This window comes from Psychrobacter urativorans, from assembly GCF_001298525.1.
GTDB classification, from domain to species: domain Bacteria; phylum Pseudomonadota; class Gammaproteobacteria; order Pseudomonadales; family Moraxellaceae; genus Psychrobacter; species Psychrobacter urativorans_A.
In genome coordinates this window covers 230,686-288,356 of record NZ_CP012678.1, presented here as the reverse complement: position 1 = coordinate 288,356, position 57,671 = coordinate 230,686, and the positions used below count along the sequence as shown (strand labels likewise).

Genomic DNA, 57,671 nt, shown 5'->3' with positions numbered 1-57,671 from the left:
CCTACCTACTGGCAGATAACGTGACTATTGCCGATATTGCCATCATGCCGTTTGTTCGCCAATTTGCCCATGTAGATCGTACGGTTTTCTATAGCCTACCTTACCCAAAACTACAGCTGTGGCTACAGCAGTGGTTAGCGCATCCACTTTTTCTACAAGCGATGACCAAGTTTCAGCCATGGCAAGAGGGTGATGAGATGGTGATTTTTCCTACAATTAAAACAATATGATTAAGTGATTTCGAATGCCTAGTGAAGACCTAATAAGCTTAGCGTAATGGTTTTTAAACGATAAATTCAGCGGCTATTTAGAATGCACTAAACTGTTCGATATAATTCTAGTGTTTACTGACTTTTCCGATTTTATTTTATACTCACAATAACGCCAACGAGTAATTTGTAGACTGGTTCAATAAATACCCTTGTAAAGATGGATTCAAATATGCAAAGTAAGCTATCACTTGTAATAATAATCATTTAAAATAAGCGCTATTTCTGCACATCCTTATTAAACATAAACAGCAAGTATTACTTGATACCTATCACACCAGCAGTCACTGACTGTTCGCTACACCAACGTAAGGCTAATCATAATGACCCCTGTAATTAGAGTCGCCATCGCCGGTTACGGCAACCTCGGTCGAGGCGCCCAAGCCGCCATCAAGCAAAGTCCAGACATGCAATTAGTCGGTGTATTCAGCCGCCGAGACCCCGCTTCTGTCATCCTAATTGACCAAAGCGTGCCCGTGTACGCTATGGACGATATTGCACAATACGTCGATGACATCGACGTGCTGATTTTATGTGGCGGCTCAAAGTCTGATTTACCCGAGCAAGGTCCAGCGTTCGCCGGCTTATTCAATATCGTCGACAGCTTCGATACTCACGCTAAAATTCCTGAGTACTTCGACGCTCTTGATGCGCCCGCTAAAAAAGCTAACAAAGTCGCCATGTTGTCCGTCGGTTGGGATCCTGGGCTTTTTTCTATCAATCGCTTATACGGCGAAGCCATTTTACCAGTGGGCGAAACCTACACCTTTTGGGGCAAGGGTTTAAGCCAAGGGCATTCAGATGCGATACGTCGCGTGGCTGGTGTTAAGTCAGGCGTGCAATATACCCTTCCTTCAGAATCTGCCATGGCACGGGTACGCAACGGTGAGCAGCCCATACTCAGCACCCGCGAGAAGCACACCCGCGAATGCTATATCGTGTTAGCAGACGGTGCCGATGCCGATACAGTACGGAATACTATCGTGACCATGCCGGATTATTTTGCCGACTACGACACGGCGGTGCATTTTATCGATCAACAAACTTTTGAGTCTGAGCATGGCAAAATGCCGCACGGTGGCTTTGTCATTCGTAGTGGCGTCAGCGGTATAGACAATGAGAACAATAACCAAGTGTTAGAATTTTCATTATCGCTTGGCAGTAACCCTGAGTTTACCGCCAGCGTGCTCGTGGCTTATGCCCGCGCTACCTATAAAATGAATCAAGCCGGTGAAGCTGGTGCGAAAACTGTGCTCGACGTGGCGCCTAGTTTATTGTCACCTAAGACACCGGCGCAGCTGCGTAAAGAGCTGCTGTAAGCGCTAGCGCTGAGCTAAAAAATATTAAACAAAAAAGCACCGAGCCTGAATAGCTTGGTGCTTTTTTTATGGCCTAATCTTTGGTGTGTAGTGGCATCATTTACTTAGACAGCTGCTAAGACTACTTAGAACCTCGACCTTTTGCAGGACGCCTGCCATTGGCAGCAGGTTTACCCTTGCCGCCAGATTTCTTGCCATCACTAAAAGGACGCCACTCTTTACCTTTAGAACCCGCTGGTTTTCTAGCACCATCTTTGGAATGTTTAGCACTGCCCTTTGCTGCACCCGTTGTTTTTGAAGACGCTTTTGCTTTTGATGAATCATCAGTACGAGGCTTTTTGCGGGGCGCATTACGAGATTTCTTAGCCGAAGAATTGTCTTCTGAAGAAGAATCTTCTATCGATTTAAGTAAAACAGACAACTCTTTTTCTGTTAAATCTCGCCAATCGCCAACGGGTATACCTTTCAGATTCACATTCATAATTCGCGTACGCTCAAGCTTCACGACTTCATAGCCAAAATGCTCACACATACGACGAATTTGGCGATTTAAACCCTGTACTAGCGTGATGTTAAACACGTTAGGCGACACCTTAGTGACGGGGCATTTTTTCGTCATCTTCCCTAAAATAGGCACGCCACCAGCCAAACCCTCAATAAAACTATCCGTTATCGGCTTATTCACCGTCACCACATAATCTTTCTCGTGGTTATTACCAGCACGTAACACTTTATTGACCAAATCGCCATTACTGGTCAAAAATATCAAACCCTGAGAGTCTTTATCCAAACGCCCAATCGGGAAAATACGTACGCTATGTCTAACAAAATCAACAATGTTGTTTTTCTCGGAGCTTTCCGTTGTACTCACAATGCCGACTGGCTTATTTAAGACAATAAAAACAAAGTCATCCGCTTCTTTTGGCTCAATGAGCTGCCCGTTGACTTTTACCGTATCTCCAGCAACCACTTGCGCACCCATCGCAGCACGCTTACCATTGAGGTATACATTACCTTGTTCAATAAAGCGGTCAGCATCTCTTCGAGAGCAAATACCGCTTTCGCTGATGTATTTATTTAAACGAGTCGAGGAAGTGTTAAACATAAAGTGCCGTTTTTACCTAATAAAAAGCCTTTCTTGCTAAGAAAAAAGCTTAAATTGAATGGATTATTAACAACGAGATGGCTGACATTATATAGGAAATTCAGTACCCATTTCAGGCGATATAGGCAAAAATCTAGAAATGTATCTAAAATCGTATCAATCAAGATGGCGTCAAAAGCGCTTCGTCATGATGTCAAAGGTAAACCGCCCCGAGTATCTCGGAGATTGGTTTACTTGAGTCAGGCTGTCTGATTAAAACCTCCCACCTTAGTTTCTATGGTATGGTCCGCCTAGCTCATTTTAAAAAATGCCTGAACAATGGTATGCTTATGTAAAAAGCAAATAGTATGACTAAATGTAACCATAAAAACTAAGGAAAGATAAAAAATGAAAATTGTAATTTTAGAATCTCTAGGAATCAGTAATGAAGAATTAAATATAATAACAAAATCTTTGACTGATAACGGTCATGAGTTAGTGGCATATGATGATGGAAAATTAGATGATGAGACGATTAAGCTCAGAATTAAAGATGCAGAAATTTTAGTGCTCGCTAATACGCCATTAAGTAGCGACGTGATCGATGCTGCAGAAAAGTTAAAGTACATTTCAATTGCCTTCACGGGTTATAACCATATCGATTTAGAAAAATGTAAAGAAAAAGGCATTAAAGTCTCAAATGCCGCCGGTTATAGCACCAACTCTGTAGCCGAACTTACCTTTGGGCTAATAACGGCACTGCTACGCAACATTGTACCGTTAGATGCGATAACTAGAGAAGGTGGTACTAAGAATGGCTACCGCCAGATTGATTTAAATGGTAAAACCTTAGGGATTCTAGGTACTGGCGATATCGGCAGCGCAGTCGCCAAATTAGGTTTGGCTTATGGCTGTAAAGTCATTGCATACAATAGAAGCGTCAATCAAGAACTGGTAGATAAAGGGGTGGAATATAAGTCGCTAGATGACGTCTTAAAGGCGAGTGACATTGTCACCCTTCATATACCACTAACCGCTGAAACCAAAAACCTGATTGATAAAGATAAGCTGGCATTGATGAAAACCAGTTCATTCTTAATCAATACCGCCATTGGACCGATTGTTGATCATGATGCTTTGGCAGCAGCACTGCACAATGGCACTATCGCTGGCGCCGGTTTAGACAGAGTAGAGATGGAACCGCCTGTTCCTACAGACTACCCTATCTTAACTGCTCCAAATACGGTTCTTGTTCCGCATGTTGGATATGCAACAGAGGAAGCCATGGTCAGAAGAGCCGAAATTACCTTTAACAATATTGTTAAATGGGAAAAAGGCGCACAAGAAAACATTGTTATTCAATAAATATAGTGATTTAAAACCGTGTAAATAAAAAACAAACCTATCTTCACGGTAGGTTTGTTTTTTTTGGAAGAAATGGGAAGAAAACAGAATTTCATGTCTACTGGTTAGATTTTATATTGCTTAATTATCAGCGCTATTTACCCAAGCAAATTCTTCCATAATGCGCCGCCATTGATCGTCTAATTCCGCTTTTAGTAACAATGGCTCACCGGTAACTGGATGGTTGAGCGCTAAACTCTCGGCATGCAGTAGCATGCGCTGACAGCCATATTGAGCACGAAAAAACCGATTGTGCCGTCCGTCGCCGTGACTGGTATCACCCACTATATGATGGAATACATGTCTCATGTGCCGACGCAGCTGATGCTTGCGTCCGGTCTCAGGTGTTAAACGCATAAGACTATAGCGGCTAGTCTCATGCTTTTTTGACACCGTAAATGGCAGCTCAACTTGTGCCAAACTCTCCCAATGGGTTACCGCCTCTTGAGGGGGTTTGTCCAAGTCAGCAAGCTTATCGGCAATGGCATCGGGCTGAAAGCTCAACGCATAATCCACAGTGCCCTGTTCTGGCATAAAGCCCCGCACCACAGCTAAATATTGCTTGGTAACTTCGTGCGCAGTAAAAGCTTCGGTAAGGCTACGCGCTACGGCTGGACTCTTGGCAAATAACAACACGCCTGAGGTAGGCTTATCCAGCCTATGCACCGGAAAGACATGGCAACCTACCGCATCACGGGTGAGTTGCATAGCAAAGCGCGTTTCGCCTTTATCCAGCCAACTGCGATGCACCAATAGACCAGCCTCTTTATTAATCGCCACCAAAAATTCATCTTCATAGATGATATCTATTTTATTATCGGTTTGGTTAGTGGTATCGTTTTCGATATTCATGTGTTCAGTGCCCATACTTTAGATACTGTAATTATATATCTTTTTTATCGCACCTGACCAAGTCACATATAAAGGTTTTCCAATAATTAATTCATGAACCATTTTTTCATTGTTTAAGAGCCATCTAATTAATCTTTGGTCTCACGATATAAAGTGTTTTGCGCCTCTTCCCTAAAATCCTCATAGGTAATATCTGCCTCAGGTATAGCGTCACTATTCGGTTGTGTTGTCGTAGCTTTATTGGCTGACGTTTGCTGCGCTGTTACCGTATTACTTTCAGGAGATGTTTGGGGAGCATCAGCAGTCGTTATGGCTGTTGGTTGGGGTATAGATGCAGGCGTTGCTGGTACATTCACTTTTGCACTTGGTGTTATCGTTTCAGAACTATCAAGCACTGAATTATCGGTTAAGGCAGTTAATAGCCCTGTTTTATTGAGCAGAAAAACCATACTGGCGCTTAATAATAATCCGCAAACCACGCCAATGATAAGGAGCTTAACACTACTGACTTGCCGACCTCTTACGGCACCTGATGTTTTGGATTTTTCTATATTTTTTGTCAGTTGATGATGAACACTGACATCGGAATGAGTAGTTTCATCAATATGTTCAATAGCGATATCAGCATTCTGACTGTTATTTATGCTATCAGCATTATTAGCTGATTTACTCTCCTCATTATCAAGTCTTTCATCAGTATTTAGATGTTCTTTAATATCGTCATGTTCATACTGAGGCACAGCTAAGTGCGGTTCATTGTCATTGCTGTCACTAAAATCAGCAAAAAGCCCTAATTCTGCCTCACTTAATGGCTCGTATAACGACTCCTTACTAAAACCATCATCAACGTCAGTTTCGCTAACTTCGCTATCAAGTTGCTGCACCCGACTTAAAAAGCGTTCATAAATATCGCTAGTACGCTTAGACTTGCTAAGTTTCGTATCGCTATCGGCACGTGCATCACTATCATTATTGGCGTTATTATAGTTATCTGAATCAGTCATAGTGTATTACGCCAATGTCGTCATGAATATTAAGTGACCGCTATCATTACATTACGTTAAGATGTTTTGCTAAAATGTAACGCTGCTAGACATGCACAATATAAAGGGCAAGCACGCTACCTTCAAGCAAAATTTGGATTTTTATCACTAATTTTATTTTTTATAAGTAAACTATAAGCAAAAATGATGCCATTTATAAAGATAATATTGCAAAATATGATTAAACATGAGGTTTAAGGATATTGCCCTATGGATTTAAAGCAACTCAACGCCTTTATTGCCATTGCTAACCTACAGAGCTTTAGTGCGGCAGCAAAAACAACTGGCTTGTCACAGCCTAGTTTAAGTCGGCTATTGAAACAGTTAGAAACCGACATGGGTGTCCTATTGATTGATCGCTATAACAGACCACTACAGTTGACCGAAGCGGGTCGTTTTTTTTATGATAAGATCAGTGCTGTATTGACAGAGCTAGATACCATTACCAGTATGACCCAGCGCTTATCTGCGCCCAGTACCACGTTAAATATAGGTTTTGTGCCGTCCGTACTATATGGGCTACTACCCGAAATTATTGCTACGTTAAAGCAGCAACGCTCACATTTAAGCACGGATATTGATGTCAATTTAAAAGATATCAGCTCTTATCAACAAATTGAAGCATTAAAAAGTGGCGAAATTGATATCGGTTTTAGCCGTTTTTCACATAAAGACCCGTGGATTCAGCAAATACTATTGCGCCACGAGCGTTATGTGGTTGCACTGCCAAAAGCGCACCCCCTTGCCGACAATCCTGAACAACGCTTGATTGATTTGGCTAATAATCGCTTAATTTTATACCATCAAACGCACCTGCCAGGGCAAATAGCCAATAGCAGTGCTTCTTCAAAAACGGATGGTAAAGCCATTACCGCCAATACAGAGACGGAACCATTACTGCATCTTTTTGCACAGTACGGTATTACGCCATTTATGACCACGAAAGTAAGTGATTTGCAAGTCGCGCTTGGGTTGGTGGCGGCTGGTGAAGGGATTACCTTAGTACCAGCCAGCCTACAGACGGTACGCACTGAGCAGATTAGCTATCAGCGTCTGGTGCATGAAAACGTGACCTCGCCTATTTATCTGCATACGCTAAAAGACTTTGTTCATCCAAGAATTCCCGATTTATTGAGTGCCACTTATCAAGTGTATGAGCGGCGCGGGATTACTTACCGTCGTCAACATTTTGTTTAATTATTTAATACTGTCGACGACTTATTATTAAGCGCATTGTTAATCTATAAATAGCTTATAAAGTACGGCTAAAAAATATAGCGTATACCTAACTATCTCTTAGCGACATCCGTAAAAATCATCATTATCTTGCATTAAGCGAGGTGTGATACAGTCCCCGCCACGATTTATGTCTTTTATACTTTGCTGTAATGATTACTGGCAAATTGCAATGGGCAAGCACTCACAGGATGGTGACGGCTTGCCGCTTGAACACTTTTGAGGTACTCATGACTGCACAACAACTTAACAACCCTGATGATAGTACAGCTATCGACTTAACCGAACCTAATTCTAGCGTTGCACAAAAAGGCTTTAGCTGGCGAATTTTTGGTCCCGGCATTTTAATGGCAACTGCGGCAATTGGTGGCTCGCATCTGATTTCATCCACGCAAGCAGGTGCACTATACGGCTGGCAATTGGCGATTATGATTATTTTAGCCAATGTCTTTAAATATCCATTTTTTCGTTTTGGTACTGATTATGTTTACGACACGGGCGAGAGCTTAATTGCCGGTTATGCCAAGCGCTCAAAAGCTTATCTTTGGGTTTATTTTATTCTATCCATTTTATCGGCGGTGATTAGTACGGGTGCCGTGACATTACTTGCTGCCGTAATATTAGGCTTTATGCTGCCAGCTTCTTTGGGATTATCAAGTATTGCCTTAGCTGTCATCATCGTTGCTGTATGTTGGTTTTTCCTGATTGCTGGTCACTATAAGTTGCTTGATGGTGTGACTAAGTGGATTATGATTGCGCTTGTATCTGCAACCGTGGTGGCGGTGATGATTGCGGCTGGCAAACCGACGGTGATGGTTGCTGACTTTGTCCTGGCATCTCCTTGGAATTTAGCGACTTTAGGCTTTATTGTTGCTTTGATGGGTTGGATGCCAGCACCACTTGAGTTCGCTGCCATAACGTCGATGTGGACATCTGCAAAAAGAAAAGCGGACAATACGACGCATCGTCAGGGGTTACTGGATTTTAATGTCGGCTTCTTAGTCTCTGCTGTTCTAGCCTTGTTCTTTTTAGCGTTAGGTGTCTTCGTACAATACGGCTCTGGTCAAGAGATTCAAACCGCCGGTGTTGCTTATATTGATCAGCTGATCAATATGTATACCGCCACTATCGGTGAATGGTCAAGACTACTGGTCGCCTTTGTCGCCTTCATGTGTATGTTTGGGACGACGATTACCTGTGCGGATGGTTACGGACGTGCCAACGCCGAATGCTGGCGCTTGCTAAAAGGCGAAGACGAGATTAACAAAAAGCAAATCGCTTTTTGGACCACTTATGCTATCGGTGGCGGTCTGGTGATTATTAGCTTCTTTGCTGGACAATTAGGCGCAATGCTAAAGTTCGCGATGATATCGGCATTTATATCCGCGCCTATCTTTGGTTGGTTAAACTACTCGCTCGTGAAAAACCATAAAAAACTATCAGCCGGCATGAATGCCTATTCGATAGCAAGTCTGGTGTTTTTAGGTGGCTTTACCCTGTTATTCTTAGCCAACCTTGCAGGTATCCTTGGTTAAGGATAACTGTTAGCTCGTATAGATAATCATATAATCGATAGATTAAAAGCCCTTTTAGTTAAACTAAGAGGGCTTTTTTATTGATAATTATAAAGACCAATAGCTAAAATTGTAACCAAATGTTAAATAATAGATAGCAAACTATCATCCGGTTTTACCAAAATGAATAACAAGATGACTAAATCAACGATTAATGGATAGTATTATTTATTAATCGAATATATGTAATTTAATTACATTGTTTTATTACTATATTTTAATAATACAGAATAAGCACCTCTTCAAAAGCAGAGTAATTACCTATACTCTAAGGGCATACAGGCAAGGTTAATGATAACTATCGCCTGACACTACTTTGATAAGACCAACCCTTTACGCAAGGATTCTCGCATGACCCTATCAGCTGGCGCTCGCTTTCGCAGTGCAATGAAACAAAAAAACGATAACAACCAACCACTACAGATCGCAGGCGCAATTAACGCTTATACCGCTATGATGGCAACGCAAGTCGGTCACCAAGCGCTATATCTCTCTGGCGCTGGCGTGGCAAATGCCTCGTTTGGTCTGCCAGACCTTGGCATGACCAGCCTTGATAATGTTTTAGAAGATGCGCGCCGTATTACCGATGCCGTTGATACCCCATTATTGGTTGATATCGATACTGGCTTTGGTGGCGCATTTAACATTGCCCAAACCATTCGTAAAATGGAAAAAGCCGGTGTTGCTGCAGTGCATATCGAAGACCAAGTGGCGCAAAAGCGCTGTGGTCACCGCCCGAATAAAGAAATCGTTAGTATCTCAGAAATGGTTGATCGCTTAAAAGCAGCACTTGATGCCAAAGTTGATAATGACTTTGTGGTGATGGCGCGTACTGACGCTTTATCTGTTGAAGGTCTTGATGCAGCTGTTGAGCGTGCGGTTGCCTTTCAAGAAGCGGGCGCTGATATGATTTTTGCTGAAGCGTTGACTGATATTGAGATGTATCGCAAATTCACTGACGTGCTTGATATTCCAGTCCTTGCCAACATGACTGAGTTTGGTCAGACCGATCTTTATACCACCGAACAATTACATGGTGTTGGCGTCGATATGGTGCTTTACCCACTATCGGCATTTCGTGCGATGAATAAAGCGGCATTAAATGTTTATCAGCATCTGTTGTCTGACGGCACGCAAGAAAAAGTCGTCGATACCATGCAAACCCGTATGGAGCTCTATGATTTCTTAAACTATCATGAGTTTGAGCAAACGCTAGACAAATTGTTTGCAGATAATAAGTAGTTTTAGCAGTTAGCCGTTATGTAAAGTGCAAGGCGCTGGATTTTGTATCAATGAGTATGCCAGCGCAGTATGCAAGAGTTATAACCCCTTTATCTTTGATTCAACACTAGCTACCAACAAAAAGGAATTTATCATGGCAGCACAAAACCAATCAGCAAAAGTATTGTCAGGCGCAGGTCTACGCGGTCAAGTCGCTGGCAAGACCGCTCTATCTACCGTGGGTAAATCAGGCTCTGGTCTGACTTACCGTGGTTATGATGTGTCAGAGCTTGCAGAAAAATGTATCTTTGAAGAAGTCGCTTATATGTTGCTATACGGCAACTTACCAACCCAAAGCGAGCTTGATGCTTATCAAACTAAATTAAAAGGCTTACGTGGTTTACCTCAAGCATTGAAAGATGTCCTTGAGCGTATCCCTGCCAGCGCCCATCCAATGGATGTTTTGCGTACTGGTTGTTCTATGCTCGGTAATCTTGAAACCGAACTCGACTTTGCTGAAGAAAATGACCAAGCAGACCGCATGTTAGCGGTCTTCCCTTCAATCATTAACTATTGGTATCGCTTTACCCATGACAATGTACGTATCGAAACCGAAACTGATGATGACACCATTGGCGGTCACTTCTTACATCTGCTAAAAGGTGAAAAGCCAAACGAGCTGCATACTAAGGTTATGAACGTATCACTGATTCTTTATGCTGAGCACGAATTTAACGCCTCAACTTTTACTGCTCGTGTTTGTGCCTCTACCTTGTCTGATATCCATTCTTGCATTACGGGTGCGATTGGTTCATTACGTGGTCATTTACATGGCGGCGCGAACGAAGCAGCGATGGATATGATTGAGAACTTTACCTCACCAGATGAAGCCGAAAAAGAGATGATGGCAATGCTGGCTCGTAAAGATAAGATCATGGGCTTTGGTCATGCTATCTATAGTGAATCTGACCCACGTAACGTCGTTATCAAAGGCTGGGCTGAAAAGCTAGGTAAAGATGTGGGTGATGAAGTGTTATACCCAGTATCGGTACGCTGTGAAGAAGTGATGTGGCGCGAGAAAAAACTATTCTGTAATGCAGACTTTTTCCATGCCTCAGCTTATCACTTCATGGGTATTCCAACGAAGTTGTTCACGCCAATTTTTGTCTGCTCACGTCTGACAGGTTGGGCGGCTCACGTATTCGAGCAACGTGCTAACAACCGTATTATTCGCCCAAGTGCGGAATATACCGGTGAAGAATTGCGTTCAGTACCAGAGATAAGTGCGCGTTAGTATCTCTATTCGTTACCCAGTATAAGCGTTTATGCTAGGTAACGGGTTTGGCTGCTAAATATATTCATTTAGCAGCCAAATCTTTGTTTTTTCTTCATAACCTCATTTTCTTTTTAACTATGTTTTTTTAGCAAAACCTACTTCTGATTCTAATACGACTGATGATGTTTTTGCTAAGAGAAAGCCTCTTTTTTTGAATGCCAACCAGCCAATAGCCAAAGGTGACTCATGGACAACGCCCTAGTACAGCCAATGAATGAACAATTCAAAAAGCCACTGCCCGATACCGACCTGTATTACTTTGATACCCGCGAAGCGATTGAGAATATCGAAGCGGGCGCGTATGACAAACTACCGTTCTGCTCAAAAGTATTATGTGAGAACCTGGTACGCCGTTGCCCACCAGAAGACTTAACCGCGGCATTAGAGCAGCATATCTATGGTAAGCAAGATTTAGATTTTCCTTGGTACCCTGCCCGCGTCGTTTGTCATGATATTTTAGGTCAAACCGCGTTTGTTGACTTGGCAGGTTTACGTGATGCCATCGCTGAGCAAGGTGGTGACCCATCAAAAGTAAACCCTATCGTGCCAACGCAATTAATCGTTGACCATTCACTAGCCGTTGAACATGCCGGCTTTGAAGAAAACGCTTTTGAGAAAAATCGTGCTATCGAAGAGCGCCGTAACGATGACCGCTTTCACTTTATCAACTGGTGTCAGTATGCCTTTGATAACGTTAACGTCGTACCGCCTGGTAACGGCATCATGCACCAAATTAACTTAGAGAAGATGTCACCGGTTGTGCAAGTAGTAAAAAACAAAGCCGGTGAACAAGTCGCTTTTGCTGATACCTTAGTCGGTACGGATAGTCATACGCCAATGGTTGATGCGTTAGGTGTCATCTCTATCGGTGTTGGTGGCTTAGAAGCTGAAAGCGTGATGTTGGGTAACCCATCATATATGCGCCTGCCTGATTACGTTGGTGTTAAGCTAACAGGCAAGTTGCAAAAAGGCATTACCGGCACCGATTTAGTGCTCGCTATGACCGAGTTCTTACGTGATGCTGGTGTGGTTTCAACTTATATTGAATTCTTCGGTGAAGGTGCACGCAATCTGAGTGTTGGTGACCGTGCTTCCATCTCTAATATGACTCCTGAATATGGCGCAACCGCAGCGATGTTCTATATCGATGAGCAAACCATCGACTATTTACGCCTAACTGGTCGTAGTGAAGCGCAAATCAAACTGGTTGAACAGTATGCTAAGCAGACCGGTCTATGGGCTGATGGTATGGAAAATGCGGTTTATGACCGTGTACTTGATTTTGATTTATCCGCTGTCGTACGCAATATGGCGGGCCCTTCACGTCCACATGCCCGCGTTTCAACCACGGATTTGGTTGCCAAAGGTATTGCTCACGCTCCTGAAGAAAAATTACCTGAGCCAGAAGATGGCTTGATGCCAGATGGTGCGGTTATTATCGCCGCAATTACCAGCTGTACCAACACCTCTAACCCACGCAATATGGTTGCAGCGGGCTTGGTTGCTCGTAACGCCAATGAAAAAGGCTTATTACGTAAGCCTTGGGTAAAATCATCATTAGCACCAGGCTCTAAAACAGTCAAAATGTACCTAGAGGAAGCAGGCTTAATGTCTGAGCTACAAGAAATTGGCTTTGACGTGGTTGGCTTTGCTTGTACGACTTGTAACGGTATGAGTGGCGCATTAGACCCTGATATCGAAAAAGAAATTATCGATAATGACTTGTTCACCACAGCTGTATTGTCAGGTAACCGTAACTTTGATGGTCGTATCCATCCGTATGCCAAGCAAGCATTCTTAGCGTCACCGCCATTGGTGATTGCCTATGCTATCGCCGGTAACATCCGCTTTGATATTGAAAAAGACTCGTTGGGTAAAGACCAAAACGGCAATGATGTTTATCTAAAAGACATCTGGTTTGATGATGACGAAGTTGATGCTATCGTTGCCAAAGCGGTGAAGCCTGAACAATTTAACGCTGTTTATATTCCAATGTTTGATGAAGCCAAAAAAGACACGGGTAAAGCGTTAAGCCCACTCTATGGCTGGCGTGAACAGACTACTTATATTCGCCGTCCGCCGTATTGGGAAGGCAAAATGGCAGCGATGAATAAGCTAAAAGGTATGCGCCCGTTAGCGGTGTTAGGTGACAATATCACTACTGACCATTTATCGCCATCAAATGCTATCTTGGGTGACTCAGCTGCTGGCGAGTACCTTGATACTATGGGTTTACCTAGCGAAGATTATAATTCTTACGCCACCCATCGCGGCGACCACTTAACCGCGCAACGTGCTACCTTTGCCAATCCTAAGCTATTGAATGAGATGGTACGTGACGAGAAAGGTGAAGTCGTCCAAGGCTCATTGGCTAGAGTCGAGCCAGAAGGTCGAGTTATGCGTATGTGGGAAGCAATCGAAACCTATATGAACCGTGAGCAGCCGCTTATTATTATTGCCGGTGACGGCTATGGTCAAGGCTCAAGCCGCGACTGGGCTGCCAAAGGTGTTCGTTTAGCAGGCGTTGAAGTCGTCGTTGCAGAAGATTTTGAGCGTATCCATCGTCAAAACTTGGTCGGTATGGGCGCACTACCTTTGCAATTTAAAGAAGGCATTACGCGCAATACGCTTAATATCGATGGTACTGAAATATTCGATATTGAAGGCGAAGTGTCGGCTGGTGGTGAGATGACATTGGTCATTAACCGCACAGATGGTACTGTCGATAAAGCCTCAGTGAAATGTCGTTTAGATACCGCTGATGAGGTCAAAATGTATAACGCGGGCGGTATGCTACAGCGTTTTGCGAAAGAGTTTATCGATGGCACGTTAGATATTACGTAAGTGTTTTAAGCTAAACAGATCGAATTATCTGATATCATGTTTGACGCATAAACACTATTAATAAAGGTGTTTATGCGTTTTTTTTAACTAAGTATAATTACACTGTAAGGATATGATAAGTGATAGATATTTTGAAGATTTAGTGAATAGAGATGAAAATACTTGGTTAGAATTCAAATCATATTGGTATTGGGATGCTAGTAATAATAAAAAAGAAGAAGGTTGGAACGAATTACTAAAAGACTTATCGGCAATGTTTAACACTAGAAGCTATGATGATCAAGTAAATGGCAGAAAATATATAATATTCGGATATGATGAGAAAACAAGAAATCATAATAACTATCGTGAAGATAGACATGGTAATGACATAACTGATCTTATAGATATAAATCAGTTAAAAGATAATTTAGTTAAAAAACTAAAAAGTAGGTTTTTATGTTATCCATTATTTAAAGGCAGCTCTGATTTATATGATATAGAAAGTATTTTAGAAATTAAAGCCATTAATTATAAAGATACTACAAACCTAGTTTTAATTATTCATGATGCTCCCTACTTATTACAGTCAAAATCAAATACAGGGAAAGGTACTAGGAGTGGAGATATTTGGCTTAGAAAATTAAAATCAGATAAAACTCCTGAAAATGATATAGCAGATCACGCTCAAGTAAGTGAATTACTAGAAATTATAAGAGATATTAAACTTAAATCATATCCAGAGAAAGAAACCACGATACTAAAAGTCGTTGAGGCTTTTAGAGATAAAAATCTCCCAGGCGCAGATATAATAAGCAAAGCTAATGAGAGAAGCTATACAACGGGTATTTGTTATGAAATTTATAGTGTAGAAAGTGAGTTTTCAAATCCAATATATTTTCTCTACTTCACTAAATACACCTCCCAAAATAAAACATTTGATCATATAAAAAACCTAGACTTAATAAACAAAAACGAAAAAGTATTCATATTACTTGATACAGTTAATAAAAAAGGAGGAAAAATAGATATAGATAGAATAAGTTATATATTTAAAGAGTTTTATAAAAAATCCGAATCTTACTACATAGAGAACTTTTCGCTAATCAAGCTCTATGAAGAGTTGTTTAATAATGATGTTTTTTATAAAGGTCAGACACTAAATAAAAACTTTATCAAACCTTATACAGAAGAAAGCTCTGATAAGACGGCAGATTTACTAATAAACGAGTGGTATACAAGCAATAATCATCCTTTGCTTGTTCTAAAAGGAAGCGGTGGTTGTGGGAAAACAACAGTTGTTAAGAATTTTATTAAGAGTCTATATAGCTCTCAAAGTAATATAAATGTCTTATATATAAATTCACATGAAATTATCAATGATATTATGAAGATGGATAAAATTGAAGATATTTTTGATTTTTATTCTATTTTAGCAACAAAAAATAACTTAAGAAAAAAGTTTAACAAAAAATTATTGGCTTTATCTAGTGATAATGGGAATCTTGTTGTTGTTCTTGATGGTATTGATGAAGTAATTGCAAAAAAAGGAAGCGACTTCGATCTTAATGCATTGATTGAATCAATATTTAACGATTATTCAGGAAATTTAAATAAAACAAAGGTCATTATTACTTGTAGGGACTTTTTTTGGGATGAGTCTCAGAACATTGGAAATTTAAAAACTCTTAGACTTAAGCCTTTTGATCAAAAACTAGCTGAAAAATATTTTGCTAAAGTATTTAACAATGAGAGTAAAAAAATCCGTCAATCAATGGCAATAGCGTCTGATTTTAAAATCAATGACGGTAAAGATGAACCAGAATCATATATACCTTACATACTAGATATGATAAAAGAAAATATAGTTATTGATGACAATAGTTTAAATCTAGAACTTAAAACTGAAGTTCTTCAATATAGTTCCAATGTTCATGATTATTTAGTTGCTAAATCATGTGAACGTGAAATCATAAAACTAGATAATCTTGAAATTGATGAACAGATAAAAATATTTAACAGAATAGCTATAGAATATGACGGAATATTAAATGAGAGGCATTTAGAAAATATATTAGATAGTATGCATGCAACAAAAAATCTCAATAAATTCAAAGACCACCCCCTGCTCGTGCATGATAACGGTAACTTATCCTTTAGATATGATTTTTTTGCAACTTATTTTAAATGTTTATACCTTTACAGTTTTTTTGCTAATGAGGAATTTGATAGTATTGATAGCACTAAGTCCAATCTTCTAATTCGTCAAATTAGTTTTGGGAATGAGTTTACCTTAATGCTGAAAACCCGGCTGGGAACTAGCTTCTCGGAAAAGCTAAAAGAAATCATACTTTTTTTAGTAAATAACGGCTATCAAATAAATCATATACAAGATGGTAATCGATTAATGCTACTTAGCTCTGCTTTATTTATTCTATTACTTGATATGCGTAATGAATTAGATAAAAATGAGAGAACTAATTTGATGAGAGAGATATATGAAAAGGACGGATATATAGAAAACCTCAGTATTGTTGATTTACATTCCGATTCTAAAAACATAATTTTTGATTTTAAAGGAATGAAGTTCAATAACTGTTTATTTAATAATTATGATAGATTTTCAGAATGTACGTTTGATGAACATACTATTTTTAAAAACACTGTGTTCAAGCCTAAATTATCACATAAAGGCTTGAACACTAATATTTCGAATTTTAATATAGATTTTTCGACTTGTAATACTGTTGGTCTTGACGATCTTCTTGAAAAGAAAATCGCATTAAAAGATATGAAGAAAGATGAAACCCGAAGAAATGTTAAAAGGATCATTAGCTATTTTTGGAATAATGGTTACTTTACAGACAAGCTTGAACGAGAAGCCAAGAATAGGTTTAAAAATATTTATCAAACCTTCGAGAACTTATGCGATATCGGTGTGATTTTAGCTAAGAAACAATCAACATCACAAAAAAGACAAGATACGTTATATTATATATCTGATGATTATTTAGACTTAAGAAAAATATTTGAAGAGAATAACTCTTGTTATGAGCTTGAATCAATAATTAAAAAACTAGAGAGTTACTAGCCTTTTTAAATTATAACGTTAAATTTTTAATAAATTATATTTTAAAGGACTTCCATAATGACACAAAATAAACCAAAATTTGCCCCACAAATTTCCGTCCCTGCCACCTATATGCGCGGCGGCACCTCAAAAGGTACTTTCTTTAAACTCTCCGACCTACCAGAACGCTGCCAAGTTGCTGGCGAGTCGCGAGATAATTTTCTGCTACGTGTCATCGGTAGCCCTGACCCTTATGGTAAGCAAATCGATGGCTTAGGTAATGGTAGCTCTAGCACCTCTAAGACAGTAATTCTTTCTCAATCTGATAAAGTAAATCACGATGTGAATTACCTATTTGGGCAAGTAAATACTGCCAAACCAATGATTGATTGGGCGGGTAACTGCGGTAATTTAACTGCTGCGGTTGGGGCTTGTGCGATTAACATGGGACTAATCGACGCTGATAAGGTCGCCAATAGTGCGGAAAGTGGTATCTGCGAAGTGCGTATCTGGCAAGAGAATATCGGCAAAACCATTATCGCCCATGTGCCTGTCTATCTAAATGCACAAGGCAAAGTACAAGTCCAAGAAACGGGAGATTTTGAATTAGATGGCGTGACTTTTCCAGCGGCTGAGGTGAAGATTGAATTTATTGATCCCGTTGATTCATCAAGTGATATGTTCCCGACAAACAATCTAGTCGATGATTTCGATGTCTCTGGCTGCGGCTTGGCTAGCGATAGTGTAAAAGCAACTTTTATCACTGCTGGTATCCCAACTATCTTTATGAAAGCAGAAGATTTAGGCTTTACCGGAACTGAATTGCAGGGTGATATCAACAGCGATAGCGCGCTGCTTACTAAGCTTGAGAATATCCGTGCCAAAGGCGGTGTGGCGATGGGCTTATTTAAAGACGTCAGTGAAGCACAAAGCAGTCAGCATATTCCTAAAATCGCTTGGGTTGCCCCTGCGCAAAGTTATAACGCTTCTAGTGGCAAAGCAGTTAATGCGGCAGACATTGATTTAGTGGTACGCGCCATGAGTATGGGTCAATTACATCATGCCATGATGGGTACAGCAGCGGTGGCGATTGCTGCAGCAGCGACCACGCAAGGAACGTTAGTTAACCAAGCAGCGGGTGCAGGCGAATTAGGTGAAGTTCGTTTTGGTCACCCATCAGGTACGTTACTCGTGGGCGGTAAAACCGAACAAGTCGATGGTCGCTGGCAAGCCAAAAAGGTGTCGATGAGCCGCTCAGCACGTCGTATCATGGTTGGTGAAGTGTTTGTGCCAACGGATGTGTTTTAAACGTTTATTATTTGTTCGATTTCTTTAATACTTATACTCTGAATAGCTTTTTGCTTGCGTTTGTTTTACTCTAATAAAATGCCAACTTCTCCTACTCTTAATAAATCACCACTAGACAAAAAGCCGCCGCTCAAAAAAACGGAGCGGCGGGCTTTGCTGTGGGATATCCTCAAAAAGCTTGCCGTCTTTGCTCAGCCTTACCGCTTAATAATCATTGCTACTTTGATATTAACAGTACTAGGTTCCTTTACCGCTCAGGTCAATGCCTTTGTACTGCGCTATGCCGTAGATACTTTGACCGAAATCGCCACCCTTTCTGAACCTTGGGAAGCTGGCGTGCGCATGCTCACTATTATCAGTGTGGTATTGCTGACTAAAGAGATATTGTCGATATTCATCTCGTTTGGACAGCGCTTTTATGGCGAAAAGATTCGTATCAATCTCTCGCGTGATTTATCGCAAAAAATCATTGAGCGTATCTTAACCTACCGTATGGCGTTTTATACCAGTAGTGAAAACGACAGTGGCAAGCTGCAAACTCGTATTGATTATGGCGTCAGCAGCCTAACCAGCTTGGTACAAAACTTCTTTATCGATATGCTACCGCTGTTCGCTAGCGCCATTGTCTCACTCATTATTATGTTTTCGACCAACGTTTGGATAGGGATGGTCGGTCTTATTATTATCCCTATATATTTCTTTATCAGTCAAAAACAAGCCAAGCGCCTACAAGGCTTTCGTCGCCAAATGCGTGGTTTTAGAGAGGCGAAAAGCGGGCTTGTTATCTCTTTGATTAACTCCATCAGTGTCGTAAAATCCTTTGTACGTGAGTCTATCGAGGCTGAGAAGCATTTAACCATTCAAAAAGACATGACTAATAACCAGCTACGTATTCGTAGTATTGGTTTTATTTATGATGCAGTGAAGACCTTTATCGAACAAATCGGTGTGGTAGCGATTATTCTATTGACTTCTTATTTCGTGCTAAAGGGTCAGATGACCATTGGTATGATTTTATTTCACGTGATGCTATTTCAAAACGTCGCCGCTCCTATCCGTCAATTACACCGTATATACGATCAAATTAACAACGCACTCACCTATGCCGAAGGGTTTTTTGAGATTTTAGAGGATGACGAACAAGTTGAAAATATCACTGGTATAAGTAGCAAAAATCTAAAAGGTCATATTGAGCTTAAAAATGTCGATTTTACCTATCCTAATGGCACTCAAGCGCTAAAAGACGTCAGCTTTACCATCAAACCCAATCGCATTACGGCGCTGGTTGGCTTAAGTGGTGCTGGCAAGAGTACGATTATTAACTTGTTGGTGAGATTTTATGAGCCTGACGCTGGCACGATATGCTTAGACAGTCAGAATTTAGCCGACTATGATACCCATGAGCTACGTCAAAATATTGGTCTGGTATTACAAAGCAATCATATTTTTTCAGGGACGATTAGTGAAAATATCCGCTATGGTGACATGACAGCCAGTGATGATGATATTGTCATTGCTGCAAAAAAAGCCTCTATTCATGAGCAAGTCATGTCACTAACAAAAGGCTATGAAAGTAGCGCGAAATCCCTATCAGGCGGACAGCAGCAACGTATTGCATTGGCAAGGATGTTTTTAAAGGATCCGCCGATTGTGTTTTTGGATGAACCAACGGCAAGCCTAGATGCGATTGCCAGTCAGCAGGTTAAGAAAAGCCTAGATTTGATTAAAAAAGACCGTACCGTGATTATGGTATCGCACAATATTGCCCAAATTATCGATGCTGATGATTTAGTGGTGATAGAAAATGGTCGGGTGGTCGAAACAGGGACTCACGAAGCGCTATATGAGCAGCGTGGTAAATACTTTGAGATATTCAGTGCGATGTCGGATAGTTTAAATTTGGATAAAATCAGTCAAACCTTACACGGTTAAGCAACCATTAACCCGTTATAATAGCTATCTATAATATCCTTACATGCGGATACCTTTTCCTCATTTCCCCTTTAACCTATATCCACTAAGTTGCCAGAAGCTATTTTCCTATGAGTCCTGATATTTCTATAAAAACCTTTGATGAGCTGACCTCAGTTGATCTGTATCATATTTTAAAAGCACGCTCGCAGGTGTTTGTGGTCGAGCAACATTGTGCTTATCAAGACATTGATGAGGCGGATTTTGACTGCCTACATCTTGTCGCGCATCACAATGAAAAGCTGATTGGCTATTGCCGCATTATTGCACCCGAATTTAATCATGCTAAAGCGTCAGGGTCCATGCCGGCAATTGGCAGAGTATTGGTGTTGCCACAGTACCGAGGTAACGGCTTAGCGCGCCAAATCATGACGCAGGCTATCAAGTATTGCCATAAAAAATATGGTAAAAAAATCCCCATTGCCATCGCAGCACAGACTTATCTCATTAACTTTTATCAATCGCTAGGGTTTGTAGCGAATAGTGATTTTTATCTGGCAGATGGTCTTGAGCATGTCAATATGGTGTTATATCCCGTTAAGAAAGTCAAAGCACCAACGCAAAGTTCCGGTACCAGCAAGATTCTTAACTTTATACTGTTAATGTTAGCCGTTTTATTTCTCATTGGTGTGGTTTACTTAATGATTTAACTGGCTTTATAAATAAAATATAATCTAATTTTAATGAAGTAATGAGCGCTAAAACCCATGAAAAACAGCAATAACACTCCTTTTTTACCATCATCACTCACGTGGCAACTGACATCCTTTCATGAACTTAGTGGCTATGAGGTCTATAACATCATTCAAGCACGTGAACAGGTTTTTGTGAAGGATCAGCACTGTACTTATATCGATGCCGATGGTCTTGATTTTACAGCGATGCATTTATCTGCTTATAAAGGTAATGAGGGAAATGACAATCAGGACTCAAATCCACAGCTGGTAGCCTACTGCCGCGTGCTAACCTCCACTACGCCACAGCGCTATCCTATTATCGGGCGCGTCTTGGTAGTGGCGGACTATCGTGGTCATGGGCTTGCACGTGAGCTTATGATACGCGCGATTGATTATTGCCACAGTCACTTTTCCAATCAGCCGATTCATCTGTCTGCCCAAACTTATCTGATTGAATTTTATCAATCCTTAGGCTTTGTCTGTGAAGACGCAGCATATGATGCTGAAGGTATTGAGCACATTCATATGATTTTAGCGCCGCTTTAAACATAAAAAGCGCTCTTAAGCTTGTTTTACACTATGTCACTGTGGTCTGATATTGAGTATGCTATTTTTAATGAAGTGGCTTTGATTCATAGCGATTACCCATACTCAAGGATGAGGAGATTATAATGACTGGTGCAGAAAGGACAACGGTGGAAAGCAATGTTCGCCCAGAATACGATATTGAGATTCAAAAAATTGCGGATTATGTCTTAACTTATTCCATAGATAACGACTCTCCCAATAGTGCTGACGCATGGAATACGGCGCGCTATTGTCTGATGGATACCATTGGCTGCGGGCTGTTGGCATTGCGCTTTCCTGAATGTACCAAACATCTGGGCGCAGAATGTGCGGATCAAATCACCCCAAATGGTGCGCGTGTTCCCGGCACTGCATATCGTTTAGACCCCATCAAAGCCGCTTTTGATATTGGCTGTATGGTGCGCTGGCTTGATTATAACGATACGTGGCTGGCGGCTGAATGGGGGCATCCTTCCGATAACTTAGGTGCTATCTTAGCGGTAGCGGACTATATCAGTCAGCAAAATGTCAGCCAAGGGCGTGCGCCCCTTATCATGAGGGATGTGTTAGAAGCGATGATTATGGCGCATGAAATACAAGGCGTCATCGCGTTAGAAAACTCTTTTAACCGTGTTGGGTTGGATCATGTGTTCTTAGTTAAGCTGGCATCAACTGCAGTCGTTGCCAAGCTTTATAACTTATCACGCGAGCGGATAATGGCGGCACTCTCACAAGCCATAGTTGATGGACAAGCACTGCGTACCTATCGTCACGCTCCCAATGCGGGTAGCCGCAAGTCATGGGCAGCAGGTGATGCCACCAGTCGAGCCGTACGTTTGGTAGATATTACTAGGCGCGGCGAGATGGGTATACCAGGGGCGCTGACTGCCCCGCAATGGGGGTTTTATGATGTGCTGTTTAGCCATACTAATGCCGACTTAGCCACTAAACCTGAAAGCGAACGAATATTTAAATTCCAACGTGACTTTGGTAGCTATGTGATGGAGAACATCTTATTTAAAATCAGCTTCCCTGCTGAATTTCATGCACAAACCGCCTGTGAAGCCGCCGTTATTTTGCACCCACGTATCGAAGACAACGATATTGATGATATCGAAAAAATCGTACTGACCACGCATGAATCTGCAATACGCATCATCTCGAAAGAAGGTACATTGGACAATCCTGCCGATCGTGACCACTGTCTACAGTATATGGTTGCTGTACCGCTATTAACCGGCGATCTCATGGCAGAAAACTATGAAGATGACTATCATGCTGAGCATCATCTGTTGATTGATGCGTTACGCCGTAAGATGGTGGTAGTGGAAGATCCGAGCTACTCGCGTGATTATCATGATCCTAGCAAACGCTCGATTGCGAATGCTATTCAAATATTCTTTACCGATGGCACCAGCACCGATAAGGTTGTGGTTGAATACCCTCTTGGGCATAAACGTCGCCGTAGTGAGGGTATTCCTATCTTAGAAGCTAAGTTTCAAGCCAGTTTGGCGACACGCTTTATCAGTAGTCGTTGTGACGCCATTATCGCTCTATGTGATAATCAAGCCCAATTAGATCAAACACCTGTGAATGAGTTTATGGCGATGTTTGTCACTAATTAGCAGGTTTATTCCAGTGTATATCTTTAGCCATTTAAACTATTTGAAGCAAATTTTCAGGTCAATATTGTGGATTTACCACGGTATTGACTCACCCGCCCAATCAACGAAACTGCCCGATTGAGTCGCGGTCATACCTGCGAGCACTTCTAATAAACATTCTGCACTGTATTCTGGCGAGAACAGATGCCCCTCCGCCACATTGGCTTGAAAGGGCGCAGACAGTTGCGTATTAACCGTACCCGGCTGCATAACGACCACGCACACATCTTTAAGCGCCCGACCCCATTCAATACTTAGATTTTTCATCCCCATATTAAGAGCAGCTTTACTCATGCGATAGCTGTACCAGCCACCCACTTGATTATCGCTAATACTACCAACACGAGCTGAGATAGTGGCAAAAATTGCCGGTTTCTCGTTACTTCGTTCAGCGGTAGCCAACAGTGGCTTGATATGTTTCGCAATCAGCAGACTGGCTAACGCATTGACTTGCATATTTTGTAAGAAAAAGTCTGTCTCAACCTGTCTGAGTGCTTTTTCAGGTTGCGCCGTCTCAGTATGTAGTAGCCCTACACAGTTAATGACCCAATCAAGATGCGTGGTATGCTGTTTAATCTCAGTCGCCGCTTGCTCGATACTGTCCTCATTACTGACATCCATTTGCAACCAATGCAGGTTGTCTGCCTCAAAGTCAGGTACAGTTTTATGATAAGTTGCATAGACCTGACTACCACCTTCTTCTTTGTCGGTGCTTTCTAGCAACTGCTTCACCATTGCTCGACCGATACCGCCAGTACCACCAATGATAAGATACGTTTTTTTAGTTGCATTCATGGTCTGCATACTGACTCCTTATTAGGGTTAGTCTATGATGATTACTCATTTAGTATGACTGCTTCTCTAAATATTTGCCAATCTATATTATAGCTGTACCTTATTTTTTATCATAAAAAAGCCGCCTCAATAATGGGCGGCTTTTTTATATCATAACTTTATAGCATTGATATTTTTACTTAAGCTATATTAATGCGCTGCTGTTTTTTGTACTTTAGCCACAGGAACTTCATTGTGGTCTACGTCAAACAACTTACCTTCGCTGAAGTAATCGCCGTCAGTCAAATCAAGGATAACATCAGGGCGTACTGAACGGTCTTCTGTACCCGCTGCAAATACTGACTGATTCTCTGAATTTCCGGCTTTAAGATGGTTAAACAACAAGTTTAGTGCAATAGCCATAATCGCTGCAGAACTGATACCTGAGTGGAAGATAGTTGCAAACCAGTCTGGGAATTGATCATAGAATGCTGGAGCAGCAATCGGCAACATACCAAAACCGATAGAGGTAGCAACAATGATAAGGTTCATGTTATTGGTATAGCTAACTTGTGCAAGAGTACGAATACCACTGGCTGCAACCGTACCAAATAATACGATACCCGCGCCACCTAATACTGCAGTTGGAACCGTTGCAATAACGCGTCCCATGATAGGCATTAAGCCTAGTACTACTAAAATGATACCAGCATAAGCCACTACGAAACGGCTTTTAACACCGGTTACTGCAACCAAACCAACGTTTTGCGCAAAAGCACTTTGAGTGAAAGAGCCAAAGATTGGGGCAATCATACTGGCTGCCATATCTGCACGTAGACCATTACCTAGACGTTTTGAGTCAACTTCAGTCTCAATGATATCGCCAACTGCCAAAATGTCAGCTGAGGTTTCTACTAGAATAACCAATACCACGATAAACATTGAGATAATCGCAGCAAGCTCAAATTTAGGTGCACCAAAATGGAATGGGCTTGGGAAAGCAAAAATAGAACCCGTCGTAATACCAGAGAAATCAACTAAGCCGAATGCCCAAGCGGTAAAGGTGCCGATTACCATGGCAAGCAAAATAGATAAGCGGCTAAGCGCAGCGTTACCCAATTTACTGAGTAGTAATACCACTAATAACGTAAAGCCTGCAAGACCGATGTTAGTCATGCTACCAAAATCTGGTGCTTTACTGTTACCACCCATCGCCCAGCGTGCTGCTACTGGCATCAAGGTTAGACCAATCGTGGTAATAACCGTACCCGTGACGAGTGGCGGAAAGAACTTAATAATCTGGGAAAAAATAGGCGTAATTAAAAAGCCAAGCGCAGAGGCTGCCATAACCGCACCAAATACAGAAGGTAGTCCGCCCCCCGTGGTTACGATAGCAACAACTGTCGCCACACTTGCAAAAGACACGCCTTGTACCAATGGCAGCTGACAACCAAAGAAAGGAACACCTAGGGTCTGTAATAGTGTCGCTAGACCACCAATAAACAAAGAAGCGGCAATCAATAAGCCGATCTCAGGCGAAGTCAGTCCAGCTGCTTGCCCAACGATCAATGGAACCGCAATAATGCCGCCATACATCGTAAGGACGTGTTGAAAGCCATAAGCGATATTAGCGCCAACGCCCAAGTTCTCATCTTCTGGACGAGCGAACGTTGGATTAGAGGTAGATTTGATATCCATAGATAGGTGTGCTCCCTGCATGTTATATTTTTAATGTATCCTAACTGATACACCTTGAATGACGTAGAACTATAGTAAATTAAGTTTTACAATAACTGAGCTTATTCACTGTTTTTTATCACGCTTTGTACTCATTGCTTATCTATATCAAACATATGAAAAGAAGTCATTGCTCTTTTTAAAATAATAGGTTTGCTAGATTCACAAAAAGAACATTGTGATTTTACGGTTAGTTGATGCAGGAGCATCAAAACCGCATACTGCTAACATTGTTAATATCAATGTTAATTATCGATATAACAAATAACTTATTATCTATTGCGCTTGTTGCGCTTGTTTTGGTTATATCGTAAAGCTCATAACTTACTTTTAGGATAGCGTGTATTGATAATAACTGCCAGTGATTTTTTGACCATTTGGTCAGCTTATAGGGTAAGTTATTAATTTATAACGATTTAATCTTAAAAAAACTCTATTTATCGCGGCTAATATAGCCATATATTATAGAAATTTAACATTATTCGTAAGCAAGTCGTTATTTTTATTGAATGTTAAGCGCCTTTCGCTCATGTTACTCAACACTTATTTATACGGATATGACGACCGCTATGTTATCACCACAAAACCAACTGACTGAATTGGTACGCACGCTTGAAACTGACCAGCATATATTCGCTACTGACCCGCTATTGGTCACTGAAAAGCTGCAAGCTGAATTAGGTACGCCCATCCAAAAACTACATAGGCGGGCGTCACGCATCGATAGTAATGGCGCACTAACACGCGTGCTAGAAAAGATTGACGGACGCATCAAAGGCATCATGACGGTGATGAGTGTCGTATGGTGTGTCTCGGGCTTTTTAGGGCTATTCACCTTACTACAAGCCAATGTGGTCAATTTTTTCTATGTTTTGGTATGTCTGCTTGGTTTTCATACTATTATGCTCATCGGTTGGCTAGTATTAACCATGATTAATCAAGGTAAACAGTCTGCAAACTGGTTCGCCAATTTTGTCAGTCCTAAGCGTTTGATACGAGGTAAAGACGATATCACGCAAGCAGCGGTGCGCTTGTATGAGCAGCAACTTCAGCATAGCGGTATGCGCTGGTATTTAGGACGGTTCAGCCATCAGCTGTGGCTAGCGACTCTGACAGGGATGCTATTGGCTATCATATTCTTATTGATTATACGTCAATACAGCTTTAGTTGGGAGTCGACCTTATTATCAGATCAGGCTCTTATTACGTTGACCCATATGCTTGGTTGGTTACCCAGTATGGTGGGCTTTGATGTGCCAGATAATGCGGCAATTGTGCAGAGCCGTTTGGTCACTGAAGCACTACCCTTACCTATCGCTCGGCAGTGGGCAGGCTTATTAATTGGTAGTTTGCTGATGTATGGCATCGTACCACGGGCGCTAGCATGGTCATTTTGTGCGCTGATGTTTCGCCGTAAAAAAATGCGCTTGGATATTAAATTACCCTACTATCAAAAGATTATTAACTTTTGGCAGCGGCAAGTGGTTGATGCTGATGACTTTATCGAAGTCGATGCGCCAGTTGCGCCAAAAGCCACGGTTAGTGCTGGTAAGAAGCTGGTGGCGTTACTAGAATATCCTACAGATGTCGATAAATGGTGGCATATCGCCTTTAATGATAATAGTAACGACAATAATGACGACAAGGTAGATAATTTTGGTATCGTTGATGACCGTGACGATATGACGCGCTTAACGACATATTTGGATCAACATCCCGTGCAAGTGCTCATAGGAATTCACAGTCAAGCGCTACCTGATCGCGGCACATTACGCAAACTTGATCACATCGCCAGCCATGCTAAATACGGGCTTATTGTACAATTATTAAGTCAAGAAAATATCAATACCACTACTTCTGATTTTTCTGACCCGAATACGCAGCAAAAAACTGCCCGCTATCAACAATGGCAAACGGCTCTGGCAGCACGTAAAATTGGTTTGGTAACTGCTCATGAACAAACTATCGATTAACGCGAATTAACGCTAAATCACTGGCTTGAAGAAATAATATATATTTACACTATAACGAATGATTCCTTTATTTTTCAATGAATTAGCATCACTATTAAAATACGAACTTATTAAATTATAGAATTCAAGATTCGTCATTCTATTATTAAAAAACATGAATAACACGCCATTATCAGCATGATATAACAATATTAAAACCAAGATAATATTGCAATCAAACCGTACGATTAACTAAATAATAGAAGACACTATTATGAACCAAGATAATAATAACAATAGCTATATGAGCAAGCAGCCGACAAGGTTACTCGAAGAGAATGCCTACTTGGACGTGACACCGCAGTCTGCTCGCGCAAAAACCACCATTGGCAGCGGTGAACCTTTAAAGTTGGCAGTGGTTGGGCACACCAATACTGGCAAGACTTCAATTTTGCGTACTTTATTACGAGATGTTTATTTTGGTGAAGTAAAGAATGAGGCAGCGACTACGCGCCATGTTGAGCGTGCGCAGCTGATAGACAGTCAAACGGGTGATGTACTGGTCGCATTGTATGATACCCCTGGTCTTGAAGATGCTTCTGGACTGATGGATTGGCTAGAGGATAACACCGCCAGTCGCCGTGATGGTATTGAGCGTTTACAGCAATTTTTAGCCGCTGATATTGCATCAGGAGCTACAGCTTCATATAGCAGTGAGCATGAGGATTATAGCCAAGAAGCAAAGGTTATTCGGCAGCTGTTGGCAAGTGATATGGCGGTATATGTGATCGATGCGCGTGAACCGGTGCTTGGTAAATATAAAGATGAATTGGCTATTTTGTCGTGGGCAGCAATTCCAGTCATGCCAGTATTTAACTTTACGGACAGCCAAGATGGTAATATTGATGCGTGGCAGACGATGCTGGCGCGTCGTAACTTGCATATTTCAACGCGGTTTGATTCGGTAGCGTTTGAATTTAGCGATGAGATGCGGCTTTGGCAAAATCTTGCGACTATGCTTACTCATGCCGAAATGCTTGAGCAGCTGATGCAACGTCGGACCGAGGATTGGGCGCTGTTATATGATGACGCTAATATTATTATTGCGGATTTCTTATTGAATGTTGCCGCCTTTGTGCGCGAAATTAACGATGATGATGACCCGATGCCAATATTGCAGCAGATGCAAGAAGCGGTACGCCAAAGTGAGCGTGCCATGCAGCATCAGCTATTAAATTCATATAAATTTTATGACAATGCCGTGGCAGCAACACCGCTTGAGCTAAAAGCTTATCAGCAAGATCCTTTTGACGCTGAATTGCTAAAAAGTTATGGTATTCGCACCACTTCAGGAGCAGCGGCTGGCGCGTTATTAGGGCTAGGTATTGATGCTGCTGCACTGGGTACGACCTTAGGGCTAGGCACAGCGTTAGGCGGTATTGCTGGCGGGTTATTATCCAATACAGGCAGTATCGCGGATCGGCTATCCGGTGTGAAGCGCTTATATATTGATCCTGCAACGTTAACGCTGCTGGCGACTCGTGCGATAGACTTGCACATGGCGCTACGTCATCGTGGACATGCCGCTACTGACGCAACGCAGATGTCTTATAGCAATAATCATTCTAATGATGACGACAATCCAGAAAGTATGAAACCTTGGTCTACTCACAAGCTGCCTAGTGAGCTTAAAAAAGCGCGTAGCAAACCGCAATGGTCATCGCTGAGTAGCGGTAAATCTGAACATGCTCAAACTCTGCGCACAGATGCGGCATGGTCATTATCAAGAAAACTTGAACGCCTATAAATGAGAACGCTTATAAATACCACTTAAGCGATTAATTAAATTTTTTCACATCTTTTCTGCAATCAAATGTTTACAGTCTCATATATAATATACTGGCGCGATGCTATTACTTTAATATAATCCTGTTCTCAACCTCAGCAAGTAAATAATAAGATAAAGGCAACATGATGGCATATTATTTCGGATTTATACCTTCAGACAAACTCAGTAGTATGATTGACGAGGCGGAGAGCATTATTACGACCAATGAAGCAGTAGACTATTACCCCTATCGCAATGCGTTAACGCAGCAAATTGCTCGTGAATTAAACGATAATTTGTTGGTCAGTTTAATAGACGTCATCCCCAATCCTGAGCGGCAGGAGTCTATGCGTAAAATTGTCAATACGATTGAACGCACGACTGAAACCTTATTGAATGTTTTACTAGGTAAAGATACCAATAAAGACGTTATACCGAGCTTTAACTTTTTGAAGGATAAGAGTATCTTTATTGATAATCAAGGCGTACGACGTGTCGGTTTTAAACTATCCGAGTCGTCTGCTCAAACGATTAATGAAGGTTTTGCCGCAATCACACCCGACAATGTTGATAGATCTCAGTTTAAAATAGCACTGGAGACCATGACTGATGAATCACTGACTCATTTTATGAGTCGATTTACTGAAACACTCAAGCTTGGCATGATTAAGCGCAAATCTGTTCCAGTCGCAAAAGCCGCTATCGATAAAGGTATGAGCATGGCGCTTAATAAACTGCTGCCACAGCTACCGAATGCCGGATTAAATCGTCTCGCAATATTCTATCGCCCTTATTTAATACAACTAGACGATTAATTTCGTCTTAAAATGCAGGTTGTATTGGGAAAATTTGTTAAATTTTGCTAAAATAAGCAGCACTTTTTACCGAAGGCGCCACCCATGACCCAAATCAGTAATCAAGAAATCGAAAAAACCCTGCGTAATTCAGAATGTATCATCAGTAGCATTGAAGTTGCGGCTGCTTATGAGCGCCTTGCCGCACAGTTAAACCTACATTATGCTGGGCTGAATCCCATCGTAATGGTCGTGATGAACGGTGGACTTATCCCAGCCGGTCAACTGCTCACTCACCTCACCTTCTATCATCGTATGCACTATATTCATGCGTCACGTTATCGTGATAACCAAGGAACCAATGAGCTGGATTGGAAATTTAAGCCCGATGTTAATATTGCAGGCGAGCACGTATTACTGATTGACGATATTTTTGACGAAGGTATTACCTTAAAAGCCATTGTTGAAGAGCTTGGTAAAGAGCAGCCAGCCTCTATTGAGACTTGTGTTTTGCTGAACAAAGAACATGATCGCAAAGTGGTCGGTTTCGATGTTGATTTTGTTGGTATCAATGTTGCTGACCGCTATGTTTACGGCTGTGGTATGGATTTTCATGGCTATTTGCGCCATTTGCCGGGTATTTATGCCATTAAAGAAAATAAAGTATCAGCTTAGGCTTTTATTCTTTAATAAAAAAGTGTCCGAATTGGGCACTTTTTTATGGCATATTTTTCAGATTAAACATACTTTGCTTAGTGACACTTTTATTCAGTAACGCTATCCAAGTTTGCGAATTGTAAGCCTAATCCTGTTTGCCGAACTGTTGGTGTCGACAGTGCACGTGTAAATGCCGAAGTGGTACTAAAAATAGTCACTTGTTTTTTTGCACGAGTTACCGCTGTATAGATAAGCTCTTGACTGAGTAATCGCGCGTTATTATCATCAAAACTGATGGCAACATGCTCAAACTCTGATCCTTGCGACTTATGAATAGTCATAGCATAAGCGGTTGCAATCATATCATCGCTGAACATATTCACGGCGATACCTTGTATTTTGTTTTCAAAAAATACTTGCAGAATGCCTCGTTCGGTTTGTAAACAAATACCAATATCACCATTAAATAGACCTAATTCATAGTTATTTTGTAGAATCATTACTGGTCGCCCGTGGTACCAAGGTGATTTAGATAACGGTAGCTTAAGTTGTTCTTTATGCTGTTCACTGAGGTAGCGATTAATATAATGATCACCACAACGCCCATTATGACCGGCAGTCAGTACTTTAAAGGTATTAAGCACGGTCATAAGTTCTTTAAAGTAAGTCATATATTGTGCTGTTGAGGGAGATTTTAAGGTGTTAGTTTCTATCAATATTTTTTTACTATCATTGATGTAATGACTATATTTTTCGAGTAGTATTTTTAATACTTTTAAAGTACTGAAAGTGTTTATTGAATTGTCGTTAGTAACGGCTATTTCTTTTTCTGAGAGAGGCTCTGATAGATGGTTAGATAGCTGATAGAAGCTCAGTGTTTCTTCATCTTGCATTAATTTCCAAACGGCTGGCATGTCAGTAATACTGCTATTAATAAGACTTGCAAGCTTACCAATGCCTGATTCTGTCGTAAAACGGCGACTCACATCAAGGCGTTTATGAATATCTTGCAATACTGGAATGCGGCATAAGTCAGCAAGTACCGCACCAGCATCAACGGCAGCCAGTTGATTGGCATCGCCTAATAATATAAGTCGCGCATTAGGTTTTATCGCACTGACTAAATAATTTGCCATCTCCACCCCAAGCATTGAAGCTTCATCAACAATAACAATGTCTTCACTTAGTGGGTTAGCCGTATTATACCGTGGTCGCCCGCCCTGTCCGATACCCAGTAATCGATGAATAGTCTTCGCTTCAGGTAATTGCATCGTCACGCCTGCGTGTTGTATGGCATCCTGCAAAGATTCTTGCATACGCTGTGCTGCTTTACCTGTTGGCGCTGCAAGTGCAAGATTAGCGTGACTAGATACGCTACCTACTTCATTATCATTTTGAGCTTGTTGTAAGGCAATAACCAACTGCGCAACGGTAAAAGTCTTTCCTGTTCCTGGACCACCCGTAATAATACTAAAGGCTGAACGATTTGCCATATGAATCGCGGCTTTTTGTTCAGCATTTAAAAGAGGACTAAGTACTATTGGCAATTCATTAATGGTTTGTTGTTTTATTCGAATAATATGACGAGCAAGATCATATTCAGCTTGCCATGTACGATGTAGCCATAGAGTAATGCTTATATTTTTTTTAGCAACAGCATTACTTTCTAAAGAGTTTTCTATTTGAAAAACTATTGGATTATTTATTATTTCGTTTTTAATGTTAACTATTTCAAACAGTTGAGCACTTTTTATGGTTTTTATAAAAATATTTAAACTATCAGTGATATCTTTAGAGTGTTCATATACGTATTGGAAATAATGATACAGACTGACGCAGATACTATAACGCTGTCTTAATATTTTCTGCTCATATTCTGATAGCATAGTTTGTAATAATAGTGTCTCCCACAACGCTATATTTTCTAAAATCTCAAAATCTATTGTTGCTACTATTCCGTTAGTAGGAATAAGTAGGGATTGTAATAAAGGCTGTAGCAGCTGCTGTTGCCACCTATAGAGCTTACTAGAACTACTTGTGTTTGAATCACTATCATTAAGCACCAATACGGTATGCCCTTCCTCTAAGCGCTGTATCAGTATTTCAAATATCGCGTCGAATAACCAGTCTTGCGGCTCCCTATCTTCATCATAAATATTATTTGATTGTAATTGTGCCTGATACGCAACTTTCGTCTGTATTCGACGCTGTGATAAATACTGACAGATGGTTGTCGCCCAACTGTTACTAACATCTGATTCCACTTTACTTTGGTTGTTAATAACCAATATTTGTTGTTCTTTTTTTGAATCGGAAAATTTGTTTTTGGCTGTATTCGAATTTTTTTCATCTGTTTGAGTTAAATCTTGAGAGTTTTTCATCATATATCCGTTTATTATCATTATTTTTGTATATTGAGAATTTTTCTTAAACGTTGGCGTTACCAAATAGAGTATCTAGCTCTTGTATTAATGCAAAAGGGATTTGCCATTGAATACGTCCGTAAGTATGCGTCTCTTGTGAGTCGATACCACGTAGAAATACATACTCTACTGCTCCTAGATATTGTTCTTCGTTATTTTTATAATCGTTTATTCTTAAATTCAAAAATCGATGTAAAGCGACTTGGTAAATTGCTGCTTGTAGCCAGTATCCTGTTTTGTTCATAGCTAGTTTTAGATTTTTATTGTTGTAATTACTTAGGCTATCTCCTAAATAATTACTCTTATAATCCACTATATGAAACTTGCCAGCGTGCTCATAAACCAAATCAATTTCACCACGTAAATAACGGTAAATGTGTTCGGAATATTGAGGAGTCAGTTGAATATGTTTTTCAGGTTCGTCTGGTAGATGCCTCTCAAAAATCTCATTGATTGCTTCAGGTGTGAAGCTGTCTGATAAACCCATATTAAAGCCCAGCTCTGCAATACGCTTGTTAGCAGCAATCGCTTTTAAGGGCTGACCAGATGCCAATAATGGTGCAGACAAAACATCTTCTATCCACGCCATCAATTCGTTATGAACTGCTGCTAACTGAATTTCGGCTTCCTCAATATCTGAAAGCTCCTCCACTATCGCACTATTATTTGCCAATGTGACATTCATTTTATTTTTCTGCAATCGTTTTTGCGACGCGGCACTGGTATAGATAAGTGGTAACTGATACTGGCGAATGGCTTGATCAATTACTGCCGACCATTTATTATCGTTAGTAAAGTCAATTTTTTCAAATACTTGATGCAAAAACGTACCGGCATTAGCGCCTTTAACAAAGCGAAAGCGGATATTATCCGCGGACATTATAGAACCGCTCTCATTCATATCTTGATTGTCTTCTGACAATCTACTCTGTGATAATTTTATACTATCCGTTAAGTCAAAATCATCTTCTACACCATCATCAAAAACAGCCAGAGCTTGGCTTTGTTCGTCTAGCTGCCGTGATAACGCGGTAAAGCTGGTTTTTTCCCAACCTTTAAACTGATGGTTACGCAGTTGGTCGTAAGCAGGTTGATAATCAATAAGGGTCATCGCATTAGAACGGGTTACAGACGAATGACTATTCATTTTTAAGTTATTATTAACTTTAATAATCGTTTCAGCATTGGTTTCAATCATGCCGTATTCTATCCAGCCAGTATGCGCTTGCAGACGTTCGGGCTGCGTAAAAGTTTTATCCTTGTTGTCACCGTCAAGCCATTGCAAAATTGGTTTACGTTCACTTCCTGCACTACTATAAACATCGCTGATTACAATATACAGCTGCTCACTAGCGCGCGTAAATGCCACGTAGGCAAGCCGTCTGAGTTCTTCATAATTCTCAATCGTTTCAAATTGGGCATAGTGATCGGTAGAAATATCGCCTTTTGCAGACTTGCTATGGCGCTTGCCAGCACTGGCAGATAAACGGCGCTCTGTTTGATTACTATTAATTTCATTATTAAGTTCATGAGTACCAACATCATGATTATATAAAAATAAATTATGTTTGCTACGCCCGCCCGCTTTTGGACTGGCATTATCGAGCCCAACGACATAGACGACTGGAAATTCCAAGCCTTTGGATTTATGAATGGTCATTAGCTGCACGCCGGACTCAGTCGGTAAAGGCTGCTGCTGTGCCCATTCCGGTATGCGCTTGCTGTTCATATTTTTCTTATACCATGCCAATAGCTCGTACTCGCCGATATGCATCCCGTGTTGCGCTAAAATATCCAATAAATGCCGCAAATCCATCAAATATCGTGCGCCATCTTCTAAAGCCGCCAGTCCGACCCAAATGCTTTTATGACTTCCCTGCTTCGCCATTGGATTATAGCCAAGCACATAATGCAATGCAGATAAGATACCACCATGCTGCCAATGGTTCGCCGCGGTCTTCAAATAAGTTTGAAAGTCCTGATAGCTTTGTTTGTAATTCTGTTTATAGCCCTGTTTAAGCGTTGCCTGCTCAGAATCCATATGTTGCGCTTCTATATTATCGGTATCAGCACTTAACATTAGTGCTTGTACGTCAGCCAGACTCAATTGATAAAAATGACCCGTCAACACTCGATTGATAATATCGCGGCGCTGCGGACGTAGCATCGCTTCTAGTAATGCCACCAAGTCAGCAGCAATAACGGTATCAAAAATATTCGTTTCAGACGTCTCAAGCGTAGGCACACCCAACTTGGTAAGCATATCTTCCACTTGTTTGAGTTCGTGCTTTCTACGCCCTAATACTCCGATATCACTTGGTTTTAATGGTCGCCCATTGATGGTTTGTTGACTGGCTAGCAAAGCGGCAATATGTAACGCGGTCAGCTCACAGTCATTATATTTTGCTTCTTTATTATAGGGCAGATGGATAATACTGACAGGATTGTTCGGTAAAATAGCAGTGACTTCAGGCGACATAGCACACGGCTGAGATACTGGTGGCTGCCATGATAAGTGCTCATCCCTTTTTACCGCAGTGATATGCTGATAATAGATACCTTTACCCAGTTGTGCCAAGGCATCAGCGGTTGATGATTCTGACTTATCATCCGCATTAGTGATGGGTTGAGACCTGCCAAACCAATGATTAAGCGCAGTAATCAAACGCTCATTTGAGCGACGATTCACATCAAGACTCATCATATGCTTATCATCAAAATGTGCTTTCATCGCGTTGTAATTGGCAACATCACCGCCACGAAAACCATAAATCGCCTGCTTCGGGTCACCAACCAATAATAAAAAGCCGCGATGGGTATCTTTATCCTCTTTACTGTATTGCTTAATACTGCTTTGCTTAATATAGATGCGCTCAATCATACGCGCCTGCTCGCCATTAATATCTTGTGACTCATCAATCAGTGCCACTGGATAATGATGACGGATGTAACGCGCTAGACGCTCACCTTGCTTGCCTGACAGCGCTTGGTTTAAGCGTACCATCTGTAGCGCAAAAGTAGTCTCGCGTCGGGCTTCTAATATCGCTGGCAATTTTTCTCGTACTTTGATAGCAATATCACGGTTTAGGTTTTCAATCAGGGAATCTAGATAAAGATTCAGCCGCTCTGTATAATCATGCAAGGTCTTTAAAGCGCTTATACCTTTAAGGTTAATAAAAGCCAAGCGTTCGGCTTCTTTACCTTTGTTAAAAACCTTTCCACCTTCTTCTTTACTAATAAAAGCATTCGGTAATTCTGTATATAAAACGTCCGCCTGAGCCTCTATATGTGTAAAAAAAACCTCTCCATACTGATGGATAGCTTGTTGAATAGCGCCTATAGCCCCGATATTTTTACCGACTTTACCCGCTTTACCAAACCCTTGCGCGGTACGATATTCCAAGTCAAAATACGGCTCAATATCTTTTAAATCACAATTTTTAAAGTCCTCTAAAGCTTGTCGATAAGCGTCAAAGTCAATCGTAGCGCCCAGTTCCACTTCCTCAATAGGCGTTGAGATGAACTGAATAGATTTTTGCGCGACGGACAGATGATCCACAGGAGAGGTTAAGCGCTTGGTATGCTGTAATAATGCGTAAACCTCCGGTTGTTGGTTATACATAGCACTGTGAAACGCACGTACTTTATCGTGGATAATGCTCTCGATAACGACCTGTTCATGATCGCTAATTTGTACCCCTTGTTGATGTCCAGTCTCGGCACTATACTCAGAAAGCCATTTTTGTGACAGACTATCTAACGTTCCTACAAATAGTTTATCCAACGTCGTAAGTACCAATGCCGTACGCCTAATGGCTTCCATTAACGGATAACGCTCGGTATTGTCTAAGAGATAGCTTAATAAGTGGCTATTAATAGGGTCAGCCATTAAATCTGTATAGCCTGCCAGCTTGGCTTGTTGTTCTAACCATTGCTGCCGTGTTTGTCGTTGCTCTGGAGTCACTTTGTTAGACGATTCTAACTTTTCATTATCTTTATTATTTGCAACGTCAGACATCTTGTTTTGGTTAACATTGCTAGCCATCAGCTGCGGATACAGAATGGGATGGGTGGCAGAATTTGCCTGTAGCTTATTAAACCATTGTAATAATTGATGAAAATCAACCAAGCGTGCATGAATACGCTCGCGCATCTCAGCAGCAGCAGCACGAGTAAAAGTAGTAGCAATAATGTGTTCGGGTGCACGTTTTGCCTCAATCAGTAAGCGCAGTACAATGCCGGTCAACGTCCACGTTTTCCCCGTGCCTGCTGACGCTTCAATCAGATATTTACCATGTAACGGTACGCGTACTGCTGGTGGCTGTTGCTGAGCACTGTAAGATTGACAGATAGTCTCAATAGTTTTTTCCATAGGTTCAAAGTCATTATTTTCATTATAATTTTTATTATTGGCTTTAAGCATCGTTTGCGTCATAAAAGGTCACTCGTTCATGATATTCATGGTAATAGTATGGCTGCTTAGTTACTTCTTAATGGATATACAGACAGCGACAGTTATCGCTGTGATAAAAACTATAGTGGCATTAAGGCAGTATTCATTGCCCCAAATAAAGGCTGTGCTAACACTGGCAAGGCATCGGTTAACGCTGTAAAGCCATCTTGTTTTTGCAAAATATACTGCCATAACTCATGCTGCGAGCAGGTATCATAAGTCATATCACTGTTATAACCTGACCATAACCAACTGTCGAAATCACCGCGCTTAGGCTGATATACACTCTCTTTCCTTTGAGCGTCACTGACCTTATCAAGATAAGTAATGGCGTACATCGGCAATATTGTCATAGGTGTACTACCTGCAATTTGGGCAAATCTAATCCATTTAAGCAATTCAGCCAACGCAGTCTCATAAGCAATAGGTGCTAACGAAAAAGTCGTCTTACCTTTATATTTTGCATGTTCCGTGCTGGGTTTATTAAAGCGCCAAATACTTCTACCATCATTAGCAGTAACTTGCGCTTCGGTGGTACGTCGCGCTACTTGCCAATAAACGTGTGCTAGCCAAAAGCGTAATAAATGTTGTGTACGCGCGCCATTCGGCAAGATATTGAGCCATAATTCAGGAGATTTTTCTGCTGACAACTTCTCTGCTGATAACGCTAAAGGCACTGAGCCTTTAATATTTATCTGACCTTGAATATTCATATCAGCGGCATCAACGCTAATCATTTTTTCTGCACATGGGGTTAATAATGTGAGACAAATTTCTGCGCTTTCAATATCAATATCGTCAGCATCAAGGGTAAAGTGTCTATTAACCTGAATACCCATTGACGATAATTCTTCAGAAAACTCACGGCACTGCTCGGTGATTTTAAGTTGTTGATAATTTAGAGTAGATTGGCGTGCAACCCCTGCAGGCATAACAGGATCGTATAATAGACGATTTATTGGCGCTGCCTGCTGATTGGTATTCTCATTAACAACAGAATTATCGTTTGTAGCTGTGTACAAACCACTAAGCAGTTGTGCATTAACAGTATAAGCATCTAAACTGGATAGCGATAGCGGCTCTTGATACACGGTATCTTCAGCGGGCAATACGATATGAACTTGCTGTTCTTTTAAGAAATACCTTGCCGGATGGCGAACCTGTAGATATAAGTACTGCATATCAATATGAGCAACATCAAAATTCTCGTCGGTATCGTTATTCGTATCATTGTTTGGTTGAATGCGCTGAGCAATTACCGCATAGTCCGCTTTAGTGGGCAGATTGACTTTAATGGGCTGCTGGTTATTCTCGACATCTCGTGCTTGTAGATGTTCAAAGACATCTTGCCAGACTTTTGCGGGAGCATTGGTTTGTTTTTGATTGAGCTTTTCGCCTTGCATCGCACGCTCTAACATTTGCATGAAATTTTGTTCAGATACCTCTGCTGAATCAGTGGCGGCTTGCGTGCTTAATATTTCTGACGTTATAAACACTTCTTCAGCAAAAGGTAATGCTGGATGACGCGTAACCAACCACTGCTCAATAAGCTTAGGCAGATAACGTTGCACTTGTGCCGTTAATGCCGCGTTATTATCATTAATAGCACTGCTGTTTAAGTTATTATCTATATTGAATGATTTTTGCGCATTTTTGAGTGGATCCCATTGCCATTGTATCTCTCCTTGTAGGAACTGTAATAGTTCGCTAACCGGATTGGCAGGCAGATGCTCATGGGTATCCGTCAAGCGTTGACCATTATAAAAAATCCAGCAGGCATTGCGGGCGCACAGTAAGGCATCCAAAAATGCGCCATTGTCATCATCTTCACTGAATCGATCGCCGCGTTTTGCCAAGCCTGCTTTCATTAAATCATAACGGTTATCCCGATCACGATTGGGAAACTCAGACAAGTCCATATTGAGCATGACGACTAAGCCAAAAGGCACGTTACGCAGTGCGCCAAAACGCCCAAAAGTAATGACGCCCGTAGGCTCGGCACTGACTTGTTGGCTTTCTAATTCGTCCTCGATACTATCAAGCATAAAACTCAGTTTTAATGGCAAGGTACTGACTTGTGATAGCTTGGCTTCGACCTGCCCGACGGCTAGCACGTCATCATTAGCAATATTGACGTCATTTTTGCTGTCCGCATGATAACGCTGATAATGACGGTTAGCGCGTAGACTACTTTTAAAGCCATTCATCGCATTAAAAATAGCGCGCATAGGACGCGTTTGATCAAGCGCGCCAAAATAGAGATGGATAATATTGCTTTCAATACGATTCAGCCAATCTTCAGCCTTATAGCGCGCTTGGTATTCATAGCGACAAGCATTTAGCCCTGCGTGAACACGACAAAGTGCCTCAACAATAGGTGCATCTCCCAAACTTATTGATGAAATGGGTACCGTTTTTTCGGCAAGCACATCCTCTTTCCAATTATCTGGATATAAGCAATCACTAATACCCGCTTCAGGCATAATCAAACCCAAGGCAATCTGATCAAGCGCATAGGCAAAGCTAAAACGATAATCATAATCTTGCGTATGTAAGCTGTATTGCAAATGTGCCTCATCAAAGCCACGGACAAAACCAGCTTGTTCTAATAAATCACAGCCGCGGCGCATTTGTTCATGAGTCAATCCAAGACTTTCATATAGCGGTGGCAACATTAACCAATCTAGTACCTCAGCTGATTCAAAACGCGCGGTTTCACTACCCAGTAGACCATAAAACCCACTGATGGCTTCCCATAATTGGCGAATAGACTTATCTACCACACCCGTAATTTTTGCGGGTAAGGTTAAACCATCCTGACCTTTACCATTTACAAAGACCGAGGTGATTAAGTCATGATGACGGTCGACGTCAGGTAATAGTACAACGATATCGGATAGATGACGTTTTTTGCCTTTTGTAATAGGCTCATTTAGCCAGCGTCCAATCATGCTGCGTAATATTTCAAGTTGGCGTTGTAAATTATGGCATGAATGAATACTTAGGCTATTATCATATTGTGATAACTGCCACTGCCGTGGTTGTTCATTATATTTACTTGCGAGTACATCGTCGCTATACCATTGGTTTTCTGATGGTTCTATATTTTTTGGTTTTTTTTTGTTGTCAGCTTTATTTTTACTTAGGCTATTTATATTATTAGTATCATCATCTAAATCAAGCGCCATTTGTGCCCCTAACGCGGCACTGACTCGCCCTGCCGTGGCTTGTTGGGTGGCACTTTCATCGAGCATGAGCACGTCTTGCTGCAAATGCGCGAGCAAACTTAAAGACGACGCTGATTCCGTGTGGCTATCAAAAGCAAGGTTAATATTATCACTAACATCGAATCTATCATGCCATTGCAGCTCAAAGCCCTCATGCTGCTCGTTACCCGATAGACTTGCCAGCATCGCAAAAGTCTCACGCGATTGCTTACCCAAGCGTGACAGCAAGGTATGCCCATAATCCCGTAAAAACACACTTTCAGGGTTAATCACCTGCTGCCGCTGTAACCACTGCTTATCAACGATATCTGCCCAAAACAGCTGTGAAGGATTGTAATGTAATAAGGTAATATCAATATATTTCGATAAACGCTGCAAAAAATCTAACTCGTTTTGCGGCAACTGCTGAATCGTAAAAATGTGTAAGTGGCTTGGCAATAGTGCTTGAAGATTGATTTCAGTATTGTTTACCTCACCTGACATAATCTGCCAAAATCGTGTCTCAATAGCGGCACGATGCTTGTAAACTGCGGCAAATAGTAGATGCCATAAATGTCGTTGTGCCGCTTCAAGCTCGGTATAATGAGCAACCAACCAATCAGGTGTCTTGCCAGCGTACTTATCGAACGCTATGGTCAGCTCATCTTTAGCCGCTACCATAGCTTCTACATCTACCGCTTTATTGTCCGACCATAAATCTAACCACGCTTCTCGATGGTTCAAGTAACGACTAAATACACGTGAAAAGTCGGTAGCAAGCGACCATAGCCGGATATCCTGTTGACTGCGGTCGGCATCCCCATCTAATAATGCGGACAGTAAAGGATATAAAGGATGCGCGTCGTTCGCCATAATCTCTGTTTGATAATAAGTAAAATATCCAAACAGACGCCACTGCATCACCGAGCCAGTCAATACCGCCACTTCTGGTACCGTCAGTATGTCTTGTGCTGACGGCATAGTTTCTAACCAAGTATTATATTCAGCCAACACTTTTTGCATCAACGTCCATTGATACTGCCCCCAAAACGTCGTCGTAACCAACGTACTAATGCCCGCTTGACTGGCGATAGACTTATCTAGCCACTCCCCCAATACCATTGACGGCACAATCACGATAAACTCTTCGAAAATCGGCTGGTTTTTAGATTTATAAGCGCTGAGTAATTGCTCAACCAAAATTTCGGTACGGTGGGATTGAATAATTGTAAACATAAATAATCATCTAATGGTGGCAATAAAGAAAAAGAGAGCAAGGTATAACGTGTAAGGTAATTTTTTTGATATATTTGATATTAAGGCACTAACGGCATTTTATAGTTTAATACTCATAAAGCTATCAGCAGTACTGCCCCATCTATGTTTAAATGTCATATCTTTTTTTATATTTCTGCTAGAATTATGATTAGCCTTAATGAAAGCTTATCAAGCAGCGAATGTCTAGCAGCGTCATAGTTTGCCATTGATACTAATGCTTTACCAGTGCGCGAAGTCGGCGTGCATTAACTTACGACAAATAGTGTCGCGCATCTTCTTGACTGCTTATAAATTGAATAACTATCAATAAAAAGCTAATTGCATACTATTAGATAGCGAAAGTCGTTTAACCCTTTTTTATGAATGAGATAAATACCTATTATGCCACTGCGCCCGATTGATGCTATTTTTGTTCACCCAAAGCGACGATTATATGTTGTCTATTACCGTGGCGTGCTATGGCAACTGCCACGAATGAGTATTAATAATGCAGCATGGCAGCGGCGACAACCCTATACTGACAGCCCGAGCGAGCTGCATCTGAGTCATTGTCAACTCATTCATGATGCCGTGTTAGCTAAAAAACTGTATACCCTTAATCTCCCTACTTCATTACATGGTAGTACCTTACTTCAGTTTGAATCCTGGTGGGATACCAATGGATTTAGTTGGATTAAAGACCAACCTACTCCCTCTCAATCTCCGTTAAATGCTGATGGCAATGGTGATAGTGCTGTTATCGAGGCTGACGACTTAAACCACAATACTATGCACAAAATAAGCGCACCTCAAACCAATAAATCTCCTACTAACGATAAAGAGACTGAAACTATCGATATCTTCACTGGTATGCTGGCAGATTTAGCGGATGAAGTCAGGCAATCTAATACTTAACCCCATTAAAATAATATGAATCATCAACGAAATGGTTTTTAAGAAACGAGCTGTCATATATGAAAAATTACAAGCGGCTTTTGGCTGGGATAATCATACTGCTATTGATTGTTTTAATGGGAATTTTTATTTGGCTATGGAGCAGTAATCGTAAAAATGCAGATCCATTGCCCATTATGAACAGCGAAAATCAACAGTTGGCTAACGAGCTTGAGGACGACATAAATGCAATTCCTGCCAGTATTTTACAGTTGCAAGCAGAAGAAAAACTCCAAGCGGCACTAGATGATGTCATTACAGTATTTGAGTCACGTCACCCTAACGTGCAAGTCTTAGCCCGTTACGTGCCGACTCAATCTTTACTCGACTTACCAGATACCAGTATGTCTAATCATCAACCGGACTCTTTTATGAATGCTGACATCATTATGACTGATAAAAATATTGACCAAACTCAATTATCTGCCCTACAAACTGTGCTTGATGATGCTCAAAACAAACGTAATAAAAAGCAGGTTAATACCAATGCTATAGAGCAAGATAATAAACACAGCATCAATATAAACGCTGAAACTAATAATAATGAAATACGTAATTTAGCTTCTTTTAGCTATGCTTTAAAAGGCAAACAAGCAGTAGATGGGGTCATTTTAACGGATAACCCTATCGCCGTGAGTTTCCGTAATTTCTTACTCTCTAGCGCAGGGCAAGACGTGTTAAGTAAATATAAATATGACAATATCGATGGTTATAAAAACAGCGTGGATGATTTATTCAATCCCTCATCTCGCACTAAAAATGCTACTGGACAACCCTCAGTAAAGATTGCTGAGGCGCTTAGTAATGGTAAATAACGCTTAATTATCTGCTATGCATTGCATTTATAATCATATTTTTTTACAATGACAGCCTATAACGCGCCTATAGCTCAACAGGATAGAGCAATTGCCTCCTAAGCGATCGATCCGAGTTCGAGTCTTGGTGGGCGCACTCATAAATACGTTTTTAGTTCACTTTAGAACCCCATAGCCCTTTGGTTGTGGGGTTTTTTATTATCTAACGATAACCTTACTTTCCTTTAAAAACCCATAAAGAGCCCTTGCATACCTTAATTAATGCGGTACTATTCACGGTACAGACAAAAATTAATTGAAATGGATACCATAAAATAATGGCAAAAGCCAAGCAGCCTTTAACTCATACTCAAGTTAACCAAGCAAAACCAGCTGATAAACCATATAAAATGACTGAGGGCTAAGGTAAAAAATTTACTTTTCTTAGGTGATGTTGTTAATATCGGGGTTTGATAAGGAATGATAACAGTCGACAATATCAACCAACGAATTTTCATTTATTAATCCATTTCGTAGTAAAAAGATAGAGACCTTGTTGACTCAAATATCTTCGCTGACAATACGCTCAAATCTTATTTATAAAAAATGACCCATAAAAAAAAGACACAACAATAATGCTGTGTCTTTTTTTTATGGCTGATGCTGTGCTTAAGCATTTTAATAATCAGGGAGGCTTTCAGACAGCTAGCGACCGACGATTACCGCAACTTAATGGTGTCTTAATCCCTTAATAATCAGGGATGAGGAGGGAAATAATAAAGCACTGCTTTATCCCGACGCAAGAGAAAATCTATAATTTCTGACATGCAATTTTTAACGCTTTTCTCGAGCACAGCTCTGCGCCTTGCGCTTCGGGTAACTGTCCACTGGACACTTACTTATCCGCGCTCACCTTAATAATCAGGGAGACTTTCAGACTACAACTTACTAATTATATCATAGGATATTATTAGTCTTAATCCCTTAATAATCAGGGAGGCTTTCAGACTGTAGAAACTCTTTCTAATCTAGAACTTGTGATGTCTTAATCCCTTAATAATCAGGGAGGCTTTTAGACATCTTACATACTATCAGTAATGGCAAATATTTAGAGTCTTAATCCCTTAATAATCAGGGAGGCTTTCAAACTGTACAATTATTTTTATTGTTAATAAAATCAATAGCTTACACCACCCATTTTAACCAACAAAAGTGCAGCACATTAGTTGGTGACATTTTAACCAATTTTTAAGGGCCGATTGGTTAAAAAATAATCAATTATACGTCTGAAATGTTAAATAGCGAGCTTAATCTTCGTCAGATTCAGTCTGAAAGCAACCCTAATAAGCAGGGAATAACTGCTTTAGCAATTATCTGCTCTATAGTAATGGATGTTGTCTATCGAGGCAAGATTAATTTGAGCAGCATGCTAACAAGCTTGTGATAGTCTATTTCTCTCGCTATAGTCCGTATAATCGCCACTCATGACAAAGGCAGTCAAAGCAGAACTGACGTTATTTTAATAGGAGAGGCTATGAGCATATACTTAGTCAGTCGTCATCAAGGCGCTGTGGACTGGATGAGACACATGGGTCATCACTACGATGAGCATCTGACGCATTTGGCGAATTATGAGGCACTATCGGCAGGCGATGTGGTAGTGGGGTCGTTACCGATTAATATCGTGGCAGACCTAGCAGACCATGGCGTGACTTACTGGCATCTGAGCCTCTATATCCCAGAACAGCTGCGCGGTGTGGAGCTGAGCGCAGAGCAGCTATCCAAGCTCGATGCAAAGCTCGAAGAGTACGTAGTACTGCGTGGGAATTCTAACGCCTTATAACTGCAATTTTTAATGGTTACTTAAAAAGTGTTTAATAGCTACTTTATAGCTGCTAAACACTGCGTTTATTGATGTTAATAGCAACATTAATTGCAATACCCATACTCGTAATCATGCTCATACCAAAAGCCAAACTTTCCATTACCACAGTTGGCTGCCACAATATCCAGTCGCCAGTATTCTAGGTACAGAAGGCATTGGTTCAGCACTTTATTTTAATGCTTATCAGCAGTTTTTTGCCGATAATTTGCAATTTAATAGCCGTAATAGGCGTCCGCCAACTGACCCTGTCAATGTGGTGCTGTCGCTATCGTATACTCTACTACAGCATATCTGCCAACAAGCCGTCTATAGCATTGGTTTTGACCCCTATCATGGCGTGCTACACAGCCCAAGCTACGGTCGCCAGTCTTTAGCGTGCGACTTTACAGAGTTGCAGCGCGCCAGTATTGACTTTTGGGTGTGGCAACTGTTTGAGCAAAATATCTTAACCCTTGATGACTTTGGCTTCTCGAGCGCCACTGGTTATCCTTGTAAGTTATTAAAGTCTGGACGTGCCAAGTATTACCAAGCCTTTGCTGCTATCCGTGCAGGCTTAAGTAAAAATGCGCTGAACCACGTTTGGATATGGCAACGCCGACTTAATAGCTATCACTTTCATAAAGACCTTACTGTCAAAGAACCCAATTTATCATTTATAAGTCAACTGCCTATGACTTAAAAAATCACTTTTTCTAAAATTAATTTTCTTCACTTATAAAATGGGAAATTATGTCGAAAATCTGTTTTATCATCGCTTATGACATCAGTAATAATAAAAGACTGCAACGGCTCCAGAGAACGGTGAGCAGTCATTTTTTTCAGCTCCAGTATTCTATCTATTATGGCACCATGACTCGTCAGCGCATGGATGCCTTTATCATCACCATGCAGCAGATTATTCACCCAACCGATGATGACCTGCGTATTTATGAAGTTGAGCCGCTCGAGCAAGCATTCGTCATAGGCAAACATAATGATGATATTATGATGTTCAGTGAGCGTGGACAACTAAAGTTATAAATGGCTGTCAAACAGTCAAACAGTCAAACCATCTCGCCATAGCCACTGAGTGATTCACTATCTATTGCACTCCCTGTAAACATCGGCTATCATATCGGCGGTAATGTTTATAGCATTACCCCTGTTAATCAGGGCGTTTTCAGACTTTATCTGATGAAGATAGTCGTCACTATTTAACGTTTTAGACCCATAATTGCTCATTATTTGTACAATCAACCTCTAAAAATTGGTTAAAATGTCACCAACTAATGTTCAGTACTTTTGTTGGTTAAATGACCTAATGTAAGTAGTTGATTTTATTGATAATAAAAATAATTGTACAGTCTGAAACGCTCCCTGATTCCTAAGGGATTAAGACAATTCAAAGCATCCCAATTAAAAATCTGAAACGTCTGAAACGCTCCCTGATTCCTAAGGGATTAAGACGCTGCTTTGTTAACAACACCGAAGATTGCCATAAGGTATAAAATGCTCCCTGACTCCTAAGGTGAGAGACGTTTAAAAAAAGTGCTACTTTTCTAGTCTCGCAAGAGAAAATCCTTTAAATAGGATTTTCTAGAGGATTAGCATGTGGGAGACAGTCATCCGAAGCCCAAAGCTGTGCTCAAGCAAAGCGTGAAAAATTGCATATCAAAAAAGCCGTCTATCAGTGATAGACGGCTTTTTTATTAACTGAATTTATTATATTGATGGGATGCTAAATTGATAGCTTTCTACAAGTTGTTAAATTTGTTGTTAAAAATAATATGAATAATTATATAAACCATGCCATTAAAGGCTTTTAACTATCTGGTCGATGCTCTGTAGGCGCACCAACCATAGTATTTAGACACAACCTCGCATTACCTCAATTCTCCCAACACCCTTAGCACAATATTATTAGCACATCTTCTATAGTTTCTAGCAAAGCTGTCTCTCTTATGAAACTAATGTAATAAAAAAAGCCGAATGCTACGTTTAATCGTAACATTCGGCTTTCTTATACGTATTTTCTAACCGTTAGAAAGAAGTACGACGATAGCTACGGTATTTAGGTAGCCAGAAATTAGAACTCAAGCGACGTTCTAAATTTTCTGCCGTTACAGGTAATGCTAATTTATCTTCTACCGCCTGTAGTGCAACTGCATAGGCTATTTTTTCACTGATCTCTCTAATGAATTTAATAGGCGGTAATATTGCACCGGGTGCTTTTTCATACTCGATTGAGATATCTGCAAGTGCTTGGCTTGCCGCCGTCAACATATTATCGCTGATACCCTTCGCACGTGATGCTAAAACACCTAAGCCAATACCTGGGAAGATATAGCTATTATTACACTGAGAAACCTCGAAAGATTGACCTTCAAAAGTCGTATCAGGGAAAGGACTACCTGTCGCAACAATTGCCTTGCCTTTACTCCAGTTAGTCACTTCTTGTGGCGTGGCTTCAATACGAGATGTTGGGTTTGAAAGCGGTAATACAATTGGATTTTCAGTATTAACACATAAGGCTTCGACTATCTCTTGTGTAAATAGACCTTTTTGCCCGCTTACGCCGAATAGTACCGTTATTTTCGCTTGTTTAACCACTTGCAATAAACTGAACTCTTGACTCTTATCCCAACTTTCAAGATCTGATTTTTTTTGTACTAATGGTTTTTGGAATGCTTGTAGTTCTGTCATATCATCAGTTAGCAGACCATAACGATCAACCATAAATACCTGTTTACGTGCCTGCTCTTCCGTTAACCCTTCACGCTGCATTTGGCGAACAATATGCTCAGCGATACCACAACCCGCTGAACCTGCACCTAAAAATGCTATTCTTTGCTCACTAAGTTTTTGACCTTTATTTAAACACGCAGCAATCAATGTACCGACTGAAACAGCAGCAGTGCCTTGAATATCATCATTGAAGCAACATAATTGATCGCGATATCTATTTAATAATGGGGTCGCGTTCTCTTGTGCAAAATCTTCAAATTGTAATAAAACTTCTGGCCAGCGACGTTTAACGGCTTGAATAAACAAGTCTACAAATTCATTATATTCATCACCAGAAATACGTGGATTTCTCCAACCCATATACATAGGGTCATCAAGTAACTGCTGATTATTAGTACCAACATCTAATAAAATCGGTAGACAATAAGCTGGGCTAATACCGCCACAAGCCGTATACAACGCCAATTTACCAATTGGAATGCCCATGCCGCCAATACCTTGGTCACCTAAGCCCAAGATACGCTCACCATCGGTGACAACGATTACTTTCACTTTTTGTTTAGTGGCATTTTGTAGCATGTCATCGATTTTGTGGCGTTCAGGATAAGAGATAAACAAACCACGTTTACGGCGATAAATTTGTGAGAACTTTTCACAAGCTTGTCCAACGGTTGGGGTATAGATGAGCGGCATCACTTCTTCAATATGCTGCTCAATCAAATGATGAAATAACGTCTCATTGGTATCTTGAATATTACGTAGATAAATATGCTTATCGATATCACTCGTAAATGAGCGAAGTTGATGATAAGCGCGTAATGATTGCTCTTCAATCGTCTCAATGTTATGGGGTAATAAACCGGTTAAATTAAAGCTATCACGTTCTTCTAATGAAAAAGCGCTGCCCTTATTTAATAAAGGGGTCTCTAAAAGTGCTGGTCCAGCAAAGGGAATATATAATGGACGTTTATTTTGCATAAAAAAATCTTCTTATTAAAGGAGTATGAATGAAAAAATTTACTCGTGCCATATGTTACAGGGCTGTATTATACATAGCATCAGCATCTTTTTCTTATTTAGTATTGCATTTAAGTAAGGTGCTAAATACTGAGGTTTGATAACGCGCCCATAACGAAATTTTGGGGCGTATTGAAGAACGAGTTTATGTGTCGCTATGATTATCAGACAAGGTATACTGCCATCAGCGAGAGTACTAATATAGTGAACTTGAGTATAACGAGAAGCAACTAGCGAAGTATAATAGTATCAATACACGTATCAACACAACTATTAGCGCCCATCATTACAGATTAAGACGCTGATACCGTCTTGTATTGATAGGGTAGCGTGAATATCTTGTCAAAAATCAAGGTAAAAACAAAAGTATAAACCAAAAAGAACAGCAATAATACTGCCTCCATCGTAAATGCCTTTGTCAGGCTAACATCATACCACACCATATATAACGGCAAACAAATTAAGAACAATCCGCCCTCAAAACCTAACGCATGAATACTGCGTATGATTAAGGTACGCTGCGCCAGCATTCGGCGACGTTCCCAAGCCTCAAATCCTGTATTATAAATAAAATTCCAAGCCACCGCTACAACGGATACCATCACTGCAACCGGTAATGATGCTGCAGCATCGCTATCACTTAATAGCATGAGCACAAAGGTCGAAGAAATAATAGCAATAATTTCAAAAATAGTCACATAGACCAGACGACGTTTCAGCGGGGATAAAGTAATCAACCAAAACTCCAAAGCACATAAATGCATGATAAGTATGAAGTATCGGTCCGTCCCGAGATAGAAAAATATCATTCAAATACAGAGCCACGGTTTCCGCCTGCTACTATATTATACATAAAATAGCCCTATTAACCATTCATAACTTCAATTAAAAATAAGCATAACAGCAAGTATAGTCGCAGCTCATTTATTCTTACAGCGTTGCTTTTGCTTGCTACAGGTCAGAGCCTTTATCCACTGTTACGTGGCTTAATAGATGACAGTTCCTAGCAAAATTTGCTACCATGTATTTTTTAGATTTTATAACCTAAACTTTATGATTTAGGCTTCATTATTTCGGTGATTGGATTATGACCAAAAACGCCCTACAGGCTCAACTTTTAAAAGCGGGATTGGTTGATAGCAAAAAAGCCAAACTCTTAAGCAAACAGTCTCAGCATGCCAAGCGAACGGGCGATGCAGAAAATATAGAAGCTAAAAAAGCGTTGGCTGCCGCCCAAGCCAAAAAAATAGAAAAGGATCAACAGCTTAATCAAGAAAAACAACAAATCTTAGAACAGAAAATGCTGACCGCCAATATCATTCAGATGATTAAACAACATCAGATTACGGATACAAATGGTGAAGTCAGTTATCAGTTTGTTGATCACTCTAAAGTAAAAAAAATCAATATTACTCAAAAACTATATGATCAAATAGTGGCTGGTCATGTCGTTATTGCACGGTTGGAAGAAAACCAAACGCTGACCTATGCCCTACTTCCTCGTCCCTTAGCAGACCGTATCAATGCGAAGATGGAAGGTTTTATGGTGGTGTCTAACGATAAACTAGAGGTTGAGCTAGCAGATGACGACCCTTATGCCGCCTATGTGATTCCAGATGATTTAATGTGGTAGTGTTTTTGAAAAGTGATGATTTTTCACTTTTTCTGCTTATACGCTCACTAAATTAAAAACCCTTCATAGAATGTGATCTGTGAAGGGTTTTTGTTTTAGCTGAGTGGTTTATATTTAACAGATGAATCAGAGAATTTTTATAGTGGATGTTATCAATAGCAGACTAATGAAACAGTCGGCGTTTAACCAACCAACCGATAATAATAACGACAGCCAATAATAGAAAAATTTTCGAGTATGGCGCAAGTATCGTCTCAATCAGCTCATAATTTTTACCAAAGTGATAGCCTGCCAGCGTCAATAACGTCGTCCAAATGCTTGATCCTAACGCCGTTAATGCCAAAAAAGAAAGCATGGGCATCTGATTCATACCCGCAGGAATAGATATCAGCGAGCGGATACCGGGCACCATTCTGCCAAAAAATACTGCTTTCTTACCATGTTTATTAAACCAATCGTTGGAAGACAGTATATCTTCAGGTTTAACAAACACATACTTGCCATATTTTTCAGTAAATATAATCAAACGCTCTTTATTAAATATACGTCCCAAATAATATAATGGCAGTGCTCCCAAAACGGAGCCAAGCGTCCCTGCCAATATGACCATTATTAAATTTAAATCACCTCTTGCTACCGCAAAACCTGCCGCTGGCATAATCAGTTCTGAGGGTATCGGCGGAAAAACGTTTTCGGCAAACATGGCAAATATAATGCCGAGATAGCCAAATTTTTCCATAATAATCAGCACCCACTCACTGATTTGGTTCATTGCGACGCCTCGATAGATAATTATTTGCTTTTTTTATGGAATGAAATTTAATGAATATATAAAAACAAACATCAAATTTTGACAGTCTTATGATACTTAGATTGATATTAAAATAGTGTGAAGATTACATGAATCTATTTAATAGTTTTTATAAATAGAATGTATTTTAAACCGCCACACCAAATAAACGTCCAATCAATGATGTTGCTACCATCGCTAAGACACCCCAAATGACGACTCGAGCCGTCGCGGGAATAACAGGCGCGCCGCCTAAGCGAGCAGATATTATTCCAAGCAAAATCAAGCCGACTACGGTCAAAGATGCCAGTGACCATACCAGTGTTTGCGCTGGTAATATCAAAATTCCGATAACGGGTAAAATAGCGCCAACAATGAACGATAATGCGGAGGCAACTGACGCATGAATCGGCTTAGCTTGGCTGAGATCGTTCAAGCCTATCTCATCTCTAGCATGCGCTTCAAGAGCATCATGCTCGGTCAAAGCTACCGCAACTTGATGAGCCAATACGTGATCCAGTCCCCTTGCCTCATAAATTTTGGTCAGCTCAAAAAGTTCACGCTCAGCGTTATTAGTCAGCTCATACAACTCTTTATCCAAATCAGCTTTTTCGGTATCTGCTTGTGACGATACAGAGATATACTCGCCTGCCGCCATTGATAAAGCGCCGGCTGTTAATGCTGCCATCCCTGTCAATAGCAAGGTCTGACTGCTTGGACTTGCCGCAGCGATACCAACTAATAAACTGGAAGTGGAAATCAGCCCATCATTTGCGCCCAGCACTGCCGCCCTTAACCAATGATTACGATTGCTTAAATGAACTTCGTCATGAATAGAATGGTGCATAGATACCCTCGAACCGTGTAGACATAAATTTGAATATATCAGTGTAGCCTATAATTTTAATCTATTTCATGCAAATTCATACCGTTCAACATATGGTTATTTGGCTTGTCTTAGCGCAACTAGTCGATAAGTCATTAGTAAAAAAACCAACGTCTGACTACTGGCATAAAATAGTAATAAAGGCAATGCGCGACTGTCTGAGCCCACCATAAAGACATGAATACTAATAAACATATAAGCAAAAAAGGTTAAAAAGTGCAGCCAGCGCCATGCTGATTGTCCAATATATTTCTTAATATAAAAGCTAAAGGCACAGATAAACAATAGCCAAAACCCTAATTGCCCTAGCGCAACACCTACACGCTCAGTCTGAAAACCAAAGGGTAGTAAAACTTGCCATAAATTCAGATTTAAGAAATTATCTGCTAACAAAACACCGGCGTGAAAAGCAGCGAAGCCCACTGCAATCAGACTTAAATATTGATGTAAGGCAAATACTCGTGCGGCATTAAAATGCTTACCTAAACGTGTACTTAGCAATAATCCAAAAACCACTGCCAACCAAAATAAAGTATAGGCGATAAACCCACTTGCGCGTGACAAATACCAAAAGTTCTTATCTGTGGCGGTTAGCAGTTGAGAAACGGTTTCTCCCCACATTAATAGCGCATAACTAGCAATGCTCAAAATTAATCCAATCCATAAAGTTTGAGTCAGAAGATTTGTTCTGAAAACAGTTTGACTGTTGGTAGGATTATTAATGTTCATAATTATGCTCCTATGCTAGCAATCAAGTTTGGTTTGACTAAATATGGATCAAGAGCAGAGGTCGCCATCACTTTGTTATCAAAATCAATTAACAGCGCTGCAATATGATTTTTGTTAAGCCATGCCATCGCTGCTTTAAGACCGAGCATCACACAGTATTTAGCATATACCTCCGCTGTCATCGTGTCCGTAGCCAGTACGGTTGCGGTCAGCACATCGCTTGTTACGGGGCGAGAATAATGAGGATGAATTAGATGGTGCTGCCAACGACCGTCATACCACCAGCGCCGATAGTCTTGCCCAGAGGTAGCGACAGCGCCTGATCTAATTTTAAGGATTGCGACATCTTCATCATCGTGAACTTGCTTTTGCTTACTGTCAATAATATAAGGTTTCGCGATAGCCACTCCCCAAGCAATCGGGGTAATCGCAACATCTGTGCCTTGATGTTTAGGCATACCAATCGCTATATCTCCACCCATATCTACCAAACAGGGAATTTGCCAATCGTGAATTTGGCTAATATATTCAGCCAACTGCATGGCGCACCAGCCTTTGACGTAACCATTCAAATCCAACGCCATACCTGCTGGAAGATAGACTTGATATTGTCCATCAGCTAATCGGCGAAGTTGAATACGTTCTATATTCTGATTGTCGTAGTTGACTACAGGTGTATCTTGAAAACTTTCTTTGGCAGTTGAGTTAATATTTAATGTGGCGCTTGGGTCAATAACAGGTACGGTTGGCATGGATAGTTTTGGTAACGTCTCAAATGAATGCTTATAGCCCGCGGCCCACAAAGATTGGAGTAAAGTCGGTGTTACCAATCCTTGAGTTTTTGGCACAAACTGAATAGCACGTTGCAATACCTCGAACAATTCCGCACTGACATCCCTCCATTGATCAGTATGATTATTAAGTCGCATCAGCTCGCTGCTGTCATCAAAACGGCTGAATATATGCTCCCAGTACGTCAGTTTCTGCTGAACATCACTTGCCAGTAAAGCAGTGTGTTGCTCTATTTCAATCTTTGAGCACAACAGGCTTAGGCTGGTGATATTTAAATTAACTTGAATCTGACATCCCATCGCTAGTATGTTAAAACTCACCAGTTCAGGTATATTTTTATTGGGTGCATTTATTTTCATTTGAAACCTCCGCAGTCTCCAAAACCTATGTTCAACAACCGTTATTCCTTTCTCATTTATCGAGAAGAGCGCGTACGGGCGACGACGGCTATCGGTTCGACAGGTGCTACTTCGTTGACCTGTCGTAATTGGCTGATATCAACAATTGGCATCGGCTCAATAGCACTCTCACTACCTTCAAGAGCAACCGCACTTAACATGGCAGTATTAACAGGCGTAGTGTCGGTTTCTTGATTGAGGAGTAGTAACCACCCTCCCATAGTGCCTGCAATTGAGACAATCATAATGCTGCTTTTAAGGCTAGCAAAAGGGTCTGCTTTTTTAGCCGTCTGGTTAGGGGGTTTATTACCAGCTTGGGTCGGATGTGATTTGATATTAGTCATCGTAGTTATCCTCATCTTGTAGCTGATAGCTTGTGGTGATTAAACGACCACTTTCTTTATCATGCTTGTCATCGTGTTTTTTGCTGTGGTGTTTGTCCCTTTTATGTTTGTCATCATGTTTATCGTCGTGGTGCTTATCTTTATAACCATCATACTCACTGCCAAAAGGATTGCTTTGATTAGAGCCAACGGGATTAAGCACAGCACCAAGATTGGCATCAACATAAGTGGCACCACTGTCTAATATCACCTCATAAGCGACTGCACCGTTATAGTTGATAAGTTCTGGGGTAGCCTGCAATATCGCATCAGGAGCATCTTGTTTGGCAAACGCTATTGCTTGCTCAGCAGTCAGTGCCGCAAGAGATGAGGTTTGGGCAGATTGAGAAAGAGGATTGGTGACGGCTTTAAATGACGATAATTCAGAAGCAGTTGATGTATTATCGCCTTTTTGAGCAATAATATTGGAGGCTGATACAGTGTTCGTTGGCTCAGGCGATTGGACAGATAAAGCGATGACGCCACCAAAAAACACCAAGGAAGTCGCACCGACAGTCAATAATAAGGGTTTTAATAGAGGTAAGCTCATAATATGTACTCCGTATATATCATTAGGGAATACAACTAGCATACGGGGTGAACATTAACTCAAACTTAAGAGAGTGCGATTTATTTTTGATGGTTTGATAAGCCGCTTTATTACTATTTTTTCAAGATTACTGATGTAATAAAGCCTATGTCTGGTGGGAGGCGGTTGGCAAATATTAATGTCAGACCATGCAGCTCAGCAATTCGATTAACAATGGACAGTCCTAAGCCACTACCCAATTGGCTTTGACCAGCTGGACGATAAAAGCGTTCACTTAGCCGCGCTAGTTGTTCTGGCTCTACACCTAAACCATTATCCACCACGCTAATGGCATTGGTATCTAACTGAAGTTCAATCAAAGAGCCGTCAGGACAGTAGCGAATGGCATTGTCTAATAAGTTGCGGATTAACAGTTTGAATAATATTGGATTGATAAGAATAGGTAAAATATCAGCAGGATTGTCGCAGATTACGCTGCGTTTTAACTGAATATGCTTTTCACGACCCAAACGATTGACATCACTAAGCACAATATCTGTGAGTATCAGCCAGTCTGGTTTTTCTAATTGCTCAGGCGGTAATTGTTGTTGCGGTTCTATTTTGGCTAAAATCAATAACTGGTCGACTAGATGAGTGGCACGCTCGATGCCATTGCTGATTTTTTGAGCATGATAAAATAGCTGATTGTCATCTTCTATATCAGATAGCTGTAATAGCTGCTGCTGTAATAAATCCGCTTGTAGTTTTAAAGCTGCAAGCGGGCTTCGTAGCTCATGCGAGGCATCAGCCGTAAAGCGTTGCTCACGTGCTAGCGTTTCCGCGACTTTGACAAATAAAACATTTAAAGCCGTCACCAAAGGTTGAATTTCTTTGGGCACATCTGCGGTTATGGGACTGTCATCTTGCGGCTGACGTTGTGCAAGCTCGGCACTGATTTGGGTTAACGGCATAAACCCGCGCCGAATCAACCAAATGACCAAACCGATAAATGCCAATAGCCCAATCAACATCGGTAGCACTTGCACAGTCATGGCACTAACAATCATCTCTTGGCGAGAATCAAGGTTTTGACCGACCGCAATCACTCGACCTTTATGCTTAGAATCATGGTCATCATGAACATAAAATAAACGCCAACGCTTACTAAATGGGTTAAGCCGCTGATAAGCAGAATCACTTTCTTCTAAAAACCCATGCTGATCAGGTAAAAATGCAAAGGATTGACCATTTTCATCTGCCATCAATAAGCGTCCGTCTTTATTCCAAATAGCAAAGCCCATATAGTCATCTTTGGCATTACCAAGGTCACCTGATAGATATTTACTGTTTAGATTATATATTTTGGCGGGGCGCTTTTTTTTACTTTTGCTGTCGTCTTTCTCATAATCGTTTTTATTGTCATCTTCTTTAGGAGCGACACCTATTAAGTAACGGGCAACTTGGGTAATCTGGGTATCGTTCATCTCTTTGATTTCATGCCACAGTCGCCACGCAATAAAGCCAGATGTGAGTACCCACAGTAAAGGCAGACCAATCAATAGGGAGGTTAATAGCCGTTGCTGGATACTTTTCATAGGCTCACCTATTGGGGCGCAAAGTGGATAAGTAAAAAATAGATAGGTGCATGACTATAAGCG

42 protein-coding genes and 1 tRNA gene (2 of these 43 only partly in view) are annotated in these 57,671 nt (G+C 40.8%); 25 read left to right on the top strand and 18 right to left on the bottom strand.

The window, feature by feature from the left end; translation table 11 throughout:
* Both AOC03_RS01205 and AOC03_RS01200 read left to right on the top strand, forming a co-directional pair.
* Nucleotides 1–230, top strand: the 3' end of a protein-coding gene (locus AOC03_RS01205) for a glutathione S-transferase (protein ID WP_084785731.1). It extends 430 nt beyond the left edge of the window; the window shows 230 of its 660 coding nt (coding positions 431–660); its start codon lies beyond the left edge, outside the window; its stop codon occupies nt 228–230.
* Between the two features lie 362 nt (nt 231–592).
* Entirely contained in the window at nt 593–1,588 is a 996-nt protein-coding gene (locus AOC03_RS01200) for a diaminopimelate dehydrogenase (protein WP_062533229.1), read from the top strand.
* A gap of 121 nt (nt 1,589–1,709) precedes the next feature.
* Here AOC03_RS01200 and rluF read toward each other — a convergent pair whose 3' ends face one another.
* Nucleotides 1,710–2,693, bottom strand: a complete 984-nt coding sequence (rluF, locus tag AOC03_RS01195; RefSeq protein ID WP_062533228.1) for a 23S rRNA pseudouridine(2604) synthase RluF — start codon at nt 2,691–2,693, stop codon at nt 1,710–1,712.
* A 387-nt stretch (nt 2,694–3,080) separates the two neighbouring features.
* Here rluF and AOC03_RS01190 point away from each other — a divergent pair, with 387 nt between their 5' ends.
* Nucleotides 3,081–4,037 (top strand): NAD(P)-dependent oxidoreductase, encoded by a 957-nt coding sequence (locus AOC03_RS01190; RefSeq protein WP_062533227.1) that lies wholly within the window; start codon nt 3,081–3,083, stop codon nt 4,035–4,037.
* A gap of 120 nt (nt 4,038–4,157) precedes the next feature.
* Here the strand turns inward: AOC03_RS01190 and truC are convergent, their stop codons facing one another.
* A complete protein-coding gene (gene truC, locus AOC03_RS01185) occupies nt 4,158–4,928 on the bottom strand; it encodes a tRNA pseudouridine(65) synthase TruC (protein WP_062536343.1) in 771 nt (256 codons plus the stop codon).
* A 128-nt stretch (nt 4,929–5,056) separates the two neighbouring features.
* On the bottom strand, nt 5,057–5,932 hold the full coding sequence (locus AOC03_RS01180) for a hypothetical protein (protein WP_062533226.1): 876 nt from the start codon (nt 5,930–5,932) through the stop codon (nt 5,057–5,059).
* A gap of 249 nt (nt 5,933–6,181) precedes the next feature.
* Here AOC03_RS01180 and AOC03_RS01175 point away from each other — a divergent pair, with 249 nt between their 5' ends.
* From AOC03_RS01175 to AOC03_RS01125, 11 genes are all read left to right on the top strand, one after another.
* The gene (locus AOC03_RS01175) at nt 6,182–7,168 is read left to right on the top strand and encodes a LysR family transcriptional regulator (protein WP_062533225.1); all 987 of its coding nucleotides are present in this window, start codon (nt 6,182–6,184) and stop codon (nt 7,166–7,168) included.
* Nucleotides 7,169–7,437: 269 nt separating this feature from the next.
* A complete protein-coding gene (locus AOC03_RS01170; RefSeq protein ID WP_062533224.1) occupies nt 7,438–8,742 on the top strand; it encodes an NRAMP family divalent metal transporter in 1,305 nt (434 codons plus the stop codon).
* 390 nt (nt 8,743–9,132) lie between these two features.
* Nucleotides 9,133–10,023, top strand: a complete 891-nt coding sequence (gene prpB, locus AOC03_RS01165) for a methylisocitrate lyase (protein ID WP_062533223.1) — start codon at nt 9,133–9,135, stop codon at nt 10,021–10,023.
* A gap of 133 nt (nt 10,024–10,156) precedes the next feature.
* Nucleotides 10,157–11,296, top strand: a complete 1,140-nt coding sequence (gene prpC / locus AOC03_RS01160; RefSeq protein WP_062533222.1) for a bifunctional 2-methylcitrate synthase/citrate synthase — start codon at nt 10,157–10,159, stop codon at nt 11,294–11,296.
* 252 nt (nt 11,297–11,548) lie between these two features.
* Nucleotides 11,549–14,182, top strand: a complete 2,634-nt coding sequence (gene acnD, locus AOC03_RS01155; protein ID WP_062536342.1) for a Fe/S-dependent 2-methylisocitrate dehydratase AcnD — start codon at nt 11,549–11,551, stop codon at nt 14,180–14,182.
* A gap of 112 nt (nt 14,183–14,294) precedes the next feature.
* Nucleotides 14,295–17,252, top strand: a complete 2,958-nt coding sequence (locus tag AOC03_RS01150; RefSeq protein WP_062533221.1) for an ATP-binding protein — start codon at nt 14,295–14,297, stop codon at nt 17,250–17,252.
* 57 nt (nt 17,253–17,309) lie between these two features.
* Complete coding sequence (gene prpF, locus AOC03_RS01145; protein WP_062533220.1) at nt 17,310–18,539, top strand: 2-methylaconitate cis-trans isomerase PrpF; 1,230 nt, start codon at nt 17,310–17,312, stop codon at nt 18,537–18,539.
* Nucleotides 18,540–18,617: 78 nt separating this feature from the next.
* On the top strand, nt 18,618–20,471 hold the full coding sequence (locus AOC03_RS01140; protein WP_062536339.1) for an ABC transporter ATP-binding protein: 1,854 nt from the start codon (nt 18,618–18,620) through the stop codon (nt 20,469–20,471).
* 110 nt (nt 20,472–20,581) lie between these two features.
* Nucleotides 20,582–21,160, top strand: a complete 579-nt coding sequence (locus AOC03_RS01135; RefSeq protein ID WP_062533219.1) for a GNAT family N-acetyltransferase — start codon at nt 20,582–20,584, stop codon at nt 21,158–21,160.
* A gap of 57 nt (nt 21,161–21,217) precedes the next feature.
* Nucleotides 21,218–21,733 carry a GNAT family N-acetyltransferase gene (locus AOC03_RS01130; protein ID WP_084785729.1) on the top strand — a complete coding sequence of 172 codons (516 nt, stop codon included), beginning with the start codon at nt 21,218–21,220 and terminating at the stop codon, nt 21,731–21,733.
* Nucleotides 21,734–21,858: 125 nt separating this feature from the next.
* Nucleotides 21,859–23,379, top strand: coding sequence for a bifunctional 2-methylcitrate dehydratase/aconitate hydratase (locus tag AOC03_RS01125; RefSeq protein ID WP_062533218.1), 1,521 nt, complete (start codon nt 21,859–21,861; stop codon nt 23,377–23,379).
* Nucleotides 23,380–23,451: 72 nt separating this feature from the next.
* Here AOC03_RS01125 and AOC03_RS01120 read toward each other — a convergent pair whose 3' ends face one another.
* Nucleotides 23,452–24,222: an SDR family oxidoreductase gene (locus AOC03_RS01120; protein WP_237182067.1), complete on the bottom strand. Its 771-nt coding sequence runs from the start codon at nt 24,220–24,222 to the stop codon at nt 23,452–23,454.
* Nucleotides 24,223–24,402: 180 nt separating this feature from the next.
* A complete protein-coding gene (locus tag AOC03_RS01115; RefSeq protein ID WP_062533217.1) occupies nt 24,403–25,890 on the bottom strand; it encodes a nucleobase:cation symporter-2 family protein in 1,488 nt (495 codons plus the stop codon).
* A 608-nt stretch (nt 25,891–26,498) separates the two neighbouring features.
* Here AOC03_RS01115 and AOC03_RS01110 point away from each other — a divergent pair.
* The 4 genes from AOC03_RS01110 (at nt 26,499) to AOC03_RS01095 (ending at nt 31,178) form a co-directional block, all read left to right on the top strand.
* Complete coding sequence (locus AOC03_RS01110) at nt 26,499–27,902, top strand: DUF2868 domain-containing protein (protein WP_062533216.1); 1,404 nt, start codon at nt 26,499–26,501, stop codon at nt 27,900–27,902.
* Nucleotides 27,903–28,155: 253 nt separating this feature from the next.
* Nucleotides 28,156–29,688: a DUF3482 domain-containing protein gene (locus AOC03_RS01105; RefSeq protein WP_062533215.1), complete on the top strand. Its 1,533-nt coding sequence runs from the start codon at nt 28,156–28,158 to the stop codon at nt 29,686–29,688.
* A gap of 167 nt (nt 29,689–29,855) precedes the next feature.
* Complete coding sequence (locus AOC03_RS01100) at nt 29,856–30,524, top strand: hypothetical protein (RefSeq protein ID WP_062533214.1); 669 nt, start codon at nt 29,856–29,858, stop codon at nt 30,522–30,524.
* Between the two features lie 84 nt (nt 30,525–30,608).
* The gene (locus tag AOC03_RS01095) at nt 30,609–31,178 is read left to right on the top strand and encodes a hypoxanthine-guanine phosphoribosyltransferase (RefSeq protein WP_062533213.1); all 570 of its coding nucleotides are present in this window, start codon (nt 30,609–30,611) and stop codon (nt 31,176–31,178) included.
* An 89-nt stretch (nt 31,179–31,267) separates the two neighbouring features.
* Here the strand turns inward: AOC03_RS01095 and recD are convergent, their stop codons facing one another.
* From recD to AOC03_RS01080, 3 genes are all read right to left on the bottom strand, one after another.
* A complete protein-coding gene (gene recD, locus AOC03_RS01090; RefSeq protein ID WP_084785728.1) occupies nt 31,268–33,541 on the bottom strand; it encodes an exodeoxyribonuclease V subunit alpha in 2,274 nt (757 codons plus the stop codon).
* A 46-nt stretch (nt 33,542–33,587) separates the two neighbouring features.
* Nucleotides 33,588–37,955 (bottom strand): UvrD-helicase domain-containing protein, encoded by a 4,368-nt coding sequence (locus AOC03_RS01085; protein ID WP_420480446.1) that lies wholly within the window; start codon nt 37,953–37,955, stop codon nt 33,588–33,590.
* Between the two features lie 161 nt (nt 37,956–38,116).
* Nucleotides 38,117–42,478: an exodeoxyribonuclease V subunit gamma gene (locus AOC03_RS01080; RefSeq protein WP_062533211.1), complete on the bottom strand. Its 4,362-nt coding sequence runs from the start codon at nt 42,476–42,478 to the stop codon at nt 38,117–38,119.
* 423 nt (nt 42,479–42,901) lie between these two features.
* Between AOC03_RS01080 and AOC03_RS01075 the strand changes: the two genes are divergently transcribed.
* From AOC03_RS01075 to cas2, 6 genes are all read left to right on the top strand, one after another.
* A complete protein-coding gene (locus AOC03_RS01075; protein ID WP_062533210.1) occupies nt 42,902–43,414 on the top strand; it encodes a hypothetical protein in 513 nt (170 codons plus the stop codon).
* 116 nt (nt 43,415–43,530) lie between these two features.
* Nucleotides 43,531–44,268, top strand: a complete 738-nt coding sequence (locus AOC03_RS01070; RefSeq protein WP_227514258.1) for a hypothetical protein — start codon at nt 43,531–43,533, stop codon at nt 44,266–44,268.
* 63 nt (nt 44,269–44,331) lie between these two features.
* Nucleotides 44,332–44,404, top strand: a tRNA-Arg gene (locus AOC03_RS01065).
* Between the two features lie 1,377 nt (nt 44,405–45,781).
* Entirely contained in the window at nt 45,782–46,090 is a 309-nt protein-coding gene (csx16, locus tag AOC03_RS01060) for a CRISPR-associated protein Csx16 (RefSeq protein ID WP_062533208.1), read from the top strand.
* Between the two features lie 49 nt (nt 46,091–46,139).
* Nucleotides 46,140–46,811 (top strand): CRISPR-associated endonuclease Cas1, encoded by a 672-nt coding sequence (gene cas1 / locus AOC03_RS01055; protein ID WP_084785727.1) that lies wholly within the window; start codon nt 46,140–46,142, stop codon nt 46,809–46,811.
* A 50-nt stretch (nt 46,812–46,861) separates the two neighbouring features.
* On the top strand, nt 46,862–47,152 hold the full coding sequence (cas2, locus tag AOC03_RS01050; protein ID WP_062533206.1) for a CRISPR-associated endonuclease Cas2: 291 nt from the start codon (nt 46,862–46,864) through the stop codon (nt 47,150–47,152).
* A 999-nt stretch (nt 47,153–48,151) separates the two neighbouring features.
* Here the strand turns inward: cas2 and AOC03_RS01045 are convergent.
* Together AOC03_RS01045 and AOC03_RS01040 are read right to left on the bottom strand one after the other, a co-directional pair.
* Complete coding sequence (locus tag AOC03_RS01045; RefSeq protein WP_062533205.1) at nt 48,152–49,834, bottom strand: NAD-dependent malic enzyme; 1,683 nt, start codon at nt 49,832–49,834, stop codon at nt 48,152–48,154.
* A 332-nt stretch (nt 49,835–50,166) separates the two neighbouring features.
* Nucleotides 50,167–50,610 (bottom strand): PACE efflux transporter, encoded by a 444-nt coding sequence (locus AOC03_RS01040; protein ID WP_227514257.1) that lies wholly within the window; start codon nt 50,608–50,610, stop codon nt 50,167–50,169.
* Nucleotides 50,611–50,960: 350 nt separating this feature from the next.
* On the opposite strand from AOC03_RS01040, the gene AOC03_RS01035 reads away from it, so the two are divergent.
* On the top strand, nt 50,961–51,506 hold the full coding sequence (locus tag AOC03_RS01035) for a DUF2058 domain-containing protein (RefSeq protein ID WP_062533203.1): 546 nt from the start codon (nt 50,961–50,963) through the stop codon (nt 51,504–51,506).
* Between the two features lie 163 nt (nt 51,507–51,669).
* On the opposite strand, the gene AOC03_RS01030 is transcribed toward AOC03_RS01035, so the two are convergent.
* The 8 genes from AOC03_RS01030 to AOC03_RS00995 form a co-directional block, all read right to left on the bottom strand.
* Nucleotides 51,670–52,278 (bottom strand): DedA family protein, encoded by a 609-nt coding sequence (locus AOC03_RS01030; RefSeq protein ID WP_062533202.1) that lies wholly within the window; start codon nt 52,276–52,278, stop codon nt 51,670–51,672.
* Between the two features lie 166 nt (nt 52,279–52,444).
* Nucleotides 52,445–53,143, bottom strand: a complete 699-nt coding sequence (locus tag AOC03_RS01025; RefSeq protein ID WP_062533201.1) for a VIT1/CCC1 transporter family protein — start codon at nt 53,141–53,143, stop codon at nt 52,445–52,447.
* A gap of 96 nt (nt 53,144–53,239) precedes the next feature.
* Nucleotides 53,240–53,911 (bottom strand): hypothetical protein, encoded by a 672-nt coding sequence (locus AOC03_RS01020; protein WP_062533200.1) that lies wholly within the window; start codon nt 53,909–53,911, stop codon nt 53,240–53,242.
* Between the two features lie 2 nt (nt 53,912–53,913).
* Entirely contained in the window at nt 53,914–55,062 is a 1,149-nt protein-coding gene (locus AOC03_RS01015; protein WP_062533199.1) for an FAD:protein FMN transferase, read from the bottom strand.
* Nucleotides 55,063–55,118: 56 nt separating this feature from the next.
* Entirely contained in the window at nt 55,119–55,445 is a 327-nt protein-coding gene (locus AOC03_RS01010; protein ID WP_062533198.1) for a hypothetical protein, read from the bottom strand.
* On the bottom strand, nt 55,438–56,034 hold the full coding sequence (locus tag AOC03_RS01005) for a PepSY domain-containing protein (RefSeq protein WP_062533197.1): 597 nt from the start codon (nt 56,032–56,034) through the stop codon (nt 55,438–55,440). Before AOC03_RS01005 ends, AOC03_RS01010 begins: the two co-directional genes overlap by 8 nt.
* A 113-nt stretch (nt 56,035–56,147) precedes the next feature.
* Complete coding sequence (locus AOC03_RS01000; RefSeq protein WP_062533196.1) at nt 56,148–57,608, bottom strand: ATP-binding protein; 1,461 nt, start codon at nt 57,606–57,608, stop codon at nt 56,148–56,150.
* A gap of 54 nt (nt 57,609–57,662) precedes the next feature.
* On the bottom strand, nt 57,663–57,671 hold the final stretch of the coding sequence (locus AOC03_RS00995; RefSeq protein WP_062533195.1) for a response regulator. Its footprint extends 666 nt past the window's final position; only the last 9 of its 675 coding nucleotides appear in the window; its start codon lies off the right edge, out of view; the stop codon is at nt 57,663–57,665.

Bases quoted from the DNA above. Each gene is read 5' to 3' on its own strand.
- prpF (WP_062533220.1), top strand. From the start codon at position 17,310: ATGACACAAAATAAACCAAAATTTGCCCCACAAATTTCCGTCCCTGCC.
- AOC03_RS01130 (WP_084785729.1), top strand. From the start codon at position 21,218: ATGAAAAACAGCAATAACACTCCTTTTTTACCATCATCACTCACGTGG.
- AOC03_RS01030 (WP_062533202.1), bottom strand. From the start codon at position 52,278: ATGAACCAAATCAGTGAGTGGGTGCTGATTATTATGGAAAAATTTGGC.
- recD (WP_084785728.1), bottom strand. From the start codon at position 33,541: ATGAAAAACTCTCAAGATTTAACTCAAACAGATGAAAAAAATTCGAAT.
- AOC03_RS01105 (WP_062533215.1), top strand. From the start codon at position 28,156: ATGAACCAAGATAATAATAACAATAGCTATATGAGCAAGCAGCCGACA.
- AOC03_RS01175 (WP_062533225.1), top strand. From the start codon at position 6,182: ATGGATTTAAAGCAACTCAACGCCTTTATTGCCATTGCTAACCTACAG.
- AOC03_RS01150 (WP_062533221.1), top strand. From the start codon at position 14,295: ATGATAAGTGATAGATATTTTGAAGATTTAGTGAATAGAGATGAAAAT.
- AOC03_RS01200 (WP_062533229.1), top strand. From the start codon at position 593: ATGACCCCTGTAATTAGAGTCGCCATCGCCGGTTACGGCAACCTCGGT.
- AOC03_RS01005 (WP_062533197.1), bottom strand. From the start codon at position 56,034: ATGAGCTTACCTCTATTAAAACCCTTATTATTGACTGTCGGTGCGACT.
- AOC03_RS01190 (WP_062533227.1), top strand. From the start codon at position 3,081: ATGAAAATTGTAATTTTAGAATCTCTAGGAATCAGTAATGAAGAATTA.
- AOC03_RS01140 (WP_062536339.1), top strand. From the start codon at position 18,618: ATGCCAACTTCTCCTACTCTTAATAAATCACCACTAGACAAAAAGCCG.
- AOC03_RS01100 (WP_062533214.1), top strand. From the start codon at position 29,856: ATGGCATATTATTTCGGATTTATACCTTCAGACAAACTCAGTAGTATG.
- AOC03_RS01115 (WP_062533217.1), bottom strand. From the start codon at position 25,890: ATGGATATCAAATCTACCTCTAATCCAACGTTCGCTCGTCCAGAAGAT.
- AOC03_RS01000 (WP_062533196.1), bottom strand. From the start codon at position 57,608: ATGAAAAGTATCCAGCAACGGCTATTAACCTCCCTATTGATTGGTCTG.
- AOC03_RS01015 (WP_062533199.1), bottom strand. From the start codon at position 55,062: ATGAAAATAAATGCACCCAATAAAAATATACCTGAACTGGTGAGTTTT.
- AOC03_RS01110 (WP_062533216.1), top strand. From the start codon at position 26,499: ATGTTATCACCACAAAACCAACTGACTGAATTGGTACGCACGCTTGAA.
- AOC03_RS01170 (WP_062533224.1), top strand. From the start codon at position 7,438: ATGACTGCACAACAACTTAACAACCCTGATGATAGTACAGCTATCGAC.
- cas2 (WP_062533206.1), top strand. From the start codon at position 46,862: ATGTCGAAAATCTGTTTTATCATCGCTTATGACATCAGTAATAATAAA.
- AOC03_RS01180 (WP_062533226.1), bottom strand. From the start codon at position 5,932: ATGACTGATTCAGATAACTATAATAACGCCAATAATGATAGTGATGCA.
- AOC03_RS01070 (WP_227514258.1), top strand. From the start codon at position 43,531: ATGGGAATTTTTATTTGGCTATGGAGCAGTAATCGTAAAAATGCAGAT.
- AOC03_RS01085 (WP_420480446.1), bottom strand. From the start codon at position 37,955: ATGGAAAAAACTATTGAGACTATCTGTCAATCTTACAGTGCTCAGCAA.
- AOC03_RS01125 (WP_062533218.1), top strand. From the start codon at position 21,859: ATGACTGGTGCAGAAAGGACAACGGTGGAAAGCAATGTTCGCCCAGAA.
- csx16 (WP_062533208.1), top strand. From the start codon at position 45,782: ATGAGCATATACTTAGTCAGTCGTCATCAAGGCGCTGTGGACTGGATG.
- prpC (WP_062533222.1), top strand. From the start codon at position 10,157: ATGGCAGCACAAAACCAATCAGCAAAAGTATTGTCAGGCGCAGGTCTA.
- AOC03_RS01135 (WP_062533219.1), top strand. From the start codon at position 20,582: ATGAGTCCTGATATTTCTATAAAAACCTTTGATGAGCTGACCTCAGTT.
- AOC03_RS01045 (WP_062533205.1), bottom strand. From the start codon at position 49,834: ATGCAAAATAAACGTCCATTATATATTCCCTTTGCTGGACCAGCACTT.
- prpB (WP_062533223.1), top strand. From the start codon at position 9,133: ATGACCCTATCAGCTGGCGCTCGCTTTCGCAGTGCAATGAAACAAAAA.
- AOC03_RS01025 (WP_062533201.1), bottom strand. From the start codon at position 53,143: ATGCACCATTCTATTCATGACGAAGTTCATTTAAGCAATCGTAATCAT.
- AOC03_RS01010 (WP_062533198.1), bottom strand. From the start codon at position 55,445: ATGACTAATATCAAATCACATCCGACCCAAGCTGGTAATAAACCCCCT.
- AOC03_RS01035 (WP_062533203.1), top strand. From the start codon at position 50,961: ATGACCAAAAACGCCCTACAGGCTCAACTTTTAAAAGCGGGATTGGTT.
- AOC03_RS01080 (WP_062533211.1), bottom strand. From the start codon at position 42,478: ATGTTTACAATTATTCAATCCCACCGTACCGAAATTTTGGTTGAGCAA.
- acnD (WP_062536342.1), top strand. From the start codon at position 11,549: ATGAATGAACAATTCAAAAAGCCACTGCCCGATACCGACCTGTATTAC.
- AOC03_RS01020 (WP_062533200.1), bottom strand. From the start codon at position 53,911: ATGAACATTAATAATCCTACCAACAGTCAAACTGTTTTCAGAACAAAT.
- AOC03_RS01120 (WP_237182067.1), bottom strand. From the start codon at position 24,222: ATGCAGACCATGAATGCAACTAAAAAAACGTATCTTATCATTGGTGGT.
- rluF (WP_062533228.1), bottom strand. From the start codon at position 2,693: ATGTTTAACACTTCCTCGACTCGTTTAAATAAATACATCAGCGAAAGC.
- AOC03_RS01095 (WP_062533213.1), top strand. From the start codon at position 30,609: ATGACCCAAATCAGTAATCAAGAAATCGAAAAAACCCTGCGTAATTCA.
- AOC03_RS01075 (WP_062533210.1), top strand. From the start codon at position 42,902: ATGCCACTGCGCCCGATTGATGCTATTTTTGTTCACCCAAAGCGACGA.
- truC (WP_062536343.1), bottom strand. From the start codon at position 4,928: ATGAATATCGAAAACGATACCACTAACCAAACCGATAATAAAATAGAT.